This is a genomic window from Nonomuraea sp. NPDC003754 (genome assembly GCF_053605785.1).
In genome coordinates this window covers 1-56,097 of record NZ_JBSGJX010000048.1, presented here as the reverse complement: position 1 = coordinate 56,097, position 56,097 = coordinate 1, and the positions used below count along the sequence as shown (strand labels likewise).

The window sequence follows — 56,097 nt, the reverse complement described above, 5'->3', positions numbered from 1 at the left end:
GATCGTCGCCTCCTGACCCACGTGCGGCCCGCGCATCGGCGCGGGCCGCACCCTCGGCAGAAAGGACGGCGGCCGTTGCCCGGGCAGCCGCCGCTACGCGTGGCCACCTTCAACATCCACCACGGACGAGGCCCGGACGACCGGCTCGACCTGCGGCGCGTCGCCGAGGTGATCCGTGCAGGCCGGGCCGGCATCGCCGGGCTCCAGGAGGTGGACCGGCACTGCTCGCCCCGCAGCGAGTTCGCCGACCAGGCGGCCTGGCTGGCCGCCGAACTGGGCATGGACGTGGTCTTCGGCGCCAACCTGGACCTCGACCCGCCCGCTCCCGGAGGCCCGCGCCGCCAGTACGGCAACGCGATCCTGTCCCGTTTCCCCATCCGCGATTCCGGCAACATCTTCCTGCCCAGGTTTCCCGGCAGCGAGCAGCGTGGACTGCTGCGGGCCACGATCGTCGTCCACGGCGTGCCCGTCCAGGTCTGCAACACCCACCTCCAGGACGGCGACGCGACCGAACGGCTGGAACAGGCACGAGCCGTTCGAGCGCTGATCACCGAACGGCCGGGGCCGGTGATCCTGACCGGGGACTTCAACGCCCTGCCCGGCGCGCCTGAGATCCGCGTGCTGACCCGTTCGTTGAGGGACGCCTGGCCCCGGCAGGGCGCAGGACCGGGCCACACCTTTCCGGCCACCGGTTCCCGCATCGACTACGTGTTCATCTCGCCGGACGTCGAGGTGAGATCGGCGGCAGTCGTGCCCTGCGACGCCTCCGACCATCTACCGGTCTTCGTGGATGTGCTGCTGCCAGATCGCGTCGGGGTTCATCCGTAGGAATTTTCCTCCATATCATTCCAGGAAGAGTTCGACGACGGGCACCAGGACGTCGGGGCGTCGCACCGGCAGCTCCAGCGTGAGCGTGCCCGGCGCCTGGCCGCCCATCCGGGTGTTCTGGGCCTCCTGGTCCGGGTCGGTGCTGACGAACCTGATCTCCGAGGCGTCGTTCAGCAACTGCGCGTAGCGCACCTTGCCCGCCAGCCCCGGCAGGTGCACGTGGCGCAGCGGCCAGCTGAACAGGTGGAGGTAGAGCCGGTCGCCGCGGCGGGTGTAGCGGCAGTCGGCCGGGGCGGGATACTCCGCCGGGCCGCACCCGCGGATGGAGCGCTCGTGCAGCTCCATCCAGCCGCCGATCCCGGCCAGCAACGCGGTGGCGCGCGGGTCGATGCGCCCGCGCCCGTCAGGACCGACGTTGAGCAGCAGGTTGCCGCCCTTGGACACCCCGTCGACCAGCATCTTCACCAGCAGGTCGGCGCTCTTGTAGTCGAGGTTGTCGCGGTCGTAGCCCCAGCTGCCGTTCAGCGTCTGGCAGGCCTCCCAGGGGCGTGGCATGGGCGCGGAGGGCTGGTACTGCTCAGGGGTGACGAAGTCGCCGGGAATCCCGAGGCGGTCGTTGACGAGGATGTCAGGTTGCAGCTCGCGCACCATCGCCAGCAGTTCCTTCGAGCCCCAGTCCTCGGGGCCCTTTCCGCCCCACCATTCGATCCGGCCGGCGTAGGAGAAGTCGAAGAAGAGATAGTCGACCGTTCCATAACGGGTCAGGAGTTCCCTGACCTGGCCGTGCAGGTATTGCCGATACACCGAGATATCACGTACGGGAAGGGGACGGTCATCGCGCAGCGGATGGGTTCCGTCCACGGGGAACTGCGGGTGGTGCCAGTCGATCAGCGAATGGTAGAAACCCACCTTCAACCCTTCGGCGCGGCACGCCGCCACGAACGGTTCGACCAGGTCACGGGAGGCCTTGTAGTCCGTCAGGTCGCTGTCCCACAGGCAGAATCCGTCGTGGTGCTTGGTGGTCAGCACGGCGTAACGCATGCCCGCCGCCCTGGCGGTCCGCGCCCACGCGGTGGGGTCGTACAGGTCCGGCGAGAAATGGTCGACGTAGGGTTGGTATTGCGCGTCGGTCAGTTTCTCGCGCGTCTTCACCCATTCGTGCCGGGCCGCCAGCGAGTACGGCCCCCAATGCACGAACATTCCAAAACGATCATTGACCAACCAGTTCATGAAAAATCATCCCTTGAGGGCGCCCGACGACAATCCATGGACGAACGAGCGCTGGAAGAACAGGAACACGATCACCGACGGCAGCAGCGCCAGCAACGAGGCCGCCATCACCACACCGGGCGTGACGACCGGGTCGATCCGCAGCGTGCGCAGCGCCAGCGGCAGCGTGTAGGTCGAAGCGTCGGCGGCCACCAGCATCGGCAGCAGGTACTGGTCCCAGATCATGGTGAACCCGAACACCCCGATGACGCCCAGCGCCGGACGGCACATCGGCAGGATGATCCGGGCGAAGATCCGCAGCTCCCCCGCCCCGTCGATCCGCGCCGCCTCCTCCAACTCGCGCGGCACGTCCCGCATGAACTCCGTCATGACCAGGATGGAGAACGCCCACGCGCCCACCGGCACGATGATCCCGGCCAGCGTGCCGATCAGGTTGATGTGCAGCACCGGCAGGTCCGACAGGATCAGCGACAGCGGGATCGCCAGGATCTCCTCCGGCAGCATGAGCGTGGCCAGGATCGCCACGAACACGACCGTCATGAACCTGAAGCGCTTGCGGGCCAGCGCGTAGGAGGCCAGCGTCGAGACGACCACCTGCAGCAGCAGCCCGAAACCGACCACGAAGAAGGAGTTCAGCAGGTACTTCAGCACCCCGTGGTCGACGGCGACCCCGAAGTTGTCCAGCGTCGGGCGCGAGGGCACGACACTGAGCTGCGTCGGATCGGAGACGTGGTTGAACGCGCTGACGAGCAGCGCCAGCAGCGGCCCGGCGAACACCACCAGGACCAGCGCGTAGACGACGAGTTTGAGCAGCCGCGCCTGCGGCGTCCTGCTCTCCTTGAGCCCGAGTGCGGTCTCGCTGGCCGCGCTCATTCCCTCTCCCTCCGCCTGAGGACGGACACGACGACGGTCAGCAGCAGCGTGGCCAGGAACAGCAGCACCGCCCCCGCGGAGGCCACGCCCAGCCGGTTCTGCTCCAGGCCCAGCTTGGTGATCAGGGTCATGACGACCTCGGTCGAACCGTTCGGCCCGCCGTTGGTCAGCAGGTAGACCTCGGTGAAGACGCGCAGGCCGCGGATCGCCGCCAGGATGAAGAGGATCGAGAACACCGAGCGCAGCCCCGGCAGCGTCACGTGCAGCAGCCGCCGCCACCGCGACGCGCCGTCGACGATCGCGGCCTCGTACAGGTCCCTGTTCACCCCCGCCAGCCCGGCCAGGAAGATCATCATGTCGTACGGCGCGCCCCGCCAGATCCCGGTGGCGATGACCGACGCCATCGAGGTGTGCGGGTCGTTGATGAACCCGGACGGCCCGAGCCCGACCAGGCCGAGCAGCGAGTTCAGCATGCCGTCGCCGGTCGGGTGGTACATGATCCGCCACAGCTCGGCGATGACCGCCATCGGCACCACGACCGGCAGGAACGCCGCCGACCTGATGAAGCTCAGCCTGCGACTGCGCCCCTCCATCAGCAGCGCGAGCACCAGCCCGAGCAGCATCGAGCCCGCCGTCTGGAACACCGCGAGCAGCACGGTGTGCCAGGCGGCCTGCTGGAAGCCGTCGGAGGTGACGACCTTGACGTAGTTGTCCTGGCCCACCCACTGGTTGCCGAGGAAGGGCTGCACGTTCTGGAAGGACATCACCAGGGCGTTGCCCATCGGGATGAACTTGAAGTACAGGAACAGGACGAGCGCGGGGGCCAGGAACAGCCACGGAACCCACCAGCGCCCGCTCCGGTCGCTCACGCGCTCCCGCGTGGCCGGAGCGGCCGGAGCGGCCGGTTCGACCTTCACCGCCGTCATGACGCGGCGACGCCCTGCTCGGCCAGGATCCCGGCGAGCTTGGTGTCCAGCTTCTGCAGCTCACCCTTCAGGTCCAGGCCGCAGTCGGCGACCAGGGCGTTGACGGTGTCGGCGGTGGCCTGCCGTACGGGGGTCCAGTTGGGGATCGACGGCGGGTAGTGGCCCGAGCTCTGGTAGACGTCGGCGTAGGTCTTCCACCTGGGGTCGGGGCGGACCTGGCTGATGTCGACGGTCTTGTTGACGGGCAGTTGCACGATGTAGGCGGTGTCGCCCTCCATGCCGATCTTCTGGCCCTCGGCGGAGATGGCGTAGGAGGCGAAGGCGTCCTGGCCCGCGTTGTTGGGCGAGCCCGCCATCAGGTAGATCGCGCCGCCCTCGGCGAGCACGTCGGCGTTCTTGGCGCCCTGGGGCATGGGCACGACCTCGTACTTGTCCTTGCCGAGCGACTTGTCGTAGCGGGGCATCAGGTAGGGGCCGACGACGTACATGCCGGTCTTGCCCGACTCGAACGTCTCGTTCGTCGGCGGGGTGTCCATGGTGACGGCGCCCGGCTGGATGACCTTGTCCTTGCACACCAGGTCGCGGAACCACTGCGTGGCCGCGATCGACTCGGGGGTGGACATGGCGGGCTTGAACCTGCCGCCGCCCGCGTCGGCGACGAAGTCACCGCCGCCCGCCCACAGGAAGTTGGAGAAGTACCAGGAGGCGTAGCCGCGTTTGGTCGACAGCGGCGCGGCCAGCCCGGAGGTGTCGTTCCGGCCGTTGCCGTCGGGGTCCTTCTCGGTGAACGCCTTGGCCAGGGCCGCCAGATCCGCCCAGCTCCGCGGCGGCTCGAGCCCCAGTTTCTCCCGCCAGTCCTTGCGGATCAGCAGCGCCGTGGCCTGCGCGGAGTACGGCACGCCGTACTGCTTGCCGTCCACGCCCTTGCCGGAGGCGAGCGCGCGCTCGGACAGGTCCTTGGCCCCGGCGAGCTTGGCGAGGTCGATCTCCCTGAGCAACCCCTGGCCCTGCATCGTTCCCAGCTGGGCGACGTCGTTCATGACGATGTCGGGCAGGTCCTTCTGGGCGGCCCGCTGCTGCATCTTCGTCTCGAAGTCGTCGAAGATCGCGGTCACCTTGACCTTGTAGCCGGTCGCCTTCTCGAACGCGGCGGCCAGCTTGAGCGTGCCCTGCTCGCCGGGCCCGCCCGGCGAGGTCCTGGTCCAGAGCTCGAGCGTAGCCTTGGCGTCCTGCTCGACGTTGGTTCCGGCTGCGCCTGACGAACATGCTGTGAGCACCACCAGGCACGCCAGCATTGTGGAGGCGGTTCGCATACGTGGACGGCTCCCTCTACTTGGCAAGCGATTCCCGGAAGGTAGCGGTGGTCACGTTCCCCGGTCAATGCTCCGATGACTAAACCGTCACCGATAAAGCTGTTCCGTCATACGACACCATGTCTCCCCAGACATCCGACGAAACGAGGAAGAGATGATCAAAGCGCTGCTGGTGATGGAGGAGCTCAGGCGGGCCGACGTCTACCCCGCGCACGTCCTGGAAAGGCTGGCCGACCTGGTCGAATGGCAGGCTCCCGCGATGACGCGCGAGCGGCTGGCCGCCGATCCCCGCGTGCTGTCGGAGGTCGAGATCCTGCTGTCCGGCTGGGGCGCGCCGGTGCTCGACGCCGGGCTGCTCGGTCACGCTCCGCACCTGCGCGCGGTGCTGGTGGCGGCGGGCTCGGTGCGCCCGCTGACCACGCCGGACTTCTGGGCGCGGGGCATCCCGATCGTCTCGGCCGCCTCGGCCAACGCGATCCCGGTGGCGGAGTTCACGCTGGCCCAGATCCTGCTGGCGCTCAAGCAGTTCCACCGGATCTCCCGCGAGATCAAGGAGTTGGGCCGCTACCCGGACGAGGTACGCGTGGCCGGGGCCTACCGGTCGCGGGTGGGGCTGCTCGGCCTGGGCGAGATCGGCCGCCTTGTCGCCTCCCACCTGCGCGCCTTCGACCTGGAGGTGGTCGCCCACGACCCGTACGCCCCCGCCGGGCTGGGCATCCCGCTCCTCCCGCTGGCCGAGCTGTTCGAGACCTGCGAGGTCGTCAGCGTGCACGCCCCGCTGCTGCCGGAGACCACGGGCCTGGTCGACGGCCCGCTGGTGGCGCGGCTGCGCGCGGGCGCGACGCTGATCAACACCGCCCGCGGCGCCGTCCTCGACGAGCCGTCCGTGGTCGAGGTCCTGCGCGGGCGGCCCGACCTCACCGCGGTCCTCGACGTCACCTGGCCCGAGCCGCCGGAGCCGGGATCCCCGCTGTACGGCCTGCCCAACGCGGTCCTGACCCCGCACCTGGCCGGGGCGATGGGCGCCGAACGGGGCAGGATGGGCGAGCTGGTGCTGGCCGAGGTCGCCCGCCTGGCCGCGGGCGAACCGCTGCGGCACGCGGTGAACCCGGCGTTGGCGAGCCTGCGGGCGTGACGGCGATGGACCCGGCACTCAGGGAGCACCTGCGGCGGCTCGACCTCGACCTGCTCATGGCCGGGCACGCCGATCCCGTCCCCGCCGGCTGGGGGCGGAAGGCGCGGACCGACGGCTACAACCGGATCTACCTCATCCTCGACGGGGTGGGGTCGATCACCCTGGACGGCGTGGAGTACCTGCCGCGGCCCGGCCAGCTCTACTTCCTGCCTGCCGGGTCCGCGCTGGCCTTCTCCAGCTCGAAGGAGCGCCCGTTGCGCAAGTACTGGGCGAACTTCACCGCCACCGTGGCCGGGCGCGAGCTGGCCTCGCTGGTCGCGCTCCCCCGGGTGGTGGAGGTGGAGGATCCGCGGGCCGTACGGGAGATGTTCACCAGGCTGCTGGCGGCGGGCAGGGGCGCGACGCAGGTGACGGGGCCGCTGCGGCAGCGGGCGGTGCTCATGGAGCTGACGGCCTACCTGGTGGACCACGCGCCGCTGGGCTCGTTGCGGCCGCTCAGCCAGGGGCCGGGGCGGATCCTGGAGTACATCGACGCGCACCTGGCCGAGGTGCTGACGGTCGGGCGGCTGGCGGAGGTCTTCCACTACAACCCGACCTACTTCATCACCTACTTCGCCCAGCTCTTCGGGGTCTCCCCCAACCAGTACATCCGGCAGCTGCGGGTCGAACGGGTCAAGCAGGCCCTGATCCACACCGAGCAGAGGATCGAGGAGATCGCCGGGACGGTGGGCTGGGAGGCCGCCTACCTGTCACGGGTCTTCCGCCAGGTGACCTCGCTGACGCCCACGCAGTACCGGGCCTTGCACCGGGCCTCCTGAGGATCGTCCTAGGAGTGCCCGAGTTTTGCCCATGCCCAAGGGAATACGCTTTCCCTACGTTGCCGGTATGAACCGATTGGCAGCCCTTGTCGCGGCGGCGTTCCTGCTGCCCGCCGCGCCCGCCCTCGCCTCGGCGGGCGGGGAACGGCTTGTCTCGAACCAGGCCGAGCTGAACGCGGCGATCGGGACGGCAGACACCATCGTCATGGCCGACGGCACCTGGCAGGACACCGTCATCGACCTGCGCGCCCCAGGACCCCTCACGCTCAGGGCGCAGACGCCCGGCAAGGTGCTGCTCACCGGCAGGTCGGCGCTGTCGCTCAACAGCCCCGACCTGACCGTGAGCGGCCTGACCTTCACCTCCGGCCAGGCGCCCGCCGGCGCGGCCTCGGTCATCTCCTTCAACAGCGACCGCGGCAGGGTCACCGACACCGCCGTGGTCGACTTCAACCCCGCCGACCCGGCCACGCCGTACTACTGGGTCTACTTCAAGGGCGGGCACAACCAGTTCGACCACAGCCTGCTCAAGGGCAAGGCCCACCAGGAGCCGGTGGTCGGCAACGACCGGGGCCCGGCGGCCGTCTACAACCGGGTCGACCACACCCGCTTCGCCGACGTCCCCAACCTCGGCCGCAACGGCATGGAGGCGCTGCGCATCTGGGGCTACGGCCAGTGGGCGGAGGAGGGCGCCGAGGAGGGCGCGTACTTCACCATCGACAACAACCTCTTCGAGCACGTCAACGGCGACGACGAGATCATCTCGCTGAAGTCGAACCACAACACGGTCCGCAACAACACCATCAGGCAGTCCAGCGGCGGCCTGGTGCTGCGCTACGGCAACTACAACACGGTGGAGAGCAACGCCATCATCGGCGACCGCTACCCGGCCAGCGAGGGCATCCGCGTCAGCGGCGACCACCACGTGGTGCGCGGCAACTACGTGCAGGGCGTCTCCGGCTACGGGCTCAAGGTCACCAGCGGTGAGCACCTGTTCGACGAGAACCACAAGCTCGACTACCTGACGCCGGACTTCGTCCCGCAGCCGAACCCGCTCACGCCCCACGGCTACCTGTTCCACTACGGGCAGGTGACCGACAGCGCGTTCACCGGCAACGTGTTCACCGACAACGCCAAGAACGACATCCACATCGGCTGGTTCTACAAGAACCACTGGCCCGGCTACCAGATGGTGCTGCTGCCCGAGGGCAACACCTTCACCGGCAACCTCAGCTACAAGCCCAAGGGCGGCGTGGCCGTGACCACCTCGGTACAGGACACGGCGGGCCCGCTGGCGAAGTTCTCCTTCCAGCCGAACACCTTCCGTGGGAACGTCGTCTACGGCGGGACGCTCGACGTCAACCCGCCCAACAGCACCAAGGGCATCGTGGTCGTCCCCTCCCGCGACCGGACCCCGCCCGCCCCGCCGCGGACGGAGGAGACCGGGCCGTCCTGGCAGGCCGGCTAGTACTGCTCGACACAGCCCGGGTGACCCCGCCGGAGGCCGTATCGGCAGCCAAGCGAATGTTTTAAACGCTTGTTTGCGGCATTGGTAGGATCGCCCGCGTGGGAGTGCCTGAGGATTTGCTGGCCGCGGCCAAGCAGTGCCTGTCCGAGCGCGGATATGCCCGTACAACGGTCCGAGACATCGTCGCCGTGTCCGGCAGCAACCTCGCTGCGATCAACTATCACTTCCGCTCCAAGGACGCCCTTCTCACCCAGGCGATGATCGAGGCGACCGGGGAAGCGGTCGCGGAGGTCCTCAAGGCGTTCCCGGACGACTCCAAGGAGTGGTTCGAAGCGTTCTGGGCGGAACTGATCGAATCCTTCCGAGTCAATCCGATGGTGTGGCGAGCCAACGTCGAGACGCTGGCGCAGGCACCTCACCTCCCCGAAGTACGAGCCCGCCTGACTGAAGGGCAGGCGCTCGCCCGGCGCGAGCTGGGCCGGCGCCTGCCACGCCAGGACGAGGCGGGTGCGCAGGTGCTGTTGACGCTGCTCATCGGTCTGCTGGTGCGCTGGCAGATCGATCCGGACAACGCCCCGACGGCTCACGACCTGGCCGCCGGTCTCCGATCGGTGGCCGAAGCAGCCGCCGGCTAACCCGTCACGTGCCGTCCGGAGTGGTCCGGGCGAGGTTGCGGCCGGCCCGCACGCCGGACGGAACGCAACATGATGGGCGCGAGCAGCGCCATCAGGCACAGACCCGTTGCTGCGGCGATCATGGCGTAGTGCTGGCCTTGAGCGAAGGCCCCGCGGGCCGCGCCGGCCAGAGCGGTCCCAACCGGTTCCGGCAGGTGCCGCGCCGACTCCAGGGCGCCGCCGAGGGTGTCCAGCGCCGATGCGGGAGCGCCGGCGTCGCTGAGGTGCGCCCGGTAGACGGCGGTGCCGATGCTGCCGAGCAGGGAGATGCCGAGCGCACCGCCGAACTCGGTGGCCACCTGCGACAGCCCGGCGACCGAGCCCGCCCGCTCCGGCGGGGCGGTGGCGATGATCAGGTCGGAGGAGATGGTCAGGACGAGGGTGACGCCGCCGGCCATCAGCATGATCCCCGTGATCAGCAGGCCGGTCTGCCCGGTCACGTCCAGCCTGGACAGCAGCGCGAACCCGCCGGCGCCGACGAGCAGCCCGGCGCACACCACCAGCCCGGGACGGATCTTGCGGACCAGGACGGGGGCCAGCCCCGCGGCGAGCATCGCCATGCCCGCCGAGGGCAGCGCGTACAGGCCGGCGACGAGCGGCCTGGCGCCCATGACCATCTGCAGGTACTGGGTGGTGAAGAGGCTGGAGCCGACCATGGCGAAGACGCCGAGGGTGTTGGCGCTGATGGCGGCGGTGAAGGCGCGGCTGCCGAACAGGCGCACGTCCAGCATCGGATCGGTCATCGAGCGCTGGCGGCCGACGAAGGCGACTCCCAGCGCCAGGCCGGTGACTATGGCCAGCGCCGGCGGCCAGCCGAAGCCCTCCTGGGCGATGTGCTGGATCCCGTAGATCATGGGCAGGATCGCGCCCAGCGACAGGACCACGCTGGGCAGGTCGAACCGGCTCGGGTGCGGGTCACGCGATTCGGGGAGCAGCAGTGGCGCCAGGATCAGCAGCAGCGCCATCACCGGCAGGTTGACCAGGAACACCGAACCCCACCAGAAGTGTTCCAGCAGCGCGCCGCCCATCAGCGGGCCCAGCATGGCGCCGCCGGCGAACGCTCCGGTCCAGATGGAGATGGCGATCCGGCGCTGGCCGTCGTCGTGGAACATGTTGCGGATCAGCGAGAGCGTCGAGGGCATCAGCGTGGCACCGCCCACCCCGAGCAAGGCTCGGGTGATGATGAGCAGGTCCGCGCTGGGAGAGAAGGCGGCGACCGCGGAGGCGGCGCCGAACGCTGCCGCCCCGGCCATCAGCAGCCGTCGCCGTCCGACCCGGTCACCCAGCGTGCCCATGGGCAGCAGCAGTCCAGCCAGCATGAACGGGTAGATGTCGATGATCCACAGCAGCTGGGAACCGCTCGGCGCCAGGCTGGCGCTGATGAAGGGCAGCGCGTACGACAGCACATGCAGGTCGACGGAGATCAGAAGGACCGGCAGGACCAGGACGGCCAGCCCGATCCACTGCTTGCGTCCGGCTTTCATCGGCGGCCTTTCTCGCGGAGGGAGGCACCGGCGTGGTGCAGGTGGCGGAGGGCCTCTCCGTGCGAGGCCACAAAACTGACTTCGTGGTACGGCAAGCCGAGCCGGCGGCAGTAGGCCCGCACGATGGGTTGCGCCAGGCGCAAATTCGGGGTGGGCATGTTGGGGAACAAGTGGTGTTCGATCTGGTAGTTGAGCCCGCCCATGGCGATGTCGATGAAGCGGCCGCCCCGCACGTTCCGGGTGGTGAGCACCTGTTTGCGCAGGAAGTCCAGGCCGGCTTCCCCGGTCAGCGTCGGCATGCCCTTGTGACCGGGGGCGAAGACGCAGCCCATGTAGAGGCCGAACAACCCCTGGTTCACGGCGAAGAAGGCCAGAGCCTTGCCCGGTGACAGAACCCAGGCGAGCGCGCCCAGGTAGAGGGCGAAGTGGGCGAGCAGCAGCGCGCCTTCCATGACGCGGTGTTTCATCCAGGGCTGCCGCAGCGCGCGGATGCCGCCCAGGTGCAGGTTGAGCCCTTCCAGCAGGAGCAGCGGGTAGAACAGCAGCGCCTGCCGGCCGCCGATGAGCCGGGCCGGCCCGCGGCTGGCGCGTGCCTGCTCCTGTGACCACACCAGGACGTCGGGAACGACGTCCGGATCGAGCTCCTCGTGGTTGGGGTTGGCGTGGTGGCGGGTGTGCTTGTTCATCCACCAGCCGTAGCTGAGGCCGATCCCGAGATTGCCGCCGAGGCGCCCGAGGGTCTCGCTCGGCCCTCGGGTGAGAAAGATCTGCCGGTGCGCCAGGTCGTGCAGCACGAGGGCGACCTGGGCGAAGACGATCGCGAAGCAGGCGGCCAGCGGCACCTGGAGCCAGGAGTCGCCGAGCCAGAGGAACGCCGCCACGCCTGCCAGGTAGAGACCTGCCACCGCGCTGAGCCGTACCAGGTAGTGGCGGGGGCGGCGGTCGAGGAGCCCGGCTCGCCTGATGCGTCTGGACAGGCGGCTGAAGTCGCTCGCGGCCGTTGCGGTTGCTTGTGCCATGCCGCCGACCATACACACGTTTGAAACAATTGTGCAAAACATATGTTTGTGACAGTTGTTTGGATATGGTGACGGCATGGAAGAGCGAGACGAGGGCGCCGAACGCTGCCTGCAGGAACGCGGCTATGCGCACGCCACAGCGCGTGACATCGCCAAGACCTCCGGCGCCGACCTGGCCTCCATCGGCCACCACGTCGGGCCGGAGGACACGCCGCTGGTCGAGGCCATGCTCGAGGCGACCACCGACCGGGCCGACGCGTGCCGCCGGATGACGGCGCTGCCTCCGCTCACCCTGCGTCAAGCCCTGCTGATCGTCGATGCCGTGAACGGGCTGGACTCCACCGACCGCCTGGCCAGGACGCGACTACTGGCGCGGGAAGTGGCGGCAGTGATCGCACTGGGCGCGCCAGAGATATGGGCGACCGACGGGCGCGCCCTGCTGCGCATGATCGAAGCATGGACGACATGCCGGCGCCTGGCCGTCATGGATGCCGCCGAGCGATTCTGGGCATGCTCCGAGGGCGGCTATGAGGAGGGGCTGCGGGCGGTAGGGCTGCTGCCCGAGCCGAGAGTTCGATAGCACGTGCCGCCGCTCGGCCATCCACATGTCAGCTGACCGCCGTGCGCGGCCGTACCGGTGCGACGGTCGCCTGACCGGCGCGGCGGAAGCGCCAGAGGCGGCGGCCGAGTGCGACCGCCCCGAGCACGCAGCAGGTGAGGCAGAAGATCGCCGGCAGCGGCATCAGCCAGGCGGTGACGATCCAGTACTGGAAGCTGAACCCTCCCCAGATCAGCGTCGGCAGCACCGCGCCCAGCACGATCACCAGAGCGAGCAGCACGGCGACGAGCACAGCGCCGAGGACGAGCAGGGAGGTGACACGAGGAAAGCGCAGACGCAGGAAATGCACGACGTCGAACCCAGGCAGGGCGTCACCGGCCGACATCACCCCAAGGTGTGAGACGGCACCACCCGGCAGGATGGAATCTCAGTCAGGCAGATCGTTGCGACCCACGAGCCCGTTCTCGTACGCGTGGATCACCGCGTGCACGCGGTCGCGCAGGTCCAGTTTCTGCAGGACGGCCCGGACGTGCGACTTCACCGTGTTCTCGCTCAGCACCAGTTCCGCGCAGATCTCGCCGTTGGACCTGCCGCGGGCGAGCAGGCCGAAGATCTCGACCTCGCGTGGGGTGAGGCCGTCCAGGGCCGCCGTCCTCCGCATCGGCACCTGCCGTACGAGATCGAGGACCGTCGCGGCCACCCCCGGGGCCAGCGCCGACGTCCCGGAGGCGACGTCGCACACGGCCTGGGCCAGGGCGGCGGGCCGGACGTCCTTGGTCAGGTAGCCGCTCGCGCCGGCCCGGATGGCGGCCACCACAAGTTCGTCATCATCGAACGTCGTCAGCATGAGCACCCGGGTCGCCGGCGCGATCCTGACGATCTCCGCCGTGGCGGCGACCCCGTCCATGCGCGGCATGCGGATGTCCATCAGGACCACGTCGAGGCGGTGCCGCCGGACGACCTCGATCGCGTCGCTGCCGTTCGCGACGTCGTGGGTGACCTCGATGCGTTCGTCGGCCGACAGCACCGTACGGAGCGAGGCCCGCAGCAACTCCTGGTCGTCGACGAGCATGACCTGGATCCCGGTCAAGCCCCCTCCTTCGTGGGGAGCCGCACCCGCAGCACCCACCCGTCGTCCCCGTCGTCGATCGACAGGGCGCCGCCTGCGGTACGCACACGTTCCTCGATCCCTATCAAGCCGGTCCCCTGACTGCCGGCGTCGCGAAGCGCCCTGCCGCCGTCGTCGCGCACCTCCACCAGCACCTCGGCCGGGGTCCAGCGCAGGCGAACGGTCACCTCGACCGGTGGTTCGAGGTGGCGCAGCGCGTTGGTGATGCCTTCCTGCACGGTCCGGACCGCCGCGACCTCGGCACTCAGGCTCAGCGGCCGTCGCTCACCCACCTCCGCGAACGTCACCACATGGAGCGGGCTCGCCGCCGAGGCCACGAGGTCTGGGAGGGCGTCGAGCGAGATCGGGACCTCTCTGGGCCGGGAATCGGCGCGCGGCGCCACGGTGGCCGGGCGCAAGGTGGCCAGCATCGCTCGCAGGCCTTGGTGGGCGTCCCGGCCGGCCTCGGCGATGTCGCCGAGCTCGCGGCGGGTCGCCGGATCCGCCGTCGTCACCGCCGCGGCCTCGATCCGCGCGACCATGACGGTGACCGTGTGGGCGATCACGTCGTGCAGGTCGCGGCGGATGCTGGCCCGTTCGTCCGCGACCGCCGCGGCCAGTCGTTCACTCTCGGCTCGTCGGCCGGCCTCGTGCCTGCGGCGTACCAGCAGGGCCGCAAGCCACACACCGCCGACCACGAGCATCAGCAGCCCGCCCTCGACCAGGCGGGTCCACCCAGGGGTGTCAGGGGGCAGCCGGGCCCACGACACCAGTTGGGTGAGGACGATCCCGAGCGCGGCGACGGCCAGCGCGACCACCGAGGACCTGGCCGAGACCAGGCTGGTCAGCCGCCACAACGTGAGGGGGAAGCACACAGCCGAGGGCAACATGGTCAGTGACCAACCCGGGAAGGGCGTCATCACCAGGACGAGCATTGCCAGCGCGCCGATCGCGTACCCCACCCACGGCCGTCGACGGGCCACCACCGCTCCCGCATGGAGCAGGACGGCAGCGCCCGCCGCGGCGAAGACCTGCCACAGGTCCGCGCCGAAGTGCCAGGCGCCCGCCAGGATGATCACCGTCAGGAGAGCCAGGACCGCGTGCGCCACCACCGTCACGGCCGGCCATGTGCTCCGGCGCTCGGCGGCTGTCACGGTCGTCGCCTCCCGATGGACTCGTGGTGGGGAGCCGTGCCCGGCTCGACGTGCCACAGGATAGCCAGCAGCGGCAGCCGTCATGGGAGCGGGCCACAGTGACGACCGGCACGCCGGCTTCGGCGTCACAGCCGGCCTGACCACACGACCGGCTCGCCGCCGCCCGCCTTTTCCGTCCGACCCTGGGCGGGGCGGCGGCTGCATCTGACGGCCGGACACCGCTCAGACCGGACACACCCGTTTGCGGTCGTGCGGTCAGGGCAGCGGCCGCTCATACTCCAGCCGGTCTGACATCCCGACACGAAGGGGACGACAGCCATGAGCACACCCACCGACAACGACGTCATCGCCGTCCTCACCCACGACCACCGTGAGGTCGAGCGGATGTTCACCGAACTGGAGCAGCTCGGCACGGCCGACGTCGACCGGCGCCAGACGCTCACCGAGAAGGTCATCATCGAGCTGGTGCGCCACTCGGTCGCCGAGGAGGCCTACCTGTATCCGGCCGTCCGCGATCTTCTGCCCGACGGCGACCAGCTGGCCGACCGGGAGCTGGCCGAGCACGCCCAGGCCTAGGAGACGATGAAGCAGCTGGAGCGGACCGACGCCGACGAGGCCGGGCACGCCGAGCTGCTGGCGCGCCTCATGGCCGAGATCCGCGATCACGTGGCGGAGGAAGAGGGAGAGCTGTTCCCGCGGCTGCGCAGTGCGGCCGATACCGAGCAGCTGGCCGAGCTGGGCCGCAAGGTGGAGGCGATCAAGAAGATGGCCCCGACCAGGCCGCACCCGTCCGCGCCTGACACACCGCCCGGCAACAAGATCATGGGACCGCTCACCGGCCTGATCGACCGGATGCGCGACACGCTCAGCGGCCGCGGCAAAGACTGATCGGCCAGGCAGCCGGGATGGGCTACCAGTCCGACCACGGCGGCACCCCGATCCCCAGACCAATGGCGCCCCTACCCGAGGGCCCCCGGGGAACCCCGCCTGGTGGCGCGCCACATCGTCCGGACGGCTCGCCGTACCGCGCGTGTGATGGCCCCGCCGCGGGTGTCACCAGGTTTTCGTCCCGTTCTGTGGGAACCAAGCATGGTGAAAGGCCTGCAGCTGAGGGGGCGGGAGGCGTGCCGGAGCAGACCATGAACCGGCCCATCGGTGACCCGCGCGTCGGCGCCGTCGTCATCACGTGGAACCGGAAGCAGGAGGCGCTCGCCTCCGTGGGCCGGCTCCTGGCCCTGCCCGAACGTCCGCGTGTGGTGCTGGTCGACAACGGCTCTGGCGACGGTACGGCCGAGGCCGTACGGCAGGTCCATCCCGCCGCGGAAGTGATCGCCTTGCGCGAGAATCTCGGCGCGGTCGGCCGCAACGTCGGCGTCAAGCACCTCGACACCCCTTACGTCGCCTTCTGCGACGACGACACCTGGTGGACCCCCGGCTCCCTGACCAGAGCGGCCGACGTACTGGACGCTTTCCCTCGTCTGGCAGCCGTGACCGCGCGCATCCTGGTGGCGCCCGGCGGACACGCCCGGCGCGAGCCATGACATTCCGATCAAGTACTTCCTGCCGGTGACGGGCCCGGCGAACGTCACCGTCACCACCAGAAGCGGCGGCTCGTACGGGGTGGCCACCGGCAACGCCCGCGGCGCCGCCGCTCCCGGCCCGGTGGACGACGGCGGCTGCCACGCGCCTGACTGGGATGCCGCCAAGCTCTACGACCCCGCCGCGGACGGCACGGCCGAGGCGCTCACGGTCAGGTACAACGGCCGCTACTGGCGGGCCAAGTGGTGGACCAGGGGCGACAGGCCCGGCACCGGGGCCGACGCCGACCACGAGCCCTGGAAGGACCTCGTGCCGACGGAGTGAATCCCACGATGGCAAGGGTCGCTGTGCGCAGCGACCCTTGCCATCGGTCAGCGAGATCCCCGCGGCCTCCGGTCGGTCAGCGGTTGAGATAGGCGAGGACGGCCAGGACCCGGCGGTTGTCGTCCTCGGACTCCGGCAGCTGGAGCTTGCCGAAGATGCTCGCGATGTGTTTGGTGACCGCGCTGGCGGAGATCGTGAGCTGATGAGCTATCGCCGCGTTGGAGCGCCCCGCGGCGATCAGGCTCAGCACCTCGCGTTCGCGGGGACTCAGTTCGGCCGTACGGCCGCGCGCGTCCCCTCGGGTCAGCAGCTTGGCGACGACCTGCGCGTCCATCGCCGTGCCGCCGTTGGTCACCGATGTGACCGCGTCGATGAACTGTCTGGTGTTGGACACCCTGTCCTTCAGGAGATAGCCGACCGCCCCGGCTCCGTCCGCGAGCAGTTCACGGGCGTAGAGCTGCTCCACGTACTGCGACAGCACCAGCACCGGGAAGCCGGGCCGCTCGCGACGCGCCAGGATCGCGGCCTGCAGGCCCTCATCGGTGAACGACGGCGGCAGCCGTACGTCGACGACCGCCACGTCGGGCCGCTCCTCGGCCAGCGCCTTGCGCAGGGACGGGCCGTTGTCGACGGCGGCCACGACCGTGAAGCCGTGCTCGGTGAGCATGCGGACCAACGCGTCCCTGATGAGGAACAGATCCTCGGCGACCACTACTCGGACCTGATCGCGCACGGCACCTCCAGACGCACGCGAGTGGGCCCGCCGGGCGGGCTGTCCACGGCGATCGTTCCGTCGAAGACGGCCAGCCGGCTTTGGACGCCACGCAGCCCGGTGCCGTTGGCCGGATCGACGCCACCGCCGCCGTCATCGACGACATCGCAGCTGAGCACACCGTGCCGGTAGCGGAGCATGACCCGAACCAACGCCGCACCCGCGTGTTTGCTCGTGTTGGCGAGCAGTTCGTTGACCGCGAAGTAGACGGCCGACTCGACCGGCGGCGGCGGCCGTCCTGGCAGGTCGGACGACACTTCGACATCGAGCAGGCAATCCAGCGCCAGGGCTCGGATCGCGTCGGCGAGGCCGCGGTCGGCCAGGACCGGCGGATGGACGCCCCGTACCAGGTCGCGCAACTCCTCCAATGCCTTCGACGAGGTCTCCCGCGCCGTGACCAGCAGGGCGCGGGCCGCCTCCGGATCCTGGTCGAACAGCCGCTCGGCGTTGCCGAGCCCCATGCCCAGCGCGACCAGTCGTGCCTGCGCGCCGTCGTGCAGGTCGCGTTCGATCCGGCGCAGTTCCGCGGCCTGCGCGTCGGCACCCTCCGCGCGTGTCTCCACCAGCGTCTCGACCCGCTGCTCCAACTCGGTCGTTCGCGACGGCCCGAGCAGCGCGAGCGTCCACCGGGCGCGCACCCGCAGCACCTTCGGCCCGATGTACAGGCCGAGCGCGATCAACGCGAGCCCGATCGGGATCGCCGCCAGCGCGGCGGCTGTCGAGGTCACATGGATGACGCCATAGGAGTTGGTCCCACCGGCCCGGGCGTTGGCCTGCCACACGAACGGCTGCACCGCCGCGCCGTACAACCCGTAGAGCGGCATGCCGAGCGCCAGCGCGGCCGCCCACGTGCCGATGATCGGGTCGAGGACCGCCCAGAGCACGTCCCGCCACGTCGCCCGATCCTTCAGCAGCGCGACCGCATCCGTTCGGGGGCCGTAGGGACGCTCGATGTCCACGCCGACCCGGCCCGCCACCCGCCGGGCCGCGTCCGCGACCGTCCGCAGCAGCGACACCGCCGGCGGGAACACGTACCGGCCGACGCCGACCGCCATCAGTGCCGCGCTGACCACGACCAGGACGGCGGCGCCGACACCGGCGGCTGACAGGCCGATCATCGCCAGCGCGAGCACCGGTGTCTCAAGCCTGGCCCTCATCCCTTGTCTCCCTGTTTCGCGCTGGGTGGCATCATCGCACTCTCATCCGGAAAGCCCACGATCAGCCCTGGAGTCCGGTTCGCCGGGCAGCGGCCAACGCCGCCAGCCCGACCACGCTCGCGACGCAGAGCCAGGCGAACAGGTCGCCGACCAGCCCATAGACCGTCCAGGTGCCTCGCGTCGGCACGGACACGACCATGCTCTGCTGCGCGGTGCTGAAGTAGTTGGTCCTGGCCAAGCTCGCACCGTAGGCGTCGACGGCGATCGAGATGCCGTTGCTGGTCTGCCGGACGAGGGCGTATCCGTTCTCGACGGCGCGGAACACCGCGTTGGCCGAGTGCGTGCGCTCGATGCCCTTCCAGTCGTTGGCGGGGACGAACATGATGTCGGCGCGCGTGCGTAGCGTGCTGGGGAAGTCGGCGTCGAAGCAGATGACGTTGGCCAGCCTGCCGTACGGCGTCGCGGACACCGGCACGATGCCGTCGCCCGGCCGCAGGCTTTCCATACCGGGCACGGGATGCGCCTTGTCGAAGATCGACAGCACCTTGCCGTCGGGTGCCACAAGCACGACGATGTCGCGCGAGTGCGGTTGGCCGTCCAGGATGACGGCTATGCCCATGTCGAGATAGATCCGCTTCTCCCTGGCCAGGTCCTGGGCGGTCCGCAGGAAATCGGGAAGGTCCTCGTCGAGCACGACCGCGGCGGTCTCCGGCCACGCCACGATCTTCGCGCCGCCGTCGGCCTCGATCCGGGTGCGGGCGAACAGGTCGTCGTTGAGCGCCGCGAACGCCTTGCGCAGTGTCGGCTTCTGCTCCGGCAGGACCTGCGGCGTATGGAAGTTGTTGATCTGTCGCATCCGGCCCTCTGCCGCGAGCGACGCGCTGATGCCGGCGACGCGCACCAGGCTCGGCGGTGTCGGCGCCATGGCCAGCCGCAGACCGCCGCCGACGAGGACGAGAACGAGCACCGAGACGTACGTCAGCGCGACGGTCCGGATCGACGGCCGGCTCAGCCGGCGCTCCAGCGCGAGGTTGACGACCGATGCGAGCCACGCCATCAGAAAGCTGATCCCGTAGATGCCGGTGACGGACACCGTCTGGAGCAGCGGCAGGTTCGCCGACTGCGTCGCGGCCAACGGCCCGAAAATCGTTCCGAGCGGGCTGATCGCCGCGACCAGGAATTCGACCGTCACCCGGGCCGCCGGGAAGACCAACGTGGCCAGGAACGGATTCAACCGCTGGAAGAGCAGCCGGTCGACCAGCAGCGGAATGCTCAGGATCAGGCTCAGCACCAGGCAGCCGAGCAGGATCGGCAGGACACCGGACTGGCCTGCGGCCGCGACATGGACAACCGTCGTCGCCGCCGACGACAGGCCGACGCACGCGAGTCCGGCGAGCACTGTGGAGCTTCTGGTGAACCGCATCAGGCCGATGGAGAACAGCCAGCCGGCGATCGGAATCGACCATTCACCGTTCGTGCCGAACAGTCCGAGCGCTGTGCCTGCCGCCAACCAGCCGTATCTGCGCCAACCGGTGGCGAGGTATGTGTTTACCATGCGTGCGAGCCTGTCCGACCGCACGGACGCCGCCATTGCGGATGACTCTCCACTCTCCCTGTAGTTATCTCCACCTCCAACCCAAGCCGGGTGGTCGCCCTGCGCGGGACGTAGCCGTTCCGCGCTCGATGAGGTGGGTGTGCGGACGGCGTCGTCAGGGCGCATGGCCAGACCGGCGGCTCGCCCCTGTTTATGCTCGGAGACATGACCATTCAGCGGATGGACAACGTCGCCATCGTCGTCGACGACCTGGACGCGGCTGTCGCGTTCTTCACCGAACTCGGCATGGAGCTGGAAGGCAAGGCCCAGATCGAAGGTGTTTGGGCGGACCGCACCGTCGGACTCGACGGCGTCCGGAGCGACATCGCGATGATGCGGACCCCGGACGGCCACAGCAAGCTGGAGCTGACGAAGTACCACACCCCCGCCGCGGTCGGCGCCGAGCCGGACAACCCGCCGCCCAACACGCTGGGCCTGCATCGCGTCATGTTCGCCGTCGACGACATCGACGACACGGTCGCCCGCCTGCGCCCCCACGGCGCCGAACTCCTCGGCGAGGTGGCGCAGTACGAGAGCATCTTCCGGCTCTGCTACCTCCGCGGCCCCGCCGGCGTCATCGTCGCCCTGGCCGAGCAGACCGGTTGACCCGAGCCCCTGCTGCCGCGGCCCGCCGCCGGCTCTGCACCACCACGGCCTGGCACCTGAAGGACGCCGTCTACCTCAACGCCCGCGGCGTCTCGTTCGCCGTCCTGACCACGGGCCGGTGGGACGAGGTGGCCTCCTATGTCGAGTTCATGGGCTACACCCAGCCCTGGTACTCGGTGCGCGACGTGGACGCGCCGGTCGGCGGCAACATGGGGTACATCACCTGCTTCCTGCGCGACGGCGACCGTGTGTTCCTCACCTACTCCACGACGGGCCGCGGCAACGAGCGGGTCAACGGGTCCCTCGGCCTGCTCGACATGACGCCCTACGGCCGCGGCGAGGCGTGGGAGGACAACCCCGAGGGCCGGCCGGAGGGCCGCCACGCGTGCTGGTCCTGGCGCTCGGACGCGGACGGGACCGCCACCTGGGGCCCGACCAGCCGCCCCGTGCCGCAGTGGACCCGCCCCGGCGCGACCCCCGTGGAGACCCTCGGCCGGCACGGCCACCACCACTGACAGTCCTTCGTCGACGGCGTCGCGGGCGGAACCCTCCGGACGATGCGACGGTCCGCCCGCGCGCCCGCCCGTCGCGGCGGCACAGCGCTCCGGTCGTGCCATACGACAATGGGAGACGTGCCCTTTGCGACGACGAAGGACGGCGTGAAGCTGTCCTACCAGGTGAGCGGCGACGGATACCCGCTCATGCTGCTGCCCGGCCAGTCCAACGACCACCACTGGTGGGACGGCGTGCGGTCGGACTTCGAGGACTCCTATCGCACCATCACCTTCGACTACCGCGGCACCGGGGACAGTGACAAACCCGACGAGCCCTACACGACGCGCGGCTTCGCCCTCGATGCGCTGGCCGTACTCGACGAGCTCGGCGTGGAGCGCGCGCACGTCTACGGCACCTCCATGGGCGGCCGCGTCGCCCAGTGGCTGGCCGCCGACCACCCGGAGCGGCTGGCGGCGCTCGTGCTGGGGTGCACGTCTCCCGGAGGCGCACACGGGGTGGAGCGAAGTCAGGAGGTGCGCCGCTCGCTGGCCCAGCGTGACCGGGCCGCCGCCCGGCGGGCGCTGCTCGAGCTGATGTACACCCCGGAGTGGCTCGCCACCCACCCCGGCCCGTATCGCACGATCGGCGATCGCGGCATGCCGGCCCACGCCCGCCGCCACCATTTCGCCGCCAGCGCGCATCATGACAGCTGGGACGCCCTTCCCGGCATCGTCGCGCCCACCCTCGTGATTCACGGCGCCGACGACGTCTTCAACCCGGCCGCCAACGCGCCGCTGCTGGCCGGCCGCATCCCTGGAGCGCGGCTGCACCTCATCCCGGGTGCGCGGCACGCCTACTTCGAGGAGTTCCGCGAGGTCGCCGGCCGGGTGGTCGCCGACTTCCTCGCCGGCGTGGCCGGCTGAGGAATCGTGCCGTTCGGGCCGGCGTGAACACCGGCACGAGGATGTCGCCGGCGGGGTCACGGGCCGCCCGGTCATGGCCGTCCTCGATCTGCTCGGGCGCCGCTGGACGATGCGCATCCTGTGGGAGCTGAACCAGGCCCCCGCCGGGTTCCGCGAGCTGCAGCGCCGATGCGAGCACATGTCCTCCAGCGTGCCCAGCACCCGTCTTGACGAGCTGGCAGGCTCCCGGCTGGTCACCTCGCACGACGGCGGCTACCGCCTCACCCGCCTCGGCGAGGACCTCGTCGAGGCGCTCGGACCGCTGAACGCCTGGAGCCTGCGATGGGCCGAGGAGGCGGGCGGCGACGCCACGGAATGACGCCCATCAGCCAGAACGGACGACGAGCACCAAGGCCGTGGCGGCGAGCGAGACCCGTCGCCGGCTCGGGCCCGTGAACTCGCGCGACGAAACCGCTCAAGATCGAACATGACGAAGCGCTGCCTGAAGTCGCGCTCCATGCCAACTCCCCGGACCCCTTGAGGAGCGAGCTGCGACACAGGCCATAATCCCTGTCGTGGACAGGTACATGGCGGTCTCCCAGGGCACTGCGGTCGGGGTTCTGGTTCTGGCCGGGTCCAGCGGTCGAATCGATGCGGAACGCTGCGATCTGCTGGCGCGGCACGGCGTGACCGCGATGTCCATCCGCTGGTTCGGCGGGGCGGGTCAGCCGCCGGGCATCTGCGAGGTGCCGCTCGAGACGTTCATGACAGCACTTGATGTGCTGGCCGACACAGGGGTGTCGCGGTTGGCGGTGCTGGGAGTGTCGAAGGGTGCGGAGGCGGCGTTGACGCTCGCATGCGTCGAGCCGCGGGTGGACGCCGTCATCGCAGTGTCGCCGTCCTCCGTGGTCTGGGCCAACGTCGGCCCCGGACTGGATGGAGCGACGCGGCCTTACCGATCGTCCTGGACATGGCGGGGCAGGCCGCTGCCCTTCGCCTCATATCCGGCTGAATGGCCCACTCACGGACCGCCCACCTCCTTCCGCGCCTTCTACGAGCGCGGTCTCGCCACTGCTCCTCCTGAAGCGGCGATCCCGCTGGAACGGGCCCGCGCCGACGTCCTTCTCGTCGCGGGTGCGGACGATCAGATGTGGCCGTCATCAGCTTTCGCCGAGGCACTTTCGGAACGTCGCGAGGTCCGCATTGTCAGCCATCCTTCAGCGGGACATCGGCCTCGCTTCCCGGGTGAGCTTCCTGCGCAACCGTCGCCGTCGTACCTGTACGGGGGATCTCCTGAGACCGATGCGGCCTTGGGAGCGGCAGCCTGGCCGCACATCCTCGCCATGCTGAATGCTTGATGAGCCTTCCAGGGCAGACCGGCCGGCAGCGTCGGCCCGCGTGGAGAGGACCGGAGCCGACCTGTGGAGCCCCAGGTCGGCGGTCTGCGCGCCATCCAACGCCAGTCCCGCGACCCCCACTCTCGACGTCGTCTCGCGGGTTCGCTGTTGGTCACGCGCCCGCCTCCAGGATCGTGATGATCTCGTCGGCCACCGCGGCCGGCAGGTCTCCGCGTGGCAGCACGAACCGGCGTCCGGACTTCGTCGCCTCACCTGTCCGAGGTGCCGGCCTCCCTGATGCGGTGCCGGGCCCGCTCGATCTCGTTGATGTGGTCCTCCGTCCATCGTCTGAGCGCGCTGATGGGCTCGGCGAGGCTCCGGCCGAGCTCGGTCAGGTCGTACTCGACCCGAGGCGGGATGGTCGGGTGCACCGTCCGGGTGATGAAGCCGTCGGCTTCGAGACCGCGCAGGGTCTGGGTGAGCATCTTCTGCGAGACGCCCTCGATGCGGCGGCTCAGGTCGGTGTAGCGCATGGTGCCCTGGAGGAGGGCGTCAACCACCAGGATCGTCCACTTGCCCGCGATGTGGTCGAGGACCTGGCGGGTCGGGCACTTCGCGGAGTAGACGTCGGCCGGCAGGCCCGAGGATTCCACCACAGCACGAGGCACCGGTGATCCTCACCTTCGTGGCCGAGCCGCAAGCCTGGCGCGACGACCACAGTGACGTCTACGAGCAGGTCCGCGGCAACGGCGCCTGGAATGAGGAGTTCATCGCGATGTTCTCCGAGGCCTCGCGGGCGTTCCAGGAAGGGCTCGACCGGCGCGGCCTGCTGCGCGAATACGCGATCAAGGACGCGATGATCGCGGCCTCGTTCGTGATGCTCGCCGCGACCGAGATGGGTCTGGCCACCTCACCGATGAACGGCTGGGACGAGGACAGGGTGAAGAAGGTGATCGGGATCGACGATCGCGACGACCTCGCCATCGCCCTGCTGGTGTCGGTCGGCTACCCGGCCGGGCAGCCACGCCATCCCGGCCGTCGCGCACTGGCCCGCAACGTCTTCCACGAGCGGTACCCCGCCTGAGCTCCGGGCGGGCGGGCACGTGCCGCGTAAGACACGGGAACGCGTTGGAGCCTGTGAGGCCTACGTTCCCGCCCCCCTGAGCGGAGCGCGACAAGTCCGTTTCGCGGTCACCCGTGCCCCCGGACGCCCTCACCACCTTCCGAGGACGCCAGGCAGTACTGGCTCAGCGGAGTCGGGTGGACCTCCAGCCAGTCCCGCGGGTTGAACGGGCCGCTGTCCGCAGGCGCTCAACGGCGAGCACGCCGGCGCTCGGCCAGGTGACCCCACACTGATACGACAGCGATGGAGACGACCAGCAACACGGCGCTACCCGCGATGTCGAGCACATAGTGGTTCCCCGTGATGAGCACGACTGCCGCCATACCCAGCGGAAAGATCCACGACAGCAAGGCCGCTCGCGGATGGGAGGCCCGCAGCGCGTGCCACACGGCATACGCGCACCACAACGACCACCCCACGTGCATGCTGGGCATCGCGGAATACAGGTTCTGACCGTTCTCGATCTCTCGTGAGGCAGGGCCGCCCAGGATGTCGTGCTCGGCGATGACGTCGACGACGCCCGGTAAGGCGAACCGTGGGGGCGACATGGGCAGCGCCCAGAAAACGGGCAGCACCAGAACGGTCATCGCGATGAGGGTGCGACGGACATGGACGTAGACATCGGCATGCCGGACGAAGACCCACACCAGCACACCGATGATCGCGAAATAGTACAGGCGGTAGTAGTACACCGCCGGCTGGATGAGGGCCGGATGCTCGGTCAGCCACTGGTTCGCCCTCAGTGCGATGTCCACGTGGATGGCCCGTTCCATGGACTGCAGGGCCAGAGCGTTGGCGGTGGCGGCTGCGGCGTCCTTCCCTGCGGCGGCATGAAGCCGTGAGAAGAGAAGGAGCACGATGAGCAGACCGGCCGATTCGACGAGCGGGGCGGGGCGCCGCCCACCCATACTCCCGGCACGTACGGCTGAGCGGGCACGCGCCACCAGGCGCGATAATCGGCCGACCGCCATCTCACGCGGGTTCACGCGGGTCACACTAACGCGGACAACGCGGACAACAATGCGCAGGTCTTTGACGGCACCGTAATCGTCGCATTCACTCCCCAGACAGAACCTCTCTCGACGGCCTCGGTGACGCCGGCGTCTTCGGCGGCCCGCAGGTGCTCGTGCCCGGCGGCGACGTGCTGAACAAACCTCGCCACCCTGCAGGAGCTCGTCGGCTTCAGTCGTCCGATGCGGCCGCCATGGCCGTCTACGTCTTCCTCTACCCATCCATGGAGTGACTCCTGTGGGGTGGCGTGGGCGTTGGCCAGGACGCTACACCCAGTCTTGCAAGAGTTCAATGAAAGTTTTCGCTCGATCAAGCCATCCATGCCGAGGGCCGGCCGCCTCGCCCGCGTACGCGCATGGGCCCGCGCGAGGGTAGCCGCCCTCCCCCAACTAAACAACTGTTGACATTGATCTTTGTGAAGCACTCAATAGGCCCCATAGTTCAACATCTTCCAACGCATCGCTCCGGCTTCCTCGCCGAAAGGAATCGATGTCAGATGCGCCGCCTCACCCATGCGCTCCTGGCCTTACTGGCTTCAGCCCTGGCCGTATCCGCCGTCCCCGCATCACCCGCCGAAGCGGCGGGGCCGTACGTTGTCGAGGCCGAGAGCATGGCGCTGTCCAACTTCTCGACCGCCAGCGTGGAGCACATCTTCAACGGCACGCCGGTCGAGACCGTGACTTACATCCAGGGCGTTTCCGGCCAGTCGAGCAGCGCCACCAAGGCATTCAGCGGCGCCGCCGGCACCTACGACCTCATCACGCGCTACAACGGCAAAACCGCGGGCGGAGTCACCTACACGCTCGCGGTGAATTCCACCACCGTGGATTCGTGGGCCACGGCTCAGCGAAACGGTCGCGACTACACCGATCCCGCGAACATCGACACCCGCACGTCGAGCAAGATCACGCTCAACAACGGTGACACCATCAAGCTGACGGCCGCGTCCGCCGGCGAGACACCGCGCGTCGACAAGATCACGATCCAGGAGCACGTGGGTCCGCCGACCAGCACGCTGAGCATCGATTCGCCGAACGCGGCACTGAACGACGGCTTCGCCTGGGGCAAGAACCGGGCTTTAGGTATGACGTTCTATCCCGGGAACCCGATGATGGGGCACGAAGCCGAGTGGTGGCGGCTGAAGGATTCCACGCACACCACGGTGGTGCCCGGCTACTGGGGCTCCTACGTGAACCGGGAGGCCTTCTACAACAGGGACATCGCCCACCAGTCGGATGGCGCGCACGCGCTCGGCCTGGACAACGAGACCTTCGCGATGCTGAAGACGTTCGCCGGCGATGCCGACGATCCGGGCCAGAACGGCTGGCCGCTCTGGGCGCACAGCTCCTACGGGAGCATGTACTACGTCGACGGCACGGGATTCAGGGAACTGCCGTCGCCGTTCAACGTGATGGCCAAGGCCTACAAGCAGTACCAGTGGACGGGAAACCAGAACTGGATCAACGATCCGACCCTTTCGGCGTACTACGACTCGACCATGGGTTCGTTCCTGACCAACCACGAGGTGACGTGGAACGACGCGAACCCCTCCAGCGAGCAGCCGGTCGCGAGGATGCAGCCCGGCGAATACACGGCGACATTCTTCGAGTTCCCGAACGAACATCTCGTCTCCGCCGCCGACGCGCTGGGCTACCAGTACCAGTCGATGATCGCGTATTCGGCGATCCTGAAGGAAAAGGGCGACAACGCCAACAGCACGAAGTGGGCCCAGCGCGCCCAGCGGGTACGCGACCACTTCGAGCGAAACTGGTGGGACTCGGCGACCAACCGCTACATCCGCGGCAAGGACGCCGACGGCAAGGGTTACAGCAGTTGGGGGCATGAGGCCAGCTTCCTGATGATGCTGACGGGGTTGGGCGACCACGGCGCCAGGACCAGCGACTACCTGGACTTCATCGCCGCCAACGACGACGACCTGAATGTCGAGGCGACCTCCTATCTGCCGGAGATGTACTACCAGTACAACCGGCCTTCAGAGGGTTGGGCGTGGCTCAAGAAGCTCATGGCCGACAAGAACGGATATCCGGAAGTTTCGTTCATGGTGGTCAGCAGCATCATCGACGGCATGATGGGCGTGCAACCGGACGCCCCGCACAACAAGGTGACCACCGTCCCGCGGTTGACCGCTGAGGTGCCGTGGGTGGAGATCAACCACCTCAAGGTCGGCGGCAACGACCTCAAGCTCAAGCACACCGGCACGACGGCCTCCACGCTGACCAACAACTCCGGCTCCACCATCACCTGGGAAGCCCAGTTCTACGGGACCCTCTCGTCGATCAGCGTGAACGGCACCCCGCAGACGCCGCAGACCAAGTCGCTGTACGGCCGGACGGTCTCGTACGTGGCGGTGCCGGTGGCCGCCGGCGCGTCGGTGACCGCGACCGCCGGAAGCGCAGGGGGTGACACCACGGCTCCCACCGCGCCGACCGGCCTCGCGGCGAGCAAGGTGACCTCGAACAGCGTGGATCTGAGCTGGGGGGCGTCGACCGACAACGTCGGCGTGACCGGCTACGGCGTCTACCGCGGCACTACGCTGATCGGTTCGTCGACGGGCACGAGCTTCACGGCGACCGGCCTTTCCGCCTCGACGCCGTACACGTTCACGGTGAAGGCGAAGGACGCGGCCGACAACACCTCGACGGCCAGCGACGCGGTCAGTGTCACCACGGCCATCAGCGGAAACGGCCAGACAGCCGATCTCAGCGATCTCACCTGGGTCAACGCCGTGACCGATTTCGGCACTGTTCAGAAGAACAGAAGCGTCGGGTCGAACCCCATCAAGCTGGCCGGGACTTCCTACGCCAAGGGCATCGGCACGCATGCCAACAGCGCCATCACCTACACCTTGAACGGCGGGTACGCGAAGTTCCAGGCGGAGGTCGGCGTGGACGACGAGGTCTCGGCAGGCGCGACGGTCAGGTTCGAGGTCTGGGGCGACGGCGCCAAGCTGTACGAGAGTCCGTCGGCACTGACGGCCTCAAGCCCGACCCAGTCCATCGACGTCAGCATCGCCGGGGTGACCTCGCTGGTGCTGAAGGTGACGGACGCGGGAGACGGGATCAACAGCGACCACGCCGACTGGGCGAACGCTCGACTTGTCAGTGCGGACACCCAGGCGCCGGCGGCGCCGACCAACCTGGCGCCGAGCAACGTCACGTCGAGCAGTGTCCAGCTGACCTGGACGGCGCCGACCGACAACGTCGGGGTGACGGGCTACGACATCTACCGCGGGACGGCGCCGGCCGGCTCGTCCACGAGCACGAGCTTCACCGCGACCGGGCTGTCGGCCGCGACGTCGTACACCTTCACGGTGAAGGCGAAGGACGCCGCCGGGAACGTGTCGGGTGCCAGCAACGCGGTCATGGTCACCACCTCCGGCGGCGCCGCGGTGTTCCTCAGCGATCTGAACTGGACCGGTACCCCCACCATCGGGTGGGGCACCCTTCACAAGGACCGGAGCGTCGACGGGCACACCATCACCCTGAACGGGACCACGTACGCCAAGGGGCTGGGCACGCATGCGACAAGCAGCATCACCTACCTCCTGAACGGCGCCTATTCCCGGTTCCGGTCGGATGTCGGGGTCGATGACGAGGTCGGCGCGAACGCGACGGTCAGGTTCGAGGTCTGGGGCGACGGCGTCAAGCTGTACGAGAGTCCATCGGCGATGACTCCGTCCAGCGCGGCGGCCGCCATCGACGTCAGCGTGGCCGGGGTCACCTCGCTGGTGCTGAAGGTGACGGACGCGGGAGACGGGATCAACAGCGACCACGCCGACTGGGCGGGAGCAAAGCTGGTGTCATGATGCGCAGGACCCGGCGGGGAGCCCTTCCAGGGCGACCCGCCGGAGTCGCGCCCACGACGGCCCGTTCCTCGCGCCGATGCCGCTGGTGAGCGCGGCGACGCTCCGCCGTGCTAGCCCTGTGCGGCGCGCTTGGCGGCATGGGTCTGCCGCCACTCCTCGGCCGCCTGGATCATGGCCTGGCCGACGTGCTCGAAGAAGTGGCCGATGTCGTGCATCCGCGTGCCGGCGGGTGTGGCCGTGCCGAGGACCTGGGCACCTTGACGGGCGAAGTCGGCCAGCAGGGTGTTCTGGCGGGCGCTGGCCATCCAGCCGCGGAACCACGCGTCGGCGTCGATGACGTACCGGTCGCGGCGGCGATGGGGGTCGCGTTCGCGCCTGATGAGCTCCTGCTGTTCGAGTTCGCCGACGGCCTTGGAGATGGAGGCGGGGCTGACCTGGAGGCGCCGGACGAGCTCGGCAGCGGTCATGCTGCCGCTGTCGGTGACGTACAGGCAGGTGAGCACGCGGGCTGTCATCCGCGGCAGCCCCGTGCCGACCATCATCGCGGTGAACTGTTCCTCCAGTTCGTGAACCGACTCGGGATCGCGCCCGTGCGCGTCGACGGCGGCGGGCGGAAGCTTGGCCGAGTTCGGCTTGCGGCGGCGGGCGCGTCCTTGGGTCGCCCGCTGTGCCTGGTCGGCCCGGTAGCCGCCGGCGCCGCCGTTGCGGGCCACTTCCCGGGTGATGGTGGAGATGGGCCTGCCCAGATCGCCGGCGATCTCGGTGTAGGTGAGTCCGCCGGCCAGCCCCTCGGCGATCTTCTGCCGGTCCTGGTGGGTCAGCCTGCCTCCGGGCATCGCTCCTGCCTTCCGTGTCACGTCTCGCGGTATGGCCAGTATTGCGTTCGCCAACACTCCATTGCAAGTCACCAGCTTCGTTTTGCACTCACCTTCATTCTCATTGCAAGAGTTAATGGGCTCTGAGCTGCGCAGATATGACTACCAGCCGCCTAGCTTGTTGCCGCTTTGGTGAAAGCAAGCTAGCTTTTAGTCATTCGCGAATGAGCGAACGGACTGCTCGCAAACTGTCGAGCCGTGATCGGAGCCCCCTCATGACTTCCCTCCTCACCCCTGTGCGCACCTGGCACCGTCCCTTGGTGGTCTGCGCGCTCCTCATGCTGGCTGTGATGCTCGCCGCCGGTGTCGGGCTCGTCGTCGACGGCCGGACCCTGCTGGATGAGCCGGTGTGGGTCAAGCCGCTCAAGTTCGGCTTCGCCTTCGCTCTCTACGCAGGCACGCTGGCCTGGCTGCTGACCAGGCTGCGCAAGGGCAGGCGGCTGGGCTGGTGGATCGGCACCGTCTTCGCGCTGGCCGCGACCGTGGAGGTCGGCGCCATCACCGCCCAGGCGGCGCGCGGTACCTTCAGCCACTTCAACGCCGACCAGAGCGATCGGGTCACGCTGGCTCTGGTGCCCATCCTCACCTACGGCGTAATGATCATCCTGATCACGCAACTGATCCTGGCGGTCGTCGTGCTGATCCAGCGCACCGGCGGGGCCGCGGTGAACCGGGCGATCCGCGCCGGGCTGGCGCTGGCCGTCTTCGGCATGCTGGTGCCGGTCTACTGGCTGGTCGCCGAGATCCACCCCCGCACGGTGACCGACGCCAACGGCGCCCGGATCCCGATGTACCAGGGCCACGGCATCGGCGACCCGGACGGCCACGGCATGCCTCTCACCGGCTGGAGCGTCACCGGCGGCGACTTCCGGGTACCGCACTTCGCCGCCCTGCACGGCATCCAGGTGCTGCTCCTGCTCACCGCGGTGCTGGCCGCCCTGGCCGCCAAGCACGCCTGGCTGCGCGCCGAGAAGGTCCGTGCTCGCCTCGTCGGCTGCGGCGCCCTCGGCTACACCGGGTTGGTCGCGGCCGTGACCTGGCAGGCCTGGCGCGGCCAGTCCCTGATCCACCCGGACAGGATCACCCTTCTCGCCCTGGCCGCGGTGCTGCTCCTCACGGCGGCCACCACCGCAGGGGTGATCGTCACCGCCAGGCGCGCGGGCGCCGTACCCGCTGGAACCCCCGAGCGCCTCCGGCCGGCGCCCTGACGACCTCCCCTGACCTTGAGAACCGAACCTCCAAAGGAGAACTGACATGACACCGTCCGCTTCCGCCAAGGGCGGGCTGTTCCTCGCCACCGTGTTGATCGCTGGGGGCGTCCTGACGGCACCCGCGACAGCCGCATCGCCCGTCCCCGACCACGCCGGCGTACAACGCGCTCTCGACAACGCCGTGGCCCACGGTGGCGCTCCGGGCATCGTCGCCGAAGTCCGCGACCGCCGCGGCAGGTGGTTCGGTTCGGCAGGCGTGGCCGACACCAGGACCGGCCGCAAGCGTCAGCCGCACGAGCGGTTCCGGATCGGCAGCACCACCAAGGCGTTCACCGCCACCGTGGTCCTGCGGCTGGTGGCCGAGGGCAGGCTGAGCCTGGACGACACCGTGGAGCAGTGGCTGCCCGGTCTGGTCGCGGGCAACGGCTACGACGGCCGTGAGATCACCGTCCGGCAGCTGCTCAATCACACCAGCGGCATCTCCAACTACGGCAACGACGAGAAGTTCTTCGCCAAGGGCGTGGGTGCCGCCTGGTTCGAGCACCGCTACGACACCTACACCCCCGGGCAACTGGTCGAGATCGGCCTGGCCACCCCGCCCCGTTTCAAGCCGGGCACGAGCTTCCTCTACTCCAACACCAACTACTTCCTGGCCGCCATGATCGTCGAAAGGGCCACCGGCAGGACCTTCGCCCAGGAACTCACCAGGACCGTCATCCGCCCCCTGCGCCTGACCGGCACGTCACTGCCCGGCACCGACCCCAAGATCCGCGGCCCTCACCCGGCGCATTACTCCACCCTGTTCTCCTCCGATTCCAAGCCCGAGATCCACGACGCGACCGAGATGAACCAGTCCTTCGCCTGGGCCGCAGGCGGCATCATCTCGACCACCGGTGACCTGCAGCGCTTCTTCGGCGAGCTGCTCGGCGGACGCCTGCTGCCCGCAGCCCAGCAACAGGAGATGTTCACCACCGTCGAGACCAAGGGCCCCGTCCCGTGGATCCCCGGCACCCGCTACGGCCTCGGCGTCTTCTCCCAGAGGCTGCCGTGCGGCGTCACCGTCTGGGGCAACGCCGGCGCGACCTACGGATCGTGGACCTACGCCATGGGCACCCGCAACGGCAACCACCTGCTGACCAGCCAGGTCAACGGCGACTGGAGCGGCCTGAGCGTCTTCACCGACACGCTGTCGGCCGAGTTCTGCCCGGCCACGTCCCGATGACCCGCGACCACGCCGTAGGACTCGTGGCGCCCCGTTCATCGCGGAGTCCCAACGGGACGCGCCGATGTTGGCCGGCCGGACAGCGCCACGCCCGCCGCGCTTCGCCATGCTGGAGCGATGCGCCGATCAGGAAATGAAGATGCCGCCGCAGCCGCGATGATCGCCGACATCGAGCGGCTCGTGCGCTGCGAGTCCCCGTCCGAGGACATGGCCGCGGTCGCCCGCAGCGCCGAGGTGGTCGCCGAGGTCGGCGCCCGGCTCCTGGGCGCGGAAGGGGAGCGGGTGGTGGTGGACGGCCACACCCACCTGCGCTGGCGGTTCGGCGGCGAGCCCCGGGTGCTGCTGCTCGGGCACCACGACACGGTCTGGCCGGTCGGCTCGCTGCGGACGCATCCCTTCGAGGTCCGCGACGGGCTGCTGCGCGGGCCCGGGTGCTTCGACATGAAGGCCGGGCTGGTGATGGCCTTCCACGCGCTGGCGGCGCTGGACGACCTGGACGGCGTGACCCTGCTCGTCACCGGCGACGAGGAAACCGGGTCCCTCTCCTCGCGCGAGCTCATCGAGGACGAGGCCCGCGGGTGCTCGGCCGCGCTGGTCCTGGAGGCCGCCGGGCCCGGCGGAGCCCTGAAGACCGCGCGCAAGGGCGTCTCCCGCTACGAGGTGCTGGTGCGGGGACGGGCCGCGCACGCGGGACTGGAGCCGGAGCGCGGCGTCAACGCCTCCGTGGAACTGGCCCGCCAGGTCGTGGCCGTGGCCGGGCTGGGCGATCCCGCGCTGGGCACGACCGTCACTCCGACTCGCCTGGAGGCGGGCACCACGGTGAACACCGTGCCCGGGTCGGCGCGCTTCGAGGTCGACGCCCGGGTCTGGGAGGCCACCGAGCAGATCCGCGTCCACACCGCGATGCTGGGCCTGCGGCCCGCGCTGGACGGCGCCGAACTGGTGATCAGGGGCGGTCCGAACCGGCCTCCGCTCCAGGCCGCGGCGTCGGCGGACCTGTTCGAGCGGGCCCGCAGGCTCGCGGCGACGCTCGGGATCGGCCCGCTCACCTCGCTCGCCGTCGGCGGCGCCTCGGACGGGAACTTCACCGCGGGAGTGGGCACACCGACCCTCGACGGGCTGGGCGCGGTCGGCGGCGGGGCGCACGCCGACGACGAGCACGTGGTCGTGGCGGAGCTCACGGGGCGGACGCGGCTGCTCGCCGCCCTGGTCGCCGAACTGCTCGCAAGCGCGGAAGTTGTCCACTCGGACGAACCGGGAGCCGTCCTCCCGTGCCCGCCGACCAGCTACAGGACCTGACCGGCTGGAACCATGGCCGGCGTGACTGATCTCATCCGCGACCGTCGCGGGTCCGGGCCCGTCGACCTGGCGTACGCCGCAGCCGAGGCGGCCGCGCGAAGCGCGGGCATCCACATCCGCCCTTTGGACAGCGTCGTCGAGCTCGAGGCCGTCCGCCGCCTGTACGAGCGCATCTGGCGTACCGGTGAGAACAACCCGCCGGTGACGGCCGACCTGCTGCGGGCGATGGCGAAGGCGGGCAGCTACGTCAGCGGCGCCTTCGAAGGGGACGAGCTGGTGGGCGCCTGCTTCGGCTTCTTCTCCCCGCCCGCGCGCGAGGCCCTGCACAGTCACATCGCGGGGGTGCTGGCGCGCGTGCAGGGACGCAACGTCGGCTTCGCGCTGAAGCTGCACCAGCGCGCCTGGGCCATGTCACGTGGCGTCAGCGAGGTGTGCTGGACCTATGACCCGCTGATCCGGCGCAACGCCTACTTCAACATCACCAAGCTGGCCGCCGACCCGGACGAGTACCTGCCGAACTTCTACGGCCCGATGGACGACGACATCAACCGCAGCGACGACACCGACCGGGTGCTGGTGCGGTGGCGGCTGGAGTCGCACGCCGCGGTGGCGGCCAGCGCGGGCCTGCCCAGGCCGGCCGACGCGGCCTCCGCCCGCGCGGCGGAGGCGGCCGTGGCGCTGGGCGTCTCTCCCAGAGGCGGGCCGGTCGCCTGCCGCGCCGACACGCGCACCGTGCTGGTCGGCGTCCCCGGGGACATCGAGACCTTGCGGGCCCACGACCCGGGGCTGGCCGCCCAGTGGCGTACGGCGCTGCGGGACGTGCTCGGCGAGCTGCTCGCCGAGGGCGCGCGGGTGCGCGGTTTCGACCGCGCGGGGTGGTACATCGTGGACCGGCGGGAATCACCGTGAAGCTCCTCGGGGTTGGCAGTCGCCGGATGAGGTGACGGTCGCCCCGGAGTGAGTACCCCTCTCCTGAGCCCGGTCCGGCCCGACGAACCGGATAGCATCCTTTGGTCATGCAGAACGAACGCCGACCCGCCCGCGCTGCGCTAGCTTCGGGCGCGTGCTTGTCCCCGTGACCAGCCTCCCGCGAGCCAGCCTCGCCCGCGTTCTGGAGGAACTCGGTTCTACCCTGCTCGACGTCGTCTGCGGCGATGTCGAGCAGGCCGGCGATGTCGGCGGCGTCGTCATCTACGACCCGCTCGACGAGCCCGAGCTGCCGAGCCGCGCGCTGGTGTTCGGCGTCGGCCTGCACGACCCGGCCGACCTCGCCCGGGTGGTGACCCAGCTCGGCCGGCACGACGCCGTCGGCCTCGTGGTCCGCGCGCCGGTCGTGCCCGACGACGATCTGGTCGCGGCGGCGCGCGAGGCGGGGGTGACGGTCCTGTCCTTCGCGCGCGGCGCGTCATGGACGCACCTGGCGGGGATGCTCCGGTCGCTGACCGCCGAGGGCGGCGGGCTGGACGGCGCGGACGCGCACACGGTCGGCCGGATCAGTTCCGGCGACCTGTTCGCGGTCGCCAATGCCATCGCCGCGCTGCTCGACGCGCCCGTCACCATCGAGGACCGCAACTCCCGGCTGCTGGCCTTCTCCAGCCGGCAGGAGGAAGCCGACCACTCGCGGGTCCAGACGATTCTGGGCTGCCAGGTCCCTGAGCACTACACGCGCATCCTGGAGGAGCGCGGGGTGTTCCAGGCGATCTACCGCAGCGACCGGCCCGTCTACGTGGCGCCCCTGCCCGAGCCGGTCGACCCGGCGCTGCCGCCGGAGCTGCCCCGGGCGGCGATCGCGGTGCGGGCCGGGGACGAGATCCTCGGCACGATCTGGGTGGTCGTCCCCGAACCGTTGGACGAGGAGCGCAGCGAGGCGCTGTACGAGGCGTCCAAGCTGGTCGCCATGCACATGGTGTGGCAGCGCGCCGACGCCGACATGGAGCGGCGGCTGCGGACCGAGCTGCTGAGCACCGCCCTGGAGAGCGGGCCGGGGGCGCTGGAGGCGGTCCGCCGCCTCGGACTGAAGGACGAGCCCGCGGTCGTCCTCGCGCTGACCGTCGTCGGCTCGGCGGCCGAGCACCCGCTGCCCGCCCAGTTGGCCACCGAGCGCAAGCGGCTGGCCGACGCCTTCGCCATGCACCTGTCCGCGGCGCACCCGCGGGCCGCCGCGGCGCTCATCGGCGACGTCGCCTTCGGCGTGCTGCCCCTGCCGCAGAGCAGGGAGCAGAACCGCGAGGACACCGAGGAGCGCGCGGTGTGGATCGCCGCCGAGTTCCTGGCCCGCGTCGGCTCGCGGCTGCGCCCGCTGATCGGGGTCGGGCCGCTCGCCGCTGACAGCTCGGCGCTCGCCCGGTCACGGTCGGGGGCCGAGCGCGCCCTGCGCGTCCTGCGCTCGGGGGTCGGTGGGCAGCAGGTGGCCCGCCTGGACGACGTGCACGTCGAGGCACTGCTGATCGAACTCGCCGACCTCGTCCCGCGCGGCGACATCCCCAGCGGGGCCGTCGCACGCATCGTCGCCTACGACAAGGAGCACCAGACCAGCCTGGTCGCGACGCTCCGGGCTTGGCTCGACGCTTTCGGCGACGTCGCGGTGGCCTCGGCCGCGATGTACGTGCACCCCAACACCTTCCGCTACCGGCTGCGCCGGGCCGCCGAGGTCGGCCGGCTCGACCTCGGAGACCCGGGCGCGCGGCTGTCGGCCATGCTGCAGCTGCGCCTGATGTCGATCAGGTCTGCCCCGGACGGCTGACGCCCCGCAGGCCGAGCGTGCCGATCAGGAACGCCAGCCACTCGGCGTCCTGCGCGACGGCGACGTCGTGGGCGGTCGCCGCGCCGTGGCCGGCGTCCTCGAAGACGTGCAGCAGGATCGGCGCCACCCCTTGCTGCGCGGCCTGCAGGCGCGCGGCGAACTTGCGCGCGTGCCAGGGCCTGCACCGTGGGTCGGTCGCCCCGGCCTGCAGGTAGACCGCCGGGAAGACGCCGGGCTCGACCAGCTGGTACGGCGAGAGCCCGAGCAGCCGCCGCACCTCGGCGGGGTCGTCCGGGTCCGCCCACGCCTTGCGGATGACGAAGTCGAGGTAGGGGTCGCGGGTGCCGCCGATGAGGTCGAGCAGCGGGGCCCTCGGCAGGACCGCACGCCACAGCTCGGGCCGCCGGGTGACGGCGATCCCGCACATGAGGCCGCCGTCGGAGCCGCCGGTCAGCGCGAGCCGGTCGGAGGTGGTCAGGCCGGTGGCGAGGAGGTGCTCGGCGACCGCGACGAGGTCGGCGTCGCGGACGTGCTTGCGCTCCCGGTGCGCGGCCAGGTACCAGTCGCGGCCGAACTCGCCGCCACCGCGCAGGTACGCCTGAACCAGCACGCCTCCTGCCGCGACGAAGGCAGCCAGGTCGGGCTGGTACTGCGGCAGGAGCGGCACGTTGGCCGCGCCGTACGCGGAGATCAGCACCGGCGCCGGCGCACCGGCGGCGCCGCGCACCACGTGGTACGGCACGGCGACGCCGTCCGGTGCGAGGGCCTCGCCCTCCTCCAGCACGGCGTCGAGGACGACCGCGGGGGGCGTCAGCGTCTCCGGTTCCCTCTCGCCGGGCCGGTGCCGGTAGACGCCCCACGAGCTGGTGAGGGTGGAGAAGGCGAAGACGAAGTCGGCCGCGGGCGTGCCGGTGGCCAGGGCGGTCAGCGGGAAGAAGGGCGCGGCGAGCGCGCCCCTGCCGGGCAGGGGGACCTCGCCGGTGACGGCTCCTGAGCGGTCGAGGATGCGCACCCTGGCGAAGGTCCGGTCGAACTCGCTGAGGTAGAGGTGCTCGCCGACCGGGGTGAGGGAGCGCAGCACCGTGTCACCCTCCGGGACGAGCTCGGTCCACCCGGCCGGGTCGCCGGGGTCGGCCGCGTCGAGCGGGATGGCGACCACCCTGCCGCGCGGGGCGCCGACGTCGGTGACCGCGATGTAGCGGTCGCCCACGATGTGCCCGGCGATCGTCCCCGTGCAGCCGGTGACGAAGGGCCGCCAGGCCGTGTCGGGGCCGGACATGTCGCGCACCGCGACCGGGACGGGGCTGCCCACCCGGTGGGCGGCGACGGCCCAGCGGCTGCCGGTCGACATCTGGACGAGCGTGTACTCGCGGGAGCCCTCGCCGACCGGGATCGGCTCCGGTTCGGTCGCGCCGCCGAGCCGGTGGAGGAAGACCGCCTGCCGGAACTCCTCCGGCGTACCGGTGAGCGCGAAGAAGTAGAAGCCCGTGCTGTCCGGCAGCCACGAGACGCCGCCCGCCCATGCGCTGTGCAGGACCTGCTCGGGCGCGCCGTCGAGCTGCCGCCCGGAGGCGACGTCGACGAGGCGGATGGTGTTGTGCTCGCTGCCGTCGGTGCACAGGCCGAGCGCCAGGACGCGGCCGTCGGGCGCGGGCGCCAGCCAGGACACGACCGGCGGGTGCTCGCCCTCGCCGGATCCGGCCAGGTCGACGACTGTCCGCCCGTTTCCCAAGGGCGTGTCCGCGACGACCACCGCGGGCGCCGAGCTTCCTGGCTGAGCCGCGACGCGGAACCAGCGGCCGGAGGCGTACTTCGGCAGGGCCGGGCGGGAGCCGGCGTCGTAGGCGCGGATCAGGTCGCGGACGGCCTCCGGGTCCTGGCCGGCGTAGACGGCGGCGGTGGCGAGCTCGGCCTGCCGCCGCTGCCACTGCCGCACCTCCTCGGTCTCCTTCTCCAGCCAGCGGTAGGGGTCGGGCACGCGCACGCCGGCGACGTCCTCGAAGACCTCGACGGTGCGGGCGGGCGGGTAGGAAGCGGTCACGGTGACTCCGGCTCGTGTGGGGACTGGGCTCCGGTCTCGAACTCCGCTCGGAGCCGCTCGAACGCGCCGGGGACCCGGGTCACCCGGCGGACGTGGATGAGCGCGTCGTAGGCGGCAGGGAAGTCGTCGACGGGGTCGAGGCCGCCGGCGGCCAGCGTGCCGTCCACCCCTTCGAACAGCCCGGCCGGCTCGTGGCGCAGGTCGACGGCGGCGACGGCCGGGCCGAGGCGCTCCAGCCGCGACTCGATGGCGTTCGGCGGCAGGATGCGGTCGTGGAGGGAGACGTCGCAGTCGAACGGGCGCGGCGAGCGCTGGGTGAAGCGCACCTCGGGGCCGGAGCCGTACGTCATCCCGATGACGACGGGATCATCGCCGAGCAGGCCGCCGAGCATCGGCCGGCCGTGCAGCGGCGTGCGCCTGACATGCGCGTTGTGCGCGCTCACGACGACCCGCTCCTCGCGCTCCAGGATCCAGCGCACGGTGTCGGCCATGAACACGTCGCGCGGGTACGGCCCGGCGTCCGGCCCGTCCAGCTCGGCGAGAAAGGCCCCGATCGAGGCCCCGCACCGGCGCACGACCCCGTCGTCGTGCGCCGCCGTACGCCCCACCAGGTCGCGGAGGCCGTCGAGCAGCCGGGTCCGCTCGGCGGCCGACATGGCCTGGTAGCGGATCGCCGCCTCGGTCCGGCCGCCCAGGTCGCTGAGGCGACGGAGCTCCTTGTCGCCGGGCAGCTCCGGCAGCCGGTCGAGGCAGGCGCGCACCGCCGGTCCGGGTGAGGTGGAGGAGCCGGGCAGGTCCATGCCGTAGAAGCTGACCTTCGTCGGGTTCGCGGCGTTCCACTCGCGCATCCAGGTCAGCTGCCGCCGCATCGGCTCGCACTCGCCGAACCGGTAGGTGATGCCGTCGCGGGCGACCGTCCCGACCTCGCCGGGCCCGCCGTGGATCCACGCGTCGACGGCCAGCCCCTCGGCGAAGCCCGACTCCATCACGAAGGCGGTGAACCCGTGCTCCTCCACGAGCAGGCGGAACAGCTCGTCCTTGAGCTCGTAGAACTCCGTGATGTTGTGCGCGCCCTCGCCGAGGGCCACCACCCTGGCGTCGCCGGCCAGGTCTCGCACTAGCTGTGGAAGTACCATAGTTCCGGCGTGTACAGGAAGCTGATCAGGGCGTTGAACGACGACTGCGGGCCCGACAGGGTGTTCTTCCACACCACCAGCGTGTGCGGGGTCGGCAGGAAGAGCACCGGCAGGTCCTGGGCGAGGCTGGTCACCTCGGCCGACAGCGCCTTCTGGTCCGCCCCGAAGGTCGAGGCGCCGATCAGCTTGTCCACCTCGGCGTTCTTGTAGCTGCCCAGATTGAAGCTGCCCTCGGTGTTGAACACCGTGTTGCTGCTCGGGTAGCCGGCCGCCAGGTAGAGGGGGCCGTAGTCCTGCATCGCCCACTCGTTCTTGGTGGCGGGGGCGAAGGTGTTGCCGTAGTTGGCGTACATGTAGTTGAGCGACTTGGTCACGATCTTGACCTCTATGCCGAGCTTCTTGGCCGCTGAGGCGAAGGCGACGTCACGCGCGCCGACGAAGGCCGGGGAGCTGGCCGAGGCCAGGGTGAAGCTGATCGTCTGCCCCTGCGGGATGTCCGCGCCGCACTGGCCGGGCCCGGTTCCGGGACGCTCGCAGGTGGTGGCGCCGTTCGGCGCCACCTTCCAGCCGTTGTCGGTGAGCAGCTTCTCGGCGGCGGCCGGGTCGTAGGGGTAGGGCGGCTGGTCGCCGAAGGCGGGCGGGTAGGGGGATCCGTTGCCCGCGGTGCTGTAGTTCGGGGAGGCGGCGCCGTTGTAGATGCCGCGGCTGGCGATGTAGCCCTGCTGGTCGACCAGCCGCTGCAGGGCCTGGCGGACGTAAGGCTGCGCGATGACCTTGTCGAAGTTGTTGACGGTGTTCGCGAAGTTGATGACGAGCGAGTCGAACCGGGCCGGGGCGGGCGCGCCGTACACGTTGTAGCCCTTGGCTTTCAGCTGGCCGATCTGGGTGGCGAAGCTGGAGTCCAGCGTGCCGACGGTCAGGTTGCCGGCCTTGAACTGGTTGAGCACGGCGGCGGCGGAGGTGAAGGCCTTGAAGTCGATCTGGTCGAGCCGTGACTCCCCCGGCCCGCTGTAGGACTCGTTGCGCGCCAGGGAGAACGAGCCGGTCGTCGGGTCGAAGCTCTTGAGCCGGTAGGGGCCGTTGACGACCTGCCAGAGCGGGTTGCCGGCGAAGGTGGCCTGCGACTCCGACTCCTTGGTGAGGTACTTGTAGATCGCCTTGGCGTTCTTCGGCTGCCTGTAGTCGAGGTGCGGGCCGCCGGTGGCGGCGATGTTCCACTCGGTGGAGGGCAGCACGTACAGCAGCGTCAGCATGGACAGCAGGTACGACGGGTTGTACGCGGTCTCCAGCTCGAGGGTGAGCGTGTCAGGCGCGGCGGCCTCGGCGCTCACGCCGTCGGGGAACTGTCCGGGGGTGTAGAAGCTCCAGTTGGCCGGGCTCTCCTTGAGCGCCGCCTTGAGCAGGGCCAGGGAGAAGACGACGTCGTCGGCCGTGACCGGCTTGCCGGTGGACCACTTGTAGTCCTTCATCTTGATGGTCACGGTCTTGCGGTCCGGACTGTAGACGGGCGGCTCGGCCAGGCTCAGCTCGGCGTCGGCGACCTGGTCGCCCTCGCCGCTGGGACGGTAGAGGGAGCGCCACAGCTGGCCGCGGGCGATGACGGTCCCGTTGGCGGCCGCCGGCGGGTAGGGGTAGATGTAGTTGGGGCTGAGCCCGGGGGTCAGCGCGACCGTGGCGGTCCCACCCTGCTTGGGGGTGCCGGTCTGCACGGGCTTGGCGGTGTAGCTGCCGGCGATGTCCTTCGTCGTGTTCCCACCGCCGCCGCTGCACGCTGTGGCCAGCACGGCGACGGCGGCGACGGCTGCCACGGAGAGGCGGCCTCGGTGCTTCATTGATGGCTCCCTGGAGAAGTGTGCGGGGTGCGTTGACGATGCACCGGCGGCTTCGGCCCGTGTTCGGCGGTGCGGACAATTCCGCGCGCCCGCCTCCGTCCTGGCGAACAGGTCATCAGTCGGCCCGCCGCCCGACCGCGTCGCGGAGCGCGTCGGCGAGCAGGTTGAGCGCCAGCACGGTGAGGACGATGCAGCCGCCGACCGGATAGACCAGCCACCAGTAGTCGGCGGAGATGAAGGTGACGCCGCTGGCCAGCTGGCTGCCCCAGTCGGCGGTGGGGTAGGTCAGGCCGAAGCCCAGGAAGCCCAGGGCGGCCACGACCAGGACGGCGTCGGCGACCTGGAAAGTGATGGTGACGATGATGACGCCGAGCGCGTTCGGGATCAGGTGGGTGAGGATGGTCCGCCGGCGGGAGGCGCCCATCAGCTTGGCGGCCAGCACGAACTCCCTCACCCGCAGGGTCAGCACCTCGCCGCGCACCAGCCGGGCGGAGACGAGCCAGGAGAACCCGCCGATGACGAGGCTCAGCGACAGCGCGTCGGCGTGGAAGCGGGCCGACAGGATCAGCACGAAGAACAGGAACGGGATCGACAACATGACGTCGACCAGCCGCATCATGAACCCGTCGACCACGCCCCCTGCCAGCCCCGCCACGGCCCCGTAGACGGTGCCGATCGTGGTGGCGACAAGCGCGGACAGCAGCCCGATCTGCAGCGACACCTGGCCGCCGGACATCAGCCGGCCGAGTACGTCGAAGCCGTTGGTGTCGGTCCCGAGCGGGTAGCCGGGGCCGGGCGGCAGCGCCGCGTTGACCAGGTCCACGTCGGTCTGGTTGGTCTGGTAGAACAGCGGCCCGAGGAAGCAGAACCCGGCGATGAGCAGCAGGAGCAGCCCGCCGGCCAGGCCGAGCGGATGCCGGCGCAGCCCGCGCAGGACCGACCGGGTCGAGACCCGGCTTCTGTCCGCCGACGTCTCGGCCTCGGGGGATGGAACGGCGGTCAGGTCTGGTGCGGTCATGCGCTCAGCTCGATTCGGCGGTCGGCGGCCGCCACCGCGACGTCGGCGATGAAGTTGCCGGCCACGGTCAGGACGCCGCCGATGAGGGTGTAGGCCAGGAGCACCGGGTAGTCCTCGCGCTGCAGGCTGTTGAGGAACAGCAGGCCCAGGCCGGGATAGTTGAAGAGCGACTCGACGATCAGGTTGCCCGCCAGCAGCGTGGGGACGAGCGTGCCGACCAGCATGACCAGCGGCAGGCAGGCGTTGCGCAGCAGGTGGCGGGTGAGGATCAGCCGCTCGGGCAGGCCCTTGGCGCGCGCGACTCGCACGTAGTCCTGGCCGAGCTGGTCGAGGGCGGCGGAACGCTGGTACTGCGCGAAGACCGCAACGCTGGTGACGGCGAGGGTGATGACCGGCAGCGCCATCGCCCGCGGATCGGTGAAGACGACCCACGGCGAGTGCGACTGCGACGCCTCCGCCGGGAAGATCGGGATCGTCTGGCTGAAGACGGCGATCAGCAGCAGCCCGAGCAGGAACGACGGCGTCGCGTAGAGCACATACGACGCCGCGGTGGCGACCCGGTCGACGAGGCTGTTGCGCCGGACCGCCTGCAGGATGCCGAGCGGGACCGCGACAAGCAGCGCCAGCACCAGCCCGGCCAGCGACAGCATCGCGCTGCGGCCGGCGTTCCGCGCCAGCAGCGCGCCCACGTTCTCGTTCAGCTTGTACGACCGGCCCAGGTCGCCCTGGAGCAGCTGGCCGAGGTAGCTGATGTACTGCACGACGACCGGGCGGTCGAAGCCGTGCTCCCGGTTGAAGGCCGCCACGGCCTCCGGCGAGGCGCGCTGCCCGAGGACGACACGTCCCGGGCTGTCCGACACCAGGTGCAGCATGAGGAAGACGACCGCGGAGATCCCGAGCAGGACGAGGAGCGAGACCGCCAGGCGGCGGAGCACGTACCAGGTCATGAGCGAGACTCCGCTCGGCGCAGTGGGTGGTGGCAGGCGACGTGGTGGGTGCCGGTGACCGGTGTCAAGGGGGGCTCCTTCTGGGCGCACAACTCGGTCGCCAGGGCGCACCGGGTGCGGAACCGGCAGCCGCTGGGCGGGTCGATGGGGCTTGGCAGCTCGCCGCGCACCCTCGCGGCCGCAGGGGGTCGCGGCGCATCGGGGTCGGCCTCAGGGATCGCGGCCAGCAGCCCCGCGGTGTAGGGGTGCGCGGCTGAGCCGTACACCTCTTCGGTGGTGCCGGTCTCGACCAGCTTGCCCAGGTACATGACGCCGACGCGGTCGGCCAGGTACCGCACCACCGCGAGGTCGTGCGAGATCACCACGCTGCTGAGCCCGCGCTCGAGCTGGATGCGGCGCATCAGGTTGAGGACCTGCGAGCGGATGGAGACGTCCAGGGCGCTGACCGGTTCGTCGGCGACCAGCACCTTCGGGTCCAGGGCGAGCGCGCGGGCCAGGCCCACCCGCTGCCGCTGCCCGCCGGACAGCTCGTAGGGGTAGCGCTCCAGCATGCTCGCCGGCAGGCCCACGTCCCGCAGGAGCTCGCGGGCGCGGGCGGTGCGCTGGGCGCGGGTGCCGATCCCCTGGATGGCCAGGGGTTCGCGCAGGATCGTGCCGATGCGCATGCGCGGGTCGAGGGAGGCGTTGGAGTCCTGGAACATCATCTGCAACTGGGTACGGCGGGGCCCCAGCGTCCGGGCGCTCATCCGGGTGACCGGTTCGCCGTCGAAGATCACCTCGCCGGAGGTGGGCCGGTCGAGAGCCACGAGCATGCGGCCCAGGGAGGACTTGCCGCAGCCCGACTCGCCGACGAGCCCGAAGGTCTCCCCCGCCGCCACCTCGAAGCTCACGCCTGAGACCGCCTTGACGGTGCGGCGGCCGCCGAACAGGCCGGCCCTGCCCGCCGGGTGCTCGCGCCGGAGGTCGACCACGCGCAGGCGCGGCTCCGTGACGACCGGCGCCGGGACGACCAGCCGCGCGCGGGCCCTGGCGGCCGTCCCGTCGGCGGGGTGCCAGCAGGCGTAGACGTGGCCGTCGGCCTCGGTCGCGGGCGTCGGGGGCTCCTGGCGGCACCGGTCGGTCGCGGCGGCGCAACGCGGCGCGAACGGGCAGCCCGCCTGGGCCACGGTCAGGTCCGGGGGCGCCCCGGGGATGCTGAAGAGCTCCTCGTTGCGGTCCTGCGTGAGCGACGGGATCGAGGAGAGCAGCGCCTGGGTGTAGCGGTGCCGTGTCCGGGCGAACAGCACGGGCGTCGGCCCGGTCTCGGCCACGCGCCCGGCGTACATCACCCCGACGCGGTCGGCATGCCGGGCGATCACCCCCATGTCGTGGGTGACCAGGATCATCGACATGCCCAGCCGGGACCTGAGGTCGTCGAGGAGGTCGAGGATCTCCGCCTGGATGGTGACGTCGAGCGCGGTGGTCGGCTCGTCGGCGATGACGAGCCGGGGCTCGCAGACCAGCGCCATCGCGATCATCACGCGCTGCCGCATGCCGCCGGAGAGCTGGTGCGGGAAGTCGTCCAGCCGCTCGGCCGGCCGCGGCAGCCCCACGAGGGCCAGCATCTCCTCGGCGCGGGCGCGCGCCTCCCGCTTCGAGGCGCCGCGGTGCAGCCGAACCGGCTCGGCGACCTGCTCGCCGATGCGCTTGGTGGGGTTCAGCGCGGTCATCGAGTCCTGGAAGACCATCGCCACGTCGTTGCCCCTGATCGCGCGGTACTGCGCGGCGGGCAGCCCGACGAGCTCCCTGCCGTCCAGGTCGATCGAGCCGGCGGTGACCCGGCCGCCGGCCGGCAGCATGCCCATGATCGCCAGACCGGTCATCGACTTGCCGGACCCGGTCTCGCCGACGATCCCCAGCGTCTCGCCTCGGTCGAGCGTCAGGCTGACGCCGGAGACGGGGCGGACGACCCGATCGCCCCGCCGGATCTCGACCGACAGGTCACGGATCGTCAGCACGCGGCCGCCATCCGCCTTCGTGGAATCATCGGCCGTGCTCAAGGCAGTGCTCAAGGCAGTGCTCTCCCAATCCATTCGACGATAGTGGGACCCGATCCCCCTGGTGGTGTTCGTCACGTCGATCGAACCTTGAAGCCCGCGTTCGTCCACCGGGACGAACTGATCGCCGCGAGCCGTCGCGGCGGGGCGGGAATCGTGAACGGCCAGGCGTTCTGTCCCGCCGGTCGCGTACCGAACCTCGCGGGACAGAACAGCCAGGCGTTCAGGACGGCGCGCGCCGGTCGGCCCGGCCGGTGTGCAGGTAGAGGGCGCGCCCCTGCCCGTCGTCCCCGAGGAAGGCGAGCGGCGCGCGGACGCCCCGCTCGGGTTCGGTCGGGAGCACCGAGTCGCCGCGCCAGGCGACCAGTTCGGTGCGGTACGGCGCCTCGTCCAGGTCGGCGGTGACGCCAAGGGGTACGCGGTCCAGCCACAGCCGCCCTTCGGCGTCCCGGCTCACCGTGGTCCGCGAGGTGCTCGACAGGTAGGTACCGGCGTAGCGGGCGGCGTTCAACGGGGGCGCGGCCGGGTCCGGCCGGGGCGCCTCGCCCGGCTCGACGCCGGCGAGTTCGCCGAGCACGCGCCCGGCGAGCTCGCGGAAGACCGGCTTCGGTGAGCCGCCGTTGGTGAGGATCACCAGCGCCACGTCGCGCTCCGGGACCACGCGCAGGAACGCCGACTGGCCGATGGTGTTGCCGTCGTGGCCGAAGACCGCCCGGTCGGGGCGGTGGAAGAGCTCCCAGCCGAGGCCCCAGCCGGTGCCCTGGTCGAGATCCGGCTGGGTGACCTGCGGCTGCCGCATCGCCCGGACGCTCTCCTGGCTGAGCACGGCGCGGCCGTCCGGCCCCAGGCCGCCGGCCAGGTGCATGCGGGCGAAGGCCAGCAGGTCGCGGGCGCGCATCGCCAGCATCGAGCCGGCCGGCGCGTTCGATCGGGCCAGCGCCCAGACGCGGGTGGGTTCGAGCGGGCCACCGGGCTCCTGCTCGATGTGCCCGACCGCGGCGCGGTGGAGGATCGCGTCGTACGGGTCGTTCGCGGCGTGCGTCAGGCCCAGAGGCTCGAACAGGTGCGCCCGCATGCAGTCGTCGAACGGCCTGCCCCGGACGACCTCGACGATCCGGCCCAGCACGCAGAAGCCGGCGTTGTTGTAGGAGAACATCTCCCCGGGCTCGAACAGCTGCGGCACCTCGCGCAGGAGGTCGACGTACCTCTCGAGGCAGTCGTCGCCCTTGCCGGTGTCGGTGAAGATGTCGCCTTCGAAGCCCGCGACGTGACACATCAGCTGCCGTACGGTGATCCGCGCGGCCGCGCGCTCGTCGGCGATCACGAAGCCGGGCAGGTAGGCCCGCACCGGCGCGTCGAGGTCGAGCCTGCCCTCGTCGACCAGTTGCATGGCCAACGTCGTGGTCAGCACCTTGGTGATCGAGCCGATCTGGAAGAGCGAGTCGGCCGTGGCCTCGACGCCCGTGACGGTGTTGAGCAGCCCGGCCGCGGCGTCGGCCGTCCCGTCGCCGGCGCAGACCGCCACCGCCGCCCCTGGTACCTGGTTCTCCGCGAGCAGATCCGGCAGCCGGTGCCGCAACCACGCAGCGATCTCATCCAGTTTCGACACCGATTTCCCCTCTGGCTCGTTTCCGGGGGAGCATAGGGGCGGCGGACACGGTGGTGTTCGTCAGGTCGCACCACTGGCGGCCCGCCCGTTCGTGGGCTCGGCCAAGCGTCTTCCGGACTGCCGGGCTTCAGCGCCCGCCCGAGGCCGTGATCTCGCGCTTGAGCCGTATCCAGTCCTTGGGAGAGTTGACCGCCACGGCGCCCGTCGCCACGCCCCGCCGGGTGAAGGCCACCGCGAACCGGTCCTCCTCGAGCGCTCCCGCGACGATCTGTGCCTCGTCCGCCAGGTGCGGGAGACCCGCGGTCTGGATCCTGGCGCCGTGCACGTGCGTGGCGAAGGACGGCACCTCGAGATAGGGCCTGGCGTCCTGCCGGCCGGCCAGGAGGTTCTTGGCGGCCACCCCGCCCTGGTCGTTGGCATTGGACCAGTGCTCCACGCGGACCAGCTCTCCGTCGTACATCTCGTGCGGCCAGCGGGCCACGTCGCCGGCCGCCACGATGTCGTCATGGCCGCGGGCGAAGAGCGTGGCGTCGCAGAGCAAGCCGTCGTCGAGCGCCAGTCCGCTGCCCTCCAGCCACTCGGTGTTGGGCGTCACGCCCGCCGCGGCCACCACGAGGTCCGCGGGAATGTTCCTGCCGTCCGTCAGCGTGACACCGGTCACCCGTTTCGTTCCCCGCACGCCGGACACCCGCACGCCTGAGATCAGCTCGACGCCGTTGCGCTCGTGATGCGCCGCCAACCACTGTCCCGTCGCCGTCCCCAGAGTGCGGCTCATCGGGTACGGCCCCGCGTCGACGACGGTCACCTTCACCCCCAGCCCGCGGGCGGTTGAGGCGACTTCTCCCCCGATGAACCCGCCACCGATGATCACCAGATGCTCGGCGCCGGACTCCAGTTCCGCCCGCAGGGCCAGCGCGTCCTCGATGGTGCGGAGCGTGTGCACTCCGTCGAGCGGCCCAGGAACGCTTCGCGGTCTCGCGCCTGTGGCGATGACCAGACCGTCGTAGCCCACCTCGGAGCCGTCGTCGAGAAGGACCGTCTTGTCGGTGGTGCGCAGCCGTACCGCCTGCCGGCCGCGCAGCCAGTGGTCGTCCAGCTCCTCCGCGCCGGGCAACGAGACGTCGTCGTCCCCGCGAAGGACGCTCTTGGACAGCGGCGGGCGGTTGTAGGGCGTGTGCTTCTCCGCGCCGATCAGCGTGATGTCCCCGTCGAATCCTTCTCGCCGGAGACTCTGGACCGCGCGGAGCCCCGCGAGGGAGGCGCCGACGACGACAACTCTTCGTAGGTTTCTCATGGCCGACAACATACCCAAGGGGGGTATATGCAGACGATGTGATCTTCGTCTCATATACCCTCACCCGGTATGGGTTGCGTCTTCGACCGCGAGCGCATATGGTGCAGCATGCCGATACCCACTAGGGGTATCTGAGGAGAGGGTGAAAGCGATGACCACCAGTACGTTCGTTGTATCCGGAATGACCTGCGGACACTGCGTCGGCACGGTGAAGTCCGAGGTTGGCAAGGTCTCCGGAGTGTCCGCCGTCGACGTCGAGCTTGCCTCCGGCAAGGTGACCGTGACCGCCGACGGACCCGTCGACGAGGCCAGGGTGAGGGAGGCGGTCGAAGAGGCGGGATACGAGCTCGTCGGTAGCTGACTCGACCAAGCTCCCACCAGGCCGGTGCGCAGGCGGCGCGCCGGCCTGTTGTCATGTCCGAGCGCCGGCGCCCTTCCTCCTGTCGCCGGTAGGGCCGGAGCCGGTCCGCGCGGGCGACAGATGACCGGAAGGGTGCCCACGGCTTGCCCACCACGGATCCCGACCGAATGTCAGCCTGATGGACGAGCCACGATAGTAGGCGATCGATGCCCGTCTTCCCTCAGACAACCTGGCGAACCCGGCGAAATGGCTGCGCCACTTCTGTACCATTTCGGCCACGGCTACGCGAGTACGAGGGAGCATCGTAGTGGTGAAGTTGAGGTCGGCGGCTGTCGTGCTTGCTCTGGCCGCCCCGATCTCCGTACAGGGAGGCGCCCTCGCCGCGCCACCGCCCACCATTCCTGAGGCCCGAGCCCGGCTCGTGAAGCTCAACGAGCGCGCTGATCAGATGGTCGAGAAGTACAACCAGGCCACGGAGACGCACCGGAAGGCCAAGAAGAAGTACGACTCCCTCAACGCCGGCCTCAAGGCGAAGGGAGCGCGCGTCGACGCCCTGCGCCAGAGCCTCGTCACGGTTGCGGTCAACCGCTACCAGTACGGCGACCCGACCGGCTGGGGGCATCTCTTCGTCCAGGGCGAACCACAGGCGATGCTGGGATCGCTCGCCTCGATCGAGCAGATGGCACAGACCAGCACAGCGGAGCTGGCCGCCTTCGAGGCGGCCACGAAGGAGCTGCGTGAGCAGCGGGTCGCCGCCAAGACCGCCCTGACCGAGGCGGACGCCGCGCGTGACCGCGTTCGCGGCGAGAAGGCGAAAGTCGACAACCTGGTCCGCGACCAGACCAAGCTCCTGCGCAGACTGGGCGCCTTCAAACAGGGCAACCCCACCAGCACGGGCGTCACGTACACCGGCTCCGCCTCGGGGAACGCGCGCCTGGCCCTCCAGTTCGCCTACGCGCAGATCGGCAAGCCGTACCGATACGGCGCCACCGGCCCCGGTTCCTACGACTGCTCCGGCTTCACCCAGGCGAGCTGGCGGGTGGCGGGAGTAGAACTGCCCCGCACCACCTGGGACCAGTGGAGCTGGGGTGCCGATCGCCGCGTGTCCCTGGACGAGCTGCAACCGGGAGATCTCCTCTTCAGCAAGGGCCTGGGCCATATGGGCATGTACGCCGGCAACGGAAAGATGGTCCACGCGCCCCAGACCGGGGACGTCGTCAAGGTCGTCGACCTGGACGACTACTGGCGCAACCGCCTGCTCGGAGCGGTGCGTCCTTGACGCGGCGCCACCGGGCGGCCGCGGCCAGGCGCCTCTGTCCTGCGCGTGTCCCCAGGGTCGTGCCTGAGGACGCCGGCATGGCCGGAGACGCCATTGTCTCCGGCCATGTCGGGGGTTCTTCTCCTCCTCGCCGCCGCCCTACTTGAAGCCGCGCAGCCTGAGGCTGTTGCTCACCACGAAGACGCTGGAGAACGCCATCGCGGCACCGGCGATCATCGGGTTCAGCAGCCCCATCGCGGCCAGCGGCAGGGCGGCCACGTTGTAGGCGAACGCCCAGAACAGGTTGCCCTTGATGGTGCGGAGCGTCCGGCGGGACAGCCGGATGGCGTCCGCGGCCACCCGCAGGTCGCCCCTGACGAGGGTGAGGTCGGAGGCCTCGATGGCGGCGTCGGTGCCGGTGCCCATCGCCAGGCCCAGGTCGGCCTGGGCGAGGGCGGCGGCGTCGTTGACCCCGTCGCCCACCATGGCGACCGTCCGGCCCTCGGCCTGCAGTTCCTTGACGACGTCCACCTTGTCCTTGGGCAGCACCTCGGCGATCACCTCGTCGATCCCGACCTCGGCCGCGACGGTCCTGGCGACCGCCTCGTTGTCGCCGGTGAGCAGCACCGGGGTGAGACCGAGCGCGCGCAGCTGCCGGATGGCCTCGGCGGAGGTGGGCTTGACCACGTCCGCCACTTCCAGCACCGCGCGTGCCTTGCCGTCCCAGCCGACCGCGACCGCCGTACGGCCGGCGGCCTGGGCCGCCTCCAGCGCACGCTCGAGATCGACGGGCAGGTGCTGGGACCATTCGGCCAGCAGCTTGGGCCGGCCGACGAGGACGGCGTGCCCGTCGACGATGCCCTGGACGCCGAGGCCTTCGATGTTGGCGAAGTCCTCCGGGGTGGGCAGGCTGCCCACCTTGTCGGCGGCGCCGCGTGCGACGGCCTGGGCGATGGGGTGCTCGGAGGCGTGCTCCAGCGCGCCTGCCAGGCGCAGGACCTCGTCGGCGTCCTCGCCGTCGGCCACGTGCGTGGCGACCAGCGTCATCCTGCCCTCGGTGACGGTGCCGGTCTTGTCCAGCACCACGGTGTCGACCTTGCGGGTGGATTCCAGCACCTCCGGCCCCTTGATCAGGATGCCGAGCTGCGCGCCCCTGCCCGTGCCGACCAGCAGGGCCGTCGGCGTGGCCAGGCCCAGCGCGCACGGGCAGGCGATGATCAGCACCGCGACCGCGGCGGTGAAGGCCGCGCCCGCGCCGCCGCCGGTGCCCAGCCAGAAGCCCAGCGTGCCCAGGGCCAAGGCGATGACGATGGGGACGAAGATGCCCGAGATGCGGTCGGCCAGCCGCTGGACCTGCGCCTTGCCGGTCTGCGCGTCCTCGACCAGCTTGGCCATCTGGGCCAGCTGGGTGTCGGCCCCGATCCGGGTGGCGCGCACGACCAGGCGACCACCCGCGTTGACGGTCGCGCCGGTGACCGCGTCGCCCGGCCGCACCTCCACCGGGACCGACTCGCCGGTCAGCATGGAGGCGTCGACCGCGCTCGAGCCCTCCTCGACCACGCCGTCGGTGGCGATCTTCTCGCCCGGCCGCACCACGAACCGGTCTCCCACCGCCAACTGGCCGGTGGGGATGCGGACCTCGACGCCGTCGCGGAGGACGGCCACGTCCTTGGCGCCCAGTTCCAGCAGCGCCCGCAGCGCGGCGCCCGCCCGGCGCTTCGACCGGGCCTCGAAGTAGCGCCCCGCCAGGATGAACGCCGTCACGCCCGCCGCGGCCTCGAGGTAGATGTTGCCCGAGCCGTCGGTCCTGGCGATGGTGAACTCGAACGGGTGGGTCATGCCGGGGGTGCCGGCCGTACCGAAGAACAGCGCCCACAGCGACCAGCCCAGCGCGGCGAGCGTGCCCAGGGAGACCAGCGTGTCCATGGTCGCCGCGCCGTGGCGCAGGTTGGTCCACGCGGCCTTGTGGAACGGCCAGCCGGCGTAGACGACGACCGGCGCGGCCAGCGTCAGCGACAGCCACTGCCAGTTGGTGAACTGCAGCGGCGGGATCATCGCCATCGCGATCACCGGGATGCTCAGCGCCAGCGAGGTGAACAGCCGGTTGCGCAGCGGACGCAGCTCGTCCTCGGGCTCGGCTTCGGGGGCCGACTCGGCACGCGGCGGCGCGGGGAGCGCGGCGGTGTAGCCCGCCGACTCCACCGTGGCGATCAGCTCCTGCGGGTCCACTCCCTCAGGAAAGGTGACCTTCGCCTTCTCCGTCGCGTAGTTGACCGTCGCGGTCACGCCCTCGAGCTTGTTCAGCTTCCGCTCGATCCGGTTGGCGCAGGACGCGCAGGTCATGCCGCCGATCGATAGTTCGACCGAGCCTTGGGGCTTGTCGTCGGTGAGGGAGGACATCACCTCTCCTTTCTCAGGGTCCTGCGGATCAGTGCTTGTGGTCGCCGTGCCCGCCGGACTTCGCGGTGCTCGGCGTGGGCTTCGCGGTGGCGGTGGCGGTCTGCCCGGTGTTCACGGTGAAGTCGGCGGTGCGGACCTTGCCTTCGTGCTGGAAGTCCAGGAAGAGGCGGTAGTCGCCCCTGCTCGGCACCTCGGCGTAGAAGACGATCTCGGGGCCGGCCTTGGTCTTGCCGTCGCCGGGCTCGCCGTCGGGGTGCACGTGCAGGTAGGCCAGGTCGCTGCCGCGCAGGGCGACGAGGTGGCCGTAGGCGCCGAGGTAGGGCTGCAGGTCGGTGACCGGCTTGCCGTCCTTGTTCACCTTGAGGGTGAGCTTGCTCGCCTGGCCGGGGACCAGGTCGCCGTCCAAGGTGACGGTGTAGCCGTCCACGTCGGCCGTACGGCTGGCCGCCGGCAGCGCCTTGGGCGTGTAGTCGCCGGCCACGAGCAGATCCGCGCCGAGCGTCAGGGCGCTGCCGCCGGTGGGGGCGAAGTCGGCGAAGGCCCGGTAGGCGCCCGCCGCCGGCAGCGTCAGCTTCACCGACCAGACACCGTTGCCCGCCTCCACCGGGTGCAGGTGCTGGAAGCTGCCGAGGTCCCTGGAGACCACGATGAAGTGGAGCTTCTTGTCGTGCTGCACCTGGTAGTCGGTCACGGCGCCACCGTTCGGGCCCGTCACCGTGAACTGGAAGTCGGTCGGCTCGCCGGGCTTGATCGTGGTGGTGAGCGGGTTGAGCGTGTAACCGTTCTCGGACACTTGGAGCCCCCCGGGGGTATCTTCTGAAGCCGCCTCAGCGGGCTTGGCGTTCGTGGTGTGCGTTCCGCCGTCGTGTGCGCCTGTCGGCCGGCTGCTCGGGGTGTGGCCCGCGCCCTGGCTGTGGCTGTTCGCCTGGGGCGGCGCGCCGACCTCGCCGACCGCGTTGCCCACGCCCAGGGCCCCGCCGAAGACGACGGCAAGGCCCAGGACGTAGGCGCCGAGCTTGGCTGGAGTGTTCACTGGTTCGTCACTTCGTATCCGGCCGCCTCGACGGCGGCGACGATCTGGCCGGCCTCGACGGGCTGCTCGCTCTGGACGGTCAGCAGGCCGGTGGCCAGGTCCACCTCGACGCCTGTCACTCCCGTGACCTCGCTGACCTCTTCCTTGACCGAGCTGACGCAGTGGCCGCAGGTCATGCCCTTGACGGTGTAGGTGGCGGTGCTCATATCGATTCACTCCTTCAGGAACGGACGAGTCGTGCGATGGCGTCGGTGGCTTCCTTGACCTTGGCTTGCGCTTCGGGTCCGCCCTTGACGGTGGCCTCGGTGACGCAGTGGGCCAGGTGCTCTTCGAGGAGGGACAGAGCGAAGGACTGGAGGGCGCTGGTGGCGGCGGACACCTGCGTGAGGATGTCGATGCAGTACTTGTCGTCCTCGACCATCCGCTGCAGGCCTCTGGCCTGCCCTTCGATCCGGCGCAGCCGCCGGAGGTGGTCGTGCTTCGCGTCGGTGTAACCGGCCATCACCCGCTCCCCTCGCTCTGTCTCCTACGAGAACACCATACCCCCCTAGGGTATTTCAATGTCAAATTCGCGCGGGGTCGGGCTGCTCCTGCACGGCCGCCGGCCGGCGCATGAGCACCAGCGAAAGCAGCGCGCCGGCCACGGCGACGACCGCCGCCCCGATGAAGGCCGCCTGGAAACCCTCCGTGAGCTTGCCGAGGTCGCCCAGCTCACCGGCCCCCTGCGAGGTGGCGATGGCGGTCATGACCGCCAGGCCGAGAGCCGAGCCCACGTTGTAGGTGGTGTTGACGATGCCCGAGGCGAGACCGGCGTCCTCAGGACGCGCTCCCGACATCGCCGACATCATGGCCGGGATGTAGGCCAGCGACATGCCGACCGCGGCGATCAGGCTGGCAGGCAGCACGTCGGCGACGAAGGTGCCGTCAGGCCGGGCGAAGGACAGCCCCGCGACCCCCGCCGCCAGGACGAGCAGGCCGAGGACGATGAGCGGCTTGGCGCCGAAGCGGCCGAGCAGCCTCGCGGTGATCCCGATCATGAAGATCATGATGGCGACGGTCATCGGCAGCAACGCCGCGCCACTGGGGAAGGCGCCGTAGCCGAGCACCTGCTGCAGGTAGAGGTTCAGGAAGTACCACATCGGAATCCACGCCGCACCCAGCAGGGTCATCGCCAGGTTGGCGGTGGCCAGGCCCGGCGTCCGCCAGATCGACAGCGGCATCAGCGGCGCCTTCACCGTGCGCTGGATGACGAAGAACAGCGCGAGCAGTGCCGCACCGCCGAGGGCGACGGCCCAGTTCATGTCGACGATGGCGTAGACGACCAGAGCGACTCCCGCGGTGGCGGAGATGCCGCCGAGCACATCGACCGAGCCGCGCCTGCCGGGAGTGGCGGGAAGAAGGGCGGGGACGGCCAGCAGGGTGGCCACGCCGATCGGGATGTACACGATGAACACCCACGGCCAGCTGAGGTACTCGGTGATGACGCCGCCGAGGAAGACGCCGGCCGTACCGCCGGCCGGGGCGGCCGCGCCGTACAGGGACATGGCCTTGCCGAGCTCGCGCGGGTCGTGGCTGAAGAGCATCATCAGCAGCGTCATGGCCGCCGGGGCGATGAGCGCGCCACCGACACCCTGAACGGCTCGGCCGAGGATCTCGACCCACGCGCTGCTCGCGGCCGCGGCGACGACCGAACCGATGATCAGGATCGCCCAGCCCGCCGTGAAGATCTTGCGGGCGCCGAACAGATCGGACAGGCGACCGCCCAGCAGCAGCAGCCCGCCGAAGGCGACCACGTAGGCGTTGAACACCCACTGCAGGCCGCCCTGGGAGAAGCCGAGGTCGCGCTGCATGTCCGGCAGCGCCACTCCGATGATCGACGTGTCCATGATGACCATGAATTGCGCGGCGGCGAGCACGATGAGTGCCCACCACCGGCACGGATTTGCTGACATGACGCTCATTCCTATACCTGGTAGGGGTATGTGTCTTCGACGGCAGGGAACGTAACATACCCCCATGGGGTTTGCAAGAGACCGGGTTCCGCCGCCCGGCCGGAGGCGCAGACAGGCCAGGAGCGCCGCTGGTCCGCCGGTCACCGTTCCACGGCGCATTCCCCCCAGGGGCCAGCCAGAACCGCGGGATCCCGGACGGCGAGCTCGGCGAGTCGCCGCGGGTGGAGCACCTCGAACGGCAGAGCCGATGGCGGCCATGCCGCCCAGCCCCCCCATGCTCGACGAGAGGGCTGACCCGAGGAGGAGGGGCACGTCCGCGCGAGTCGGCGCCCCGTTCGGCTCCATCGGCGCCAGGACCGTGGAAAGGGGCTCCGGATCGACTCCCAAACCCCTTGCCACCTGCGACTTCCTCAATTGGCGGGCTGCTGTGACCCATGGAGGGAAGCCGGTCGAGTTGGTGCGCCTAGGGCCTGTACGGAGTTGAGATCAGCGGGATTCGCCTGTGCTTTGGTCTGCGATCGTGTAGGCCATCGACATGGCGCGTGGAGACCTCACTGA

The 56,097-nt window shown here is 70.2% G+C and carries 53 protein-coding genes (1 of these 53 only partly in view); 25 read left to right on the top strand and 28 right to left on the bottom strand.

Annotation, left to right across the window (positions count from 1 at the left end; genetic code table 11):
- Both ACWEVS_RS39020 and ACWEVS_RS39015 read left to right on the top strand, forming a co-directional pair.
- Positions 1 to 16: the final stretch of a discoidin domain-containing protein gene (locus tag ACWEVS_RS39020; protein ID WP_452555815.1), read on the top strand. Its footprint begins 2,402 nt before the window's first position; only the last 16 of its 2,418 coding nucleotides appear in the window; its start codon lies beyond the left edge, outside the window; it ends in the stop codon at positions 14 to 16.
- Between the two features lie 59 nt (positions 17 to 75).
- Positions 76 to 828: an endonuclease/exonuclease/phosphatase family protein gene (locus ACWEVS_RS39015; protein WP_452555813.1), complete on the top strand. Its 753-nt coding sequence runs from the start codon at positions 76 to 78 to the stop codon at positions 826 to 828.
- Positions 829 to 843: 15 nt separating this feature from the next.
- On the opposite strand, the gene ACWEVS_RS39010 is transcribed toward ACWEVS_RS39015, so the two are convergent.
- Genes ACWEVS_RS39010 through ACWEVS_RS38995 form a run of 4 tightly spaced genes read right to left on the bottom strand, consistent with a single transcriptional unit; the run spans position 844 to position 5,170 of the window.
- Complete coding sequence (locus tag ACWEVS_RS39010; protein WP_452555811.1) at positions 844 to 2,058, bottom strand: alpha-L-fucosidase; 1,215 nt, start codon at positions 2,056 to 2,058, stop codon at positions 844 to 846.
- 6 nt (positions 2,059 to 2,064) lie between these two features.
- The gene (locus ACWEVS_RS39005; RefSeq protein ID WP_449919111.1) at positions 2,065 to 2,931 is read right to left on the bottom strand and encodes a carbohydrate ABC transporter permease; all 867 of its coding nucleotides are present in this window, start codon (positions 2,929 to 2,931) and stop codon (positions 2,065 to 2,067) included.
- A complete protein-coding gene (locus ACWEVS_RS39000; protein ID WP_452555809.1) occupies positions 2,928 to 3,857 on the bottom strand; it encodes a carbohydrate ABC transporter permease in 930 nt (309 codons plus the stop codon). The genes ACWEVS_RS39005 and ACWEVS_RS39000 overlap by 4 nt, the downstream gene beginning before the upstream one ends.
- Positions 3,854 to 5,170, bottom strand: coding sequence for an ABC transporter substrate-binding protein (locus tag ACWEVS_RS38995; protein WP_452555807.1), 1,317 nt, complete (start codon positions 5,168 to 5,170; stop codon positions 3,854 to 3,856). The genes ACWEVS_RS39000 and ACWEVS_RS38995 overlap by 4 nt, the downstream gene beginning before the upstream one ends.
- A 154-nt stretch (positions 5,171 to 5,324) precedes the next feature.
- On the opposite strand from ACWEVS_RS38995, the gene ACWEVS_RS38990 reads away from it, so the two are divergent.
- The 4 genes from ACWEVS_RS38990 (at position 5,325) to ACWEVS_RS38975 (ending at position 9,223) form a co-directional block, all read left to right on the top strand.
- Entirely contained in the window at positions 5,325 to 6,305 is a 981-nt protein-coding gene (locus tag ACWEVS_RS38990; RefSeq protein WP_452555805.1) for a hydroxyacid dehydrogenase, read from the top strand.
- 5 nt (positions 6,306 to 6,310) lie between these two features.
- Complete coding sequence (locus tag ACWEVS_RS38985; RefSeq protein WP_452415025.1) at positions 6,311 to 7,123, top strand: AraC family transcriptional regulator; 813 nt, start codon at positions 6,311 to 6,313, stop codon at positions 7,121 to 7,123.
- A 67-nt stretch (positions 7,124 to 7,190) separates the two neighbouring features.
- Positions 7,191 to 8,588, top strand: a complete 1,398-nt coding sequence (locus ACWEVS_RS38980; protein WP_449919102.1) for a polysaccharide lyase 6 family protein — start codon at positions 7,191 to 7,193, stop codon at positions 8,586 to 8,588.
- A 98-nt stretch (positions 8,589 to 8,686) separates the two neighbouring features.
- Positions 8,687 to 9,223 carry a TetR/AcrR family transcriptional regulator gene (locus tag ACWEVS_RS38975; protein ID WP_354908272.1) on the top strand — a complete coding sequence of 179 codons (537 nt, stop codon included), beginning with the start codon at positions 8,687 to 8,689 and terminating at the stop codon, positions 9,221 to 9,223.
- On the opposite strand, the gene ACWEVS_RS38970 is transcribed toward ACWEVS_RS38975, so the two are convergent.
- Both ACWEVS_RS38970 and ACWEVS_RS38965 read right to left on the bottom strand, forming a co-directional pair.
- On the bottom strand, positions 9,220 to 10,746 hold the full coding sequence (locus ACWEVS_RS38970) for an MFS transporter (protein ID WP_452555803.1): 1,527 nt from the start codon (positions 10,744 to 10,746) through the stop codon (positions 9,220 to 9,222). The two genes, ACWEVS_RS38975 and ACWEVS_RS38970, sit on opposite strands and share 4 nt — an antisense overlap.
- Positions 10,743 to 11,765, bottom strand: a complete 1,023-nt coding sequence (locus ACWEVS_RS38965) for a fatty acid desaturase family protein (RefSeq protein WP_452555801.1) — start codon at positions 11,763 to 11,765, stop codon at positions 10,743 to 10,745. The genes ACWEVS_RS38970 and ACWEVS_RS38965 overlap by 4 nt, the downstream gene beginning before the upstream one ends.
- Positions 11,766 to 11,841: 76 nt before the next feature.
- On the opposite strand from ACWEVS_RS38965, the gene ACWEVS_RS38960 reads away from it, so the two are divergent.
- Entirely contained in the window at positions 11,842 to 12,345 is a 504-nt protein-coding gene (locus ACWEVS_RS38960) for a hypothetical protein (protein WP_452555799.1), read from the top strand.
- A 28-nt stretch (positions 12,346 to 12,373) separates the two neighbouring features.
- Here ACWEVS_RS38960 and ACWEVS_RS38955 read toward each other — a convergent pair whose 3' ends face one another.
- The 3 genes from ACWEVS_RS38955 to ACWEVS_RS38945 are packed head-to-tail and all read right to left on the bottom strand — an operon-like array spanning position 12,374 to position 14,586.
- Positions 12,374 to 12,709: a hypothetical protein gene (locus ACWEVS_RS38955; protein ID WP_452555797.1), complete on the bottom strand. Its 336-nt coding sequence runs from the start codon at positions 12,707 to 12,709 to the stop codon at positions 12,374 to 12,376.
- A 42-nt stretch (positions 12,710 to 12,751) separates the two neighbouring features.
- Entirely contained in the window at positions 12,752 to 13,414 is a 663-nt protein-coding gene (locus ACWEVS_RS38950) for a response regulator (protein ID WP_449919091.1), read from the bottom strand.
- Positions 13,411 to 14,586, bottom strand: a complete 1,176-nt coding sequence (locus tag ACWEVS_RS38945) for a sensor histidine kinase (RefSeq protein ID WP_452555795.1) — start codon at positions 14,584 to 14,586, stop codon at positions 13,411 to 13,413. The genes ACWEVS_RS38950 and ACWEVS_RS38945 overlap by 4 nt, the downstream gene beginning before the upstream one ends.
- A gap of 318 nt (positions 14,587 to 14,904) precedes the next feature.
- Here ACWEVS_RS38945 and ACWEVS_RS38940 point away from each other — a divergent pair, with 318 nt between their 5' ends.
- The 4 genes from ACWEVS_RS38940 (at position 14,905) to ACWEVS_RS38925 (ending at position 16,449) form a co-directional block, all read left to right on the top strand.
- On the top strand, positions 14,905 to 15,162 hold the full coding sequence (locus ACWEVS_RS38940) for a hemerythrin domain-containing protein (protein WP_452555793.1): 258 nt from the start codon (positions 14,905 to 14,907) through the stop codon (positions 15,160 to 15,162).
- Positions 15,163 to 15,168: 6 nt separating this feature from the next.
- On the top strand, positions 15,169 to 15,474 hold the full coding sequence (locus ACWEVS_RS38935; RefSeq protein WP_452555791.1) for a hypothetical protein: 306 nt from the start codon (positions 15,169 to 15,171) through the stop codon (positions 15,472 to 15,474).
- A gap of 251 nt (positions 15,475 to 15,725) precedes the next feature.
- Positions 15,726 to 16,127 (top strand): glycosyltransferase family 2 protein, encoded by a 402-nt coding sequence (locus ACWEVS_RS38930; RefSeq protein ID WP_449919086.1) that lies wholly within the window; start codon positions 15,726 to 15,728, stop codon positions 16,125 to 16,127.
- 25 nt (positions 16,128 to 16,152) lie between these two features.
- Positions 16,153 to 16,449, top strand: a complete 297-nt coding sequence (locus ACWEVS_RS38925; RefSeq protein WP_452555789.1) for a hypothetical protein — start codon at positions 16,153 to 16,155, stop codon at positions 16,447 to 16,449.
- Between the two features lie 76 nt (positions 16,450 to 16,525).
- Here the strand turns inward: ACWEVS_RS38925 and ACWEVS_RS38920 are convergent, their stop codons facing one another.
- From ACWEVS_RS38920 to ACWEVS_RS38910, 3 genes are all read right to left on the bottom strand, one after another.
- Positions 16,526 to 17,116, bottom strand: a complete 591-nt coding sequence (locus ACWEVS_RS38920; protein ID WP_449919718.1) for a LuxR C-terminal-related transcriptional regulator — start codon at positions 17,114 to 17,116, stop codon at positions 16,526 to 16,528.
- A gap of 44 nt (positions 17,117 to 17,160) precedes the next feature.
- Positions 17,161 to 18,378 (bottom strand): sensor histidine kinase, encoded by a 1,218-nt coding sequence (locus ACWEVS_RS38915; RefSeq protein ID WP_452555787.1) that lies wholly within the window; start codon positions 18,376 to 18,378, stop codon positions 17,161 to 17,163.
- A 61-nt stretch (positions 18,379 to 18,439) separates the two neighbouring features.
- Complete coding sequence (locus tag ACWEVS_RS38910) at positions 18,440 to 19,969, bottom strand: nitrilase-related carbon-nitrogen hydrolase (protein ID WP_452555785.1); 1,530 nt, start codon at positions 19,967 to 19,969, stop codon at positions 18,440 to 18,442.
- Positions 19,970 to 20,152: 183 nt separating this feature from the next.
- Here ACWEVS_RS38910 and ACWEVS_RS38905 point away from each other — a divergent pair, with 183 nt between their 5' ends.
- From ACWEVS_RS38905 to ACWEVS_RS38885, 5 genes are all read left to right on the top strand, one after another.
- Positions 20,153 to 20,578, top strand: a complete 426-nt coding sequence (locus tag ACWEVS_RS38905; protein WP_452555828.1) for a VOC family protein — start codon at positions 20,153 to 20,155, stop codon at positions 20,576 to 20,578.
- A complete protein-coding gene (locus ACWEVS_RS38900; RefSeq protein WP_452555783.1) occupies positions 20,575 to 21,093 on the top strand; it encodes a DUF899 family protein in 519 nt (172 codons plus the stop codon). Before ACWEVS_RS38905 ends, ACWEVS_RS38900 begins: the two co-directional genes overlap by 4 nt.
- A gap of 117 nt (positions 21,094 to 21,210) precedes the next feature.
- Positions 21,211 to 21,996, top strand: a complete 786-nt coding sequence (locus ACWEVS_RS38895) for an alpha/beta fold hydrolase (protein WP_452414812.1) — start codon at positions 21,211 to 21,213, stop codon at positions 21,994 to 21,996.
- Positions 21,997 to 22,069: 73 nt separating this feature from the next.
- Positions 22,070 to 22,354 carry a winged helix-turn-helix transcriptional regulator gene (locus tag ACWEVS_RS38890; RefSeq protein ID WP_452555781.1) on the top strand — a complete coding sequence of 95 codons (285 nt, stop codon included), beginning with the start codon at positions 22,070 to 22,072 and terminating at the stop codon, positions 22,352 to 22,354.
- A 196-nt stretch (positions 22,355 to 22,550) separates the two neighbouring features.
- Complete coding sequence (locus ACWEVS_RS38885) at positions 22,551 to 23,333, top strand: acyl-CoA thioester hydrolase/BAAT C-terminal domain-containing protein (RefSeq protein ID WP_452555779.1); 783 nt, start codon at positions 22,551 to 22,553, stop codon at positions 23,331 to 23,333.
- 248 nt (positions 23,334 to 23,581) lie between these two features.
- Here ACWEVS_RS38885 and ACWEVS_RS38880 read toward each other — a convergent pair whose 3' ends face one another.
- On the bottom strand, positions 23,582 to 23,980 hold the full coding sequence (locus ACWEVS_RS38880) for a winged helix-turn-helix transcriptional regulator (RefSeq protein WP_452555777.1): 399 nt from the start codon (positions 23,978 to 23,980) through the stop codon (positions 23,582 to 23,584).
- 2 nt (positions 23,981 to 23,982) lie between these two features.
- Here ACWEVS_RS38880 and ACWEVS_RS38875 point away from each other — a divergent pair, with 2 nt between their 5' ends.
- Positions 23,983 to 24,396, top strand: a complete 414-nt coding sequence (locus ACWEVS_RS38875; protein ID WP_452555775.1) for a nitroreductase family protein — start codon at positions 23,983 to 23,985, stop codon at positions 24,394 to 24,396.
- 227 nt (positions 24,397 to 24,623) lie between these two features.
- Here the strand turns inward: ACWEVS_RS38875 and ACWEVS_RS38870 are convergent, their stop codons facing one another.
- Positions 24,624 to 25,421 (bottom strand): phosphatase PAP2 family protein, encoded by a 798-nt coding sequence (locus ACWEVS_RS38870; RefSeq protein ID WP_452555773.1) that lies wholly within the window; start codon positions 25,419 to 25,421, stop codon positions 24,624 to 24,626.
- 521 nt (positions 25,422 to 25,942) lie between these two features.
- Here ACWEVS_RS38870 and ACWEVS_RS38865 point away from each other — a divergent pair.
- Positions 25,943 to 29,272 carry an NPCBM/NEW2 domain-containing protein gene (locus ACWEVS_RS38865; RefSeq protein WP_452555771.1) on the top strand — a complete coding sequence of 1,110 codons (3,330 nt, stop codon included), beginning with the start codon at positions 25,943 to 25,945 and terminating at the stop codon, positions 29,270 to 29,272.
- A 110-nt stretch (positions 29,273 to 29,382) separates the two neighbouring features.
- Here ACWEVS_RS38865 and ACWEVS_RS38860 read toward each other — a convergent pair whose 3' ends face one another.
- Positions 29,383 to 30,108 (bottom strand): MarR family transcriptional regulator, encoded by a 726-nt coding sequence (locus tag ACWEVS_RS38860; RefSeq protein ID WP_452555769.1) that lies wholly within the window; start codon positions 30,106 to 30,108, stop codon positions 29,383 to 29,385.
- Between the two features lie 254 nt (positions 30,109 to 30,362).
- Between ACWEVS_RS38860 and ACWEVS_RS38855 the strand changes: the two genes are divergently transcribed.
- The 5 genes from ACWEVS_RS38855 to ACWEVS_RS38835 all read left to right on the top strand — a co-directional run bounded on the left by ACWEVS_RS38855 (position 30,363) and on the right by ACWEVS_RS38835 (position 36,622).
- Positions 30,363 to 31,355 carry a hypothetical protein gene (locus ACWEVS_RS38855; protein ID WP_452555767.1) on the top strand — a complete coding sequence of 331 codons (993 nt, stop codon included), beginning with the start codon at positions 30,363 to 30,365 and terminating at the stop codon, positions 31,353 to 31,355.
- A gap of 46 nt (positions 31,356 to 31,401) precedes the next feature.
- The gene (locus tag ACWEVS_RS38850; RefSeq protein ID WP_452555765.1) at positions 31,402 to 32,580 is read left to right on the top strand and encodes a serine hydrolase domain-containing protein; all 1,179 of its coding nucleotides are present in this window, start codon (positions 31,402 to 31,404) and stop codon (positions 32,578 to 32,580) included.
- Between the two features lie 156 nt (positions 32,581 to 32,736).
- Positions 32,737 to 33,879 (top strand): M20 family metallopeptidase, encoded by a 1,143-nt coding sequence (locus ACWEVS_RS38845; RefSeq protein ID WP_452555763.1) that lies wholly within the window; start codon positions 32,737 to 32,739, stop codon positions 33,877 to 33,879.
- A 21-nt stretch (positions 33,880 to 33,900) separates the two neighbouring features.
- Positions 33,901 to 34,788, top strand: coding sequence for a GNAT family N-acetyltransferase (locus ACWEVS_RS38840; protein ID WP_452555761.1), 888 nt, complete (start codon positions 33,901 to 33,903; stop codon positions 34,786 to 34,788).
- Positions 34,789 to 34,942: 154 nt separating this feature from the next.
- The gene (locus ACWEVS_RS38835) at positions 34,943 to 36,622 is read left to right on the top strand and encodes a PucR family transcriptional regulator (RefSeq protein ID WP_452555759.1); all 1,680 of its coding nucleotides are present in this window, start codon (positions 34,943 to 34,945) and stop codon (positions 36,620 to 36,622) included.
- Here ACWEVS_RS38835 and ACWEVS_RS38830 read toward each other — a convergent pair.
- The 8 genes from ACWEVS_RS38830 to ACWEVS_RS38795 all read right to left on the bottom strand — a co-directional run bounded on the left by ACWEVS_RS38830 (position 36,600) and on the right by ACWEVS_RS38795 (position 48,535).
- Entirely contained in the window at positions 36,600 to 38,663 is a 2,064-nt protein-coding gene (locus ACWEVS_RS38830; protein WP_452555757.1) for a prolyl oligopeptidase family serine peptidase, read from the bottom strand. The two genes, ACWEVS_RS38835 and ACWEVS_RS38830, sit on opposite strands and share 23 nt — an antisense overlap.
- Complete coding sequence (locus ACWEVS_RS38825; RefSeq protein WP_452555755.1) at positions 38,660 to 39,781, bottom strand: erythromycin esterase family protein; 1,122 nt, start codon at positions 39,779 to 39,781, stop codon at positions 38,660 to 38,662. The genes ACWEVS_RS38830 and ACWEVS_RS38825 overlap by 4 nt, the downstream gene beginning before the upstream one ends.
- Positions 39,781 to 41,631, bottom strand: coding sequence for an ABC transporter substrate-binding protein (locus ACWEVS_RS38820; protein ID WP_449919050.1), 1,851 nt, complete (start codon positions 41,629 to 41,631; stop codon positions 39,781 to 39,783). Before ACWEVS_RS38820 ends, ACWEVS_RS38825 begins: the two co-directional genes overlap by 1 nt.
- Before the next feature lie 115 nt (positions 41,632 to 41,746).
- Complete coding sequence (locus ACWEVS_RS38815; protein ID WP_452555752.1) at positions 41,747 to 42,649, bottom strand: ABC transporter permease; 903 nt, start codon at positions 42,647 to 42,649, stop codon at positions 41,747 to 41,749.
- On the bottom strand, positions 42,646 to 43,596 hold the full coding sequence (locus tag ACWEVS_RS38810; RefSeq protein ID WP_452555750.1) for an ABC transporter permease: 951 nt from the start codon (positions 43,594 to 43,596) through the stop codon (positions 42,646 to 42,648). Before ACWEVS_RS38810 ends, ACWEVS_RS38815 begins: the two co-directional genes overlap by 4 nt.
- Positions 43,593 to 45,593, bottom strand: a complete 2,001-nt coding sequence (locus ACWEVS_RS38805; RefSeq protein WP_452555748.1) for an ABC transporter ATP-binding protein — start codon at positions 45,591 to 45,593, stop codon at positions 43,593 to 43,595. The genes ACWEVS_RS38810 and ACWEVS_RS38805 overlap by 4 nt, the downstream gene beginning before the upstream one ends.
- Before the next feature lie 262 nt (positions 45,594 to 45,855).
- A complete protein-coding gene (locus tag ACWEVS_RS38800; protein ID WP_452555746.1) occupies positions 45,856 to 47,241 on the bottom strand; it encodes a serine hydrolase domain-containing protein in 1,386 nt (461 codons plus the stop codon).
- A gap of 127 nt (positions 47,242 to 47,368) precedes the next feature.
- On the bottom strand, positions 47,369 to 48,535 hold the full coding sequence (locus tag ACWEVS_RS38795) for an NAD(P)/FAD-dependent oxidoreductase (RefSeq protein WP_452555744.1): 1,167 nt from the start codon (positions 48,533 to 48,535) through the stop codon (positions 47,369 to 47,371).
- 151 nt (positions 48,536 to 48,686) lie between these two features.
- Between ACWEVS_RS38795 and ACWEVS_RS38790 the strand changes: the two genes are divergently transcribed.
- Complete coding sequence (locus ACWEVS_RS38790; protein ID WP_452414832.1) at positions 48,687 to 48,896, top strand: heavy-metal-associated domain-containing protein; 210 nt, start codon at positions 48,687 to 48,689, stop codon at positions 48,894 to 48,896.
- A 307-nt stretch (positions 48,897 to 49,203) separates the two neighbouring features.
- Positions 49,204 to 50,175: a C40 family peptidase gene (locus ACWEVS_RS38785; RefSeq protein ID WP_452555742.1), complete on the top strand. Its 972-nt coding sequence runs from the start codon at positions 49,204 to 49,206 to the stop codon at positions 50,173 to 50,175.
- Between the two features lie 138 nt (positions 50,176 to 50,313).
- Here the strand turns inward: ACWEVS_RS38785 and ACWEVS_RS38780 are convergent, their stop codons facing one another.
- From ACWEVS_RS38780 to ACWEVS_RS38760, 5 genes are all read right to left on the bottom strand, one after another.
- Entirely contained in the window at positions 50,314 to 52,554 is a 2,241-nt protein-coding gene (locus tag ACWEVS_RS38780) for a heavy metal translocating P-type ATPase (protein ID WP_354908221.1), read from the bottom strand.
- Positions 52,555 to 52,582: 28 nt separating this feature from the next.
- Complete coding sequence (locus tag ACWEVS_RS38775) at positions 52,583 to 53,587, bottom strand: hypothetical protein (RefSeq protein ID WP_449919032.1); 1,005 nt, start codon at positions 53,585 to 53,587, stop codon at positions 52,583 to 52,585.
- Positions 53,584 to 53,793 carry a heavy-metal-associated domain-containing protein gene (locus ACWEVS_RS38770; protein ID WP_354908218.1) on the bottom strand — a complete coding sequence of 70 codons (210 nt, stop codon included), beginning with the start codon at positions 53,791 to 53,793 and terminating at the stop codon, positions 53,584 to 53,586. Before ACWEVS_RS38770 ends, ACWEVS_RS38775 begins: the two co-directional genes overlap by 4 nt.
- 14 nt (positions 53,794 to 53,807) lie before the next feature.
- A complete protein-coding gene (locus ACWEVS_RS38765) occupies positions 53,808 to 54,089 on the bottom strand; it encodes a metal-sensitive transcriptional regulator (RefSeq protein WP_449919027.1) in 282 nt (93 codons plus the stop codon).
- A 61-nt stretch (positions 54,090 to 54,150) separates the two neighbouring features.
- A complete protein-coding gene (locus tag ACWEVS_RS38760; protein ID WP_452555740.1) occupies positions 54,151 to 55,539 on the bottom strand; it encodes an MFS transporter in 1,389 nt (462 codons plus the stop codon).
- Between the last annotated feature and the right edge of the window lie 558 nt (positions 55,540 to 56,097).

What these genes read in the sequence shown, in the direction of transcription:
- ACWEVS_RS38935 (WP_452555791.1), top strand. Translation starts at nt 15,169, where the DNA reads ATGAAGCAGCTGGAGCGGACCGACGCCGACGAGGCCGGGCACGCCGAG.
- ACWEVS_RS38765 (WP_449919027.1), bottom strand. Translation starts at nt 54,089, where the DNA reads ATGGCCGGTTACACCGACGCGAAGCACGACCACCTCCGGCGGCTGCGC.
- ACWEVS_RS38910 (WP_452555785.1), bottom strand. Translation starts at nt 19,969, where the DNA reads ATGGCGGCGTCCGTGCGGTCGGACAGGCTCGCACGCATGGTAAACACA.
- ACWEVS_RS38915 (WP_452555787.1), bottom strand. Translation starts at nt 18,378, where the DNA reads ATGAGGGCCAGGCTTGAGACACCGGTGCTCGCGCTGGCGATGATCGGC.
- ACWEVS_RS38795 (WP_452555744.1), bottom strand. Translation starts at nt 48,535, where the DNA reads ATGAGAAACCTACGAAGAGTTGTCGTCGTCGGCGCCTCCCTCGCGGGG.
- ACWEVS_RS38865 (WP_452555771.1), top strand. Translation starts at nt 25,943, where the DNA reads ATGCGCCGCCTCACCCATGCGCTCCTGGCCTTACTGGCTTCAGCCCTG.
- ACWEVS_RS38965 (WP_452555801.1), bottom strand. Translation starts at nt 11,765, where the DNA reads ATGGCACAAGCAACCGCAACGGCCGCGAGCGACTTCAGCCGCCTGTCC.
- ACWEVS_RS38995 (WP_452555807.1), bottom strand. Translation starts at nt 5,170, where the DNA reads ATGCGAACCGCCTCCACAATGCTGGCGTGCCTGGTGGTGCTCACAGCA.
- ACWEVS_RS38980 (WP_449919102.1), top strand. Translation starts at nt 7,191, where the DNA reads ATGAACCGATTGGCAGCCCTTGTCGCGGCGGCGTTCCTGCTGCCCGCC.
- ACWEVS_RS38960 (WP_452555799.1), top strand. Translation starts at nt 11,842, where the DNA reads ATGGAAGAGCGAGACGAGGGCGCCGAACGCTGCCTGCAGGAACGCGGC.
- ACWEVS_RS38855 (WP_452555767.1), top strand. Translation starts at nt 30,363, where the DNA reads ATGACTTCCCTCCTCACCCCTGTGCGCACCTGGCACCGTCCCTTGGTG.
- ACWEVS_RS38940 (WP_452555793.1), top strand. Translation starts at nt 14,905, where the DNA reads ATGAGCACACCCACCGACAACGACGTCATCGCCGTCCTCACCCACGAC.
- ACWEVS_RS39010 (WP_452555811.1), bottom strand. Translation starts at nt 2,058, where the DNA reads ATGAACTGGTTGGTCAATGATCGTTTTGGAATGTTCGTGCATTGGGGG.
- ACWEVS_RS38955 (WP_452555797.1), bottom strand. Translation starts at nt 12,709, where the DNA reads ATGTCGGCCGGTGACGCCCTGCCTGGGTTCGACGTCGTGCATTTCCTG.
- ACWEVS_RS38920 (WP_449919718.1), bottom strand. Translation starts at nt 17,116, where the DNA reads ATGCTCACCGAGCACGGCTTCACGGTCGTGGCCGCCGTCGACAACGGC.
- ACWEVS_RS38860 (WP_452555769.1), bottom strand. Translation starts at nt 30,108, where the DNA reads ATGCCCGGAGGCAGGCTGACCCACCAGGACCGGCAGAAGATCGCCGAG.
- ACWEVS_RS38970 (WP_452555803.1), bottom strand. Translation starts at nt 10,746, where the DNA reads ATGAAAGCCGGACGCAAGCAGTGGATCGGGCTGGCCGTCCTGGTCCTG.
- ACWEVS_RS38820 (WP_449919050.1), bottom strand. Translation starts at nt 41,631, where the DNA reads ATGAAGCACCGAGGCCGCCTCTCCGTGGCAGCCGTCGCCGCCGTCGCC.
- ACWEVS_RS38845 (WP_452555763.1), top strand. Translation starts at nt 32,737, where the DNA reads ATGATCGCCGACATCGAGCGGCTCGTGCGCTGCGAGTCCCCGTCCGAG.
- ACWEVS_RS38790 (WP_452414832.1), top strand. Translation starts at nt 48,687, where the DNA reads ATGACCACCAGTACGTTCGTTGTATCCGGAATGACCTGCGGACACTGC.
- ACWEVS_RS38930 (WP_449919086.1), top strand. Translation starts at nt 15,726, where the DNA reads ATGAACCGGCCCATCGGTGACCCGCGCGTCGGCGCCGTCGTCATCACG.
- ACWEVS_RS38780 (WP_354908221.1), bottom strand. Translation starts at nt 52,554, where the DNA reads ATGTCCTCCCTCACCGACGACAAGCCCCAAGGCTCGGTCGAACTATCG.
- ACWEVS_RS38815 (WP_452555752.1), bottom strand. Translation starts at nt 42,649, where the DNA reads ATGACCGCACCAGACCTGACCGCCGTTCCATCCCCCGAGGCCGAGACG.
- ACWEVS_RS38985 (WP_452415025.1), top strand. Translation starts at nt 6,311, where the DNA reads ATGGACCCGGCACTCAGGGAGCACCTGCGGCGGCTCGACCTCGACCTG.
- ACWEVS_RS39000 (WP_452555809.1), bottom strand. Translation starts at nt 3,857, where the DNA reads ATGACGGCGGTGAAGGTCGAACCGGCCGCTCCGGCCGCTCCGGCCACG.
- ACWEVS_RS38810 (WP_452555750.1), bottom strand. Translation starts at nt 43,596, where the DNA reads ATGACCTGGTACGTGCTCCGCCGCCTGGCGGTCTCGCTCCTCGTCCTG.
- ACWEVS_RS38990 (WP_452555805.1), top strand. Translation starts at nt 5,325, where the DNA reads ATGATCAAAGCGCTGCTGGTGATGGAGGAGCTCAGGCGGGCCGACGTC.
- ACWEVS_RS38770 (WP_354908218.1), bottom strand. Translation starts at nt 53,793, where the DNA reads ATGAGCACCGCCACCTACACCGTCAAGGGCATGACCTGCGGCCACTGC.
- ACWEVS_RS38760 (WP_452555740.1), bottom strand. Translation starts at nt 55,539, where the DNA reads ATGTCAGCAAATCCGTGCCGGTGGTGGGCACTCATCGTGCTCGCCGCC.
- ACWEVS_RS38890 (WP_452555781.1), top strand. Translation starts at nt 22,070, where the DNA reads ATGGCCGTCCTCGATCTGCTCGGGCGCCGCTGGACGATGCGCATCCTG.
- ACWEVS_RS39005 (WP_449919111.1), bottom strand. Translation starts at nt 2,931, where the DNA reads ATGAGCGCGGCCAGCGAGACCGCACTCGGGCTCAAGGAGAGCAGGACG.
- ACWEVS_RS38850 (WP_452555765.1), top strand. Translation starts at nt 31,402, where the DNA reads ATGACACCGTCCGCTTCCGCCAAGGGCGGGCTGTTCCTCGCCACCGTG.
- ACWEVS_RS38905 (WP_452555828.1), top strand. Translation starts at nt 20,153, where the DNA reads ATGGACAACGTCGCCATCGTCGTCGACGACCTGGACGCGGCTGTCGCG.